Origin of the sequence: Ferroplasma sp. (assembly GCF_031200575.1) — an archaeon.
Taxonomy (GTDB): Archaea; Thermoplasmatota; Thermoplasmata; order Thermoplasmatales; family Thermoplasmataceae; genus Ferroplasma.
Genome location: NZ_CP133597.1, coordinates 1322965 through 1380635, shown reverse-complemented (window position 1 = coordinate 1380635; position 57671 = coordinate 1322965). Strand labels below are relative to the sequence as shown.

54 protein-coding genes, 3 tRNA genes and 1 riboswitch (1 of these 58 running past the window's edge) are annotated in these 57671 nt (G+C 40.7%); of the genes, 29 read left to right on the top strand and 28 right to left on the bottom strand.

Annotation, left to right across the window (positions count from 1 at the left end; translation table 11 throughout):
• On the top strand, positions 1-923 hold the 3' portion of the coding sequence (locus RE471_RS07410; protein WP_309214192.1) for a trypsin-like peptidase domain-containing protein. 37 nt of this gene lie to the left of the window's left edge; 923 of the gene's 960 nt are visible here — the last part of the coding sequence; the start codon falls outside the window, past its left edge; the stop codon is at positions 921-923.
• 2 nt (positions 924-925) lie between these two features.
• On the opposite strand, the gene RE471_RS07405 is transcribed toward RE471_RS07410, so the two are convergent.
• Positions 926-2359 (bottom strand): glycine--tRNA ligase, encoded by a 1434-nt coding sequence (locus RE471_RS07405; protein WP_309214191.1) that lies wholly within the window; start codon positions 2357-2359, stop codon positions 926-928.
• Position 2360: 1 nt separating this feature from the next.
• Complete coding sequence (locus RE471_RS07400; protein WP_309214189.1) at positions 2361-3206, bottom strand: CBS domain-containing protein; 846 nt, start codon at positions 3204-3206, stop codon at positions 2361-2363.
• A gap of 138 nt (positions 3207-3344) precedes the next feature.
• Between RE471_RS07400 and RE471_RS07395 the strand changes: the two genes are divergently transcribed.
• Entirely contained in the window at positions 3345-4313 is a 969-nt protein-coding gene (locus tag RE471_RS07395) for a mevalonate-3-kinase (RefSeq protein WP_309214188.1), read from the top strand.
• A gap of 2 nt (positions 4314-4315) precedes the next feature.
• On the opposite strand, the gene RE471_RS07390 is transcribed toward RE471_RS07395, so the two are convergent.
• Positions 4316-5140 (bottom strand): S26 family signal peptidase, encoded by an 825-nt coding sequence (locus tag RE471_RS07390; protein WP_309214187.1) that lies wholly within the window; start codon positions 5138-5140, stop codon positions 4316-4318.
• Between the two features lie 91 nt (positions 5141-5231).
• On the opposite strand from RE471_RS07390, the gene RE471_RS07385 reads away from it, so the two are divergent.
• The 5 genes from RE471_RS07385 to RE471_RS07365 all read left to right on the top strand — a co-directional run bounded on the left by RE471_RS07385 (position 5232) and on the right by RE471_RS07365 (position 9234).
• Positions 5232-5828, top strand: a complete 597-nt coding sequence (locus RE471_RS07385; protein WP_309214186.1) for a hypothetical protein — start codon at positions 5232-5234, stop codon at positions 5826-5828.
• A gap of 39 nt (positions 5829-5867) precedes the next feature.
• Positions 5868-6035: a preprotein translocase subunit Sec61beta gene (locus RE471_RS07380; RefSeq protein ID WP_009887883.1), complete on the top strand. Its 168-nt coding sequence runs from the start codon at positions 5868-5870 to the stop codon at positions 6033-6035.
• 78 nt (positions 6036-6113) lie between these two features.
• The gene (locus RE471_RS07375) at positions 6114-7220 is read left to right on the top strand and encodes a cytochrome P450 (protein WP_309214185.1); all 1107 of its coding nucleotides are present in this window, start codon (positions 6114-6116) and stop codon (positions 7218-7220) included.
• A 96-nt stretch (positions 7221-7316) separates the two neighbouring features.
• The gene (gene sfsA, locus RE471_RS07370; protein WP_309214183.1) at positions 7317-7994 is read left to right on the top strand and encodes a DNA/RNA nuclease SfsA; all 678 of its coding nucleotides are present in this window, start codon (positions 7317-7319) and stop codon (positions 7992-7994) included.
• Positions 7995-8040: 46 nt separating this feature from the next.
• The gene (locus RE471_RS07365) at positions 8041-9234 is read left to right on the top strand and encodes a M20 family metallo-hydrolase (protein ID WP_309214182.1); all 1194 of its coding nucleotides are present in this window, start codon (positions 8041-8043) and stop codon (positions 9232-9234) included.
• A 178-nt stretch (positions 9235-9412) separates the two neighbouring features.
• Here RE471_RS07365 and thrC read toward each other — a convergent pair whose 3' ends face one another.
• A complete protein-coding gene (gene thrC / locus RE471_RS07360) occupies positions 9413-10573 on the bottom strand; it encodes a threonine synthase (protein WP_309214181.1) in 1161 nt (386 codons plus the stop codon).
• Between the two features lie 507 nt (positions 10574-11080).
• Here thrC and RE471_RS07355 point away from each other — a divergent pair.
• The 3 genes from RE471_RS07355 to RE471_RS07345 are packed head-to-tail and all read left to right on the top strand — an operon-like array spanning position 11081 to position 12042.
• Positions 11081-11218 carry a hypothetical protein gene (locus RE471_RS07355; protein ID WP_309214179.1) on the top strand — a complete coding sequence of 46 codons (138 nt, stop codon included), beginning with the start codon at positions 11081-11083 and terminating at the stop codon, positions 11216-11218.
• A gap of 9 nt (positions 11219-11227) precedes the next feature.
• Positions 11228-11461, top strand: a complete 234-nt coding sequence (locus RE471_RS07350) for a hypothetical protein (RefSeq protein ID WP_309214178.1) — start codon at positions 11228-11230, stop codon at positions 11459-11461.
• Positions 11462-11469: 8 nt separating this feature from the next.
• The gene (locus tag RE471_RS07345; protein WP_309214177.1) at positions 11470-12042 is read left to right on the top strand and encodes a transposase; all 573 of its coding nucleotides are present in this window, start codon (positions 11470-11472) and stop codon (positions 12040-12042) included.
• A gap of 259 nt (positions 12043-12301) precedes the next feature.
• Here RE471_RS07345 and RE471_RS07340 read toward each other — a convergent pair whose 3' ends face one another.
• The 9 genes from RE471_RS07340 to RE471_RS07300 all read right to left on the bottom strand — a co-directional run bounded on the left by RE471_RS07340 (position 12302) and on the right by RE471_RS07300 (position 18629).
• Entirely contained in the window at positions 12302-12886 is a 585-nt protein-coding gene (locus RE471_RS07340; RefSeq protein WP_309214176.1) for a hypothetical protein, read from the bottom strand.
• A gap of 5 nt (positions 12887-12891) precedes the next feature.
• Positions 12892-13548: a nucleotidyl transferase AbiEii/AbiGii toxin family protein gene (locus RE471_RS07335; RefSeq protein ID WP_309214175.1), complete on the bottom strand. Its 657-nt coding sequence runs from the start codon at positions 13546-13548 to the stop codon at positions 12892-12894.
• A 360-nt stretch (positions 13549-13908) separates the two neighbouring features.
• Complete coding sequence (locus RE471_RS07330) at positions 13909-14061, bottom strand: hypothetical protein (RefSeq protein WP_309214173.1); 153 nt, start codon at positions 14059-14061, stop codon at positions 13909-13911.
• A gap of 78 nt (positions 14062-14139) precedes the next feature.
• Positions 14140-14829: a DDE-type integrase/transposase/recombinase gene (locus tag RE471_RS07325; protein WP_309215752.1), complete on the bottom strand. Its 690-nt coding sequence runs from the start codon at positions 14827-14829 to the stop codon at positions 14140-14142.
• 92 nt (positions 14830-14921) lie between these two features.
• A complete protein-coding gene (locus RE471_RS07320) occupies positions 14922-15065 on the bottom strand; it encodes a hypothetical protein (protein ID WP_309214172.1) in 144 nt (47 codons plus the stop codon).
• 485 nt (positions 15066-15550) lie between these two features.
• Positions 15551-16726, bottom strand: a complete 1176-nt coding sequence (locus RE471_RS07315) for an MFS transporter (RefSeq protein WP_309214171.1) — start codon at positions 16724-16726, stop codon at positions 15551-15553.
• 63 nt (positions 16727-16789) lie between these two features.
• Positions 16790-16863 (bottom strand) — tRNA-Arg (locus RE471_RS07310).
• Between the two features lie 51 nt (positions 16864-16914).
• A complete protein-coding gene (locus RE471_RS07305; protein ID WP_309214170.1) occupies positions 16915-18276 on the bottom strand; it encodes an MFS transporter in 1362 nt (453 codons plus the stop codon).
• Positions 18277-18314: 38 nt separating this feature from the next.
• Positions 18315-18629: a hypothetical protein gene (locus RE471_RS07300; RefSeq protein WP_309214169.1), complete on the bottom strand. Its 315-nt coding sequence runs from the start codon at positions 18627-18629 to the stop codon at positions 18315-18317.
• A gap of 182 nt (positions 18630-18811) precedes the next feature.
• On the opposite strand from RE471_RS07300, the gene RE471_RS07295 reads away from it, so the two are divergent.
• Positions 18812-19813, top strand: coding sequence for a kinase (locus RE471_RS07295; protein WP_309214168.1), 1002 nt, complete (start codon positions 18812-18814; stop codon positions 19811-19813).
• 7 nt (positions 19814-19820) lie between these two features.
• Here the strand turns inward: RE471_RS07295 and RE471_RS07290 are convergent, their stop codons facing one another.
• Together RE471_RS07290 and RE471_RS07285 are read right to left on the bottom strand one after the other, a co-directional pair.
• On the bottom strand, positions 19821-20390 hold the full coding sequence (locus RE471_RS07290; RefSeq protein ID WP_309214167.1) for a DUF998 domain-containing protein: 570 nt from the start codon (positions 20388-20390) through the stop codon (positions 19821-19823).
• A gap of 56 nt (positions 20391-20446) precedes the next feature.
• Complete coding sequence (locus RE471_RS07285) at positions 20447-20953, bottom strand: inorganic diphosphatase (RefSeq protein ID WP_309214166.1); 507 nt, start codon at positions 20951-20953, stop codon at positions 20447-20449.
• A gap of 118 nt (positions 20954-21071) precedes the next feature.
• On the opposite strand from RE471_RS07285, the gene RE471_RS07280 reads away from it, so the two are divergent.
• Both RE471_RS07280 and RE471_RS07275 read left to right on the top strand, forming a co-directional pair.
• A complete protein-coding gene (locus RE471_RS07280; RefSeq protein WP_309214165.1) occupies positions 21072-22307 on the top strand; it encodes an iron-containing alcohol dehydrogenase in 1236 nt (411 codons plus the stop codon).
• Between the two features lie 14 nt (positions 22308-22321).
• Positions 22322-23815 (top strand): aldehyde dehydrogenase family protein, encoded by a 1494-nt coding sequence (locus tag RE471_RS07275; protein WP_309214164.1) that lies wholly within the window; start codon positions 22322-22324, stop codon positions 23813-23815.
• Positions 23816-23825: 10 nt separating this feature from the next.
• Here the strand turns inward: RE471_RS07275 and RE471_RS07270 are convergent, their stop codons facing one another.
• Positions 23826-25256 carry an APC family permease gene (locus RE471_RS07270; RefSeq protein ID WP_309214163.1) on the bottom strand — a complete coding sequence of 477 codons (1431 nt, stop codon included), beginning with the start codon at positions 25254-25256 and terminating at the stop codon, positions 23826-23828.
• A 190-nt stretch (positions 25257-25446) separates the two neighbouring features.
• Between RE471_RS07270 and RE471_RS07265 the strand changes: the two genes are divergently transcribed.
• Complete coding sequence (locus RE471_RS07265) at positions 25447-25656, top strand: DUF362 domain-containing protein (RefSeq protein ID WP_276935413.1); 210 nt, start codon at positions 25447-25449, stop codon at positions 25654-25656.
• Entirely contained in the window at positions 25643-26833 is a 1191-nt protein-coding gene (locus RE471_RS07260; protein WP_309214162.1) for a digeranylgeranylglycerophospholipid reductase, read from the top strand. The genes RE471_RS07265 and RE471_RS07260 overlap by 14 nt, the downstream gene beginning before the upstream one ends.
• On the opposite strand, the gene RE471_RS07255 is transcribed toward RE471_RS07260, so the two are convergent.
• A complete protein-coding gene (locus RE471_RS07255) occupies positions 26830-28200 on the bottom strand; it encodes a signal recognition particle protein Srp54 (protein WP_309214161.1) in 1371 nt (456 codons plus the stop codon). The two genes, RE471_RS07260 and RE471_RS07255, sit on opposite strands and share 4 nt — an antisense overlap.
• Before the next feature lie 94 nt (positions 28201-28294).
• Positions 28295-28600 (bottom strand): transcription factor S, encoded by a 306-nt coding sequence (locus RE471_RS07250; protein ID WP_298277241.1) that lies wholly within the window; start codon positions 28598-28600, stop codon positions 28295-28297.
• 105 nt (positions 28601-28705) lie between these two features.
• On the opposite strand from RE471_RS07250, the gene RE471_RS07245 reads away from it, so the two are divergent.
• The 3 genes from RE471_RS07245 (at position 28706) to RE471_RS07235 (ending at position 30018) form a co-directional block, all read left to right on the top strand.
• Positions 28706-29098, top strand: a complete 393-nt coding sequence (locus tag RE471_RS07245; RefSeq protein WP_309214160.1) for a CoA-binding protein — start codon at positions 28706-28708, stop codon at positions 29096-29098.
• A gap of 14 nt (positions 29099-29112) precedes the next feature.
• Positions 29113-29196, top strand: a tRNA-Ser gene (locus tag RE471_RS07240).
• A gap of 114 nt (positions 29197-29310) precedes the next feature.
• On the top strand, positions 29311-30018 hold the full coding sequence (locus tag RE471_RS07235; RefSeq protein WP_309214159.1) for an SDR family oxidoreductase: 708 nt from the start codon (positions 29311-29313) through the stop codon (positions 30016-30018).
• Between the two features lie 49 nt (positions 30019-30067).
• Here the strand turns inward: RE471_RS07235 and RE471_RS07230 are convergent, their stop codons facing one another.
• Entirely contained in the window at positions 30068-31027 is a 960-nt protein-coding gene (locus RE471_RS07230; RefSeq protein ID WP_309214158.1) for an asparagine synthetase A, read from the bottom strand.
• A gap of 93 nt (positions 31028-31120) precedes the next feature.
• On the opposite strand from RE471_RS07230, the gene RE471_RS07225 reads away from it, so the two are divergent.
• Positions 31121-31564 carry an Lrp/AsnC family transcriptional regulator gene (locus tag RE471_RS07225; protein ID WP_309214157.1) on the top strand — a complete coding sequence of 148 codons (444 nt, stop codon included), beginning with the start codon at positions 31121-31123 and terminating at the stop codon, positions 31562-31564.
• Between the two features lie 22 nt (positions 31565-31586).
• Positions 31587-31670: transfer RNA gene (locus RE471_RS07220), tRNA-Ser, on the top strand.
• On the opposite strand, the gene RE471_RS07215 is transcribed toward RE471_RS07220, so the two are convergent.
• The gene (locus RE471_RS07215) at positions 31652-35470 is read right to left on the bottom strand and encodes an AAA domain-containing protein (RefSeq protein WP_309214156.1); all 3819 of its coding nucleotides are present in this window, start codon (positions 35468-35470) and stop codon (positions 31652-31654) included. The two genes, RE471_RS07220 and RE471_RS07215, sit on opposite strands and share 19 nt — an antisense overlap.
• 66 nt (positions 35471-35536) lie before the next feature.
• Positions 35537-36739 (bottom strand): MFS transporter, encoded by a 1203-nt coding sequence (locus RE471_RS07210; protein ID WP_309214155.1) that lies wholly within the window; start codon positions 36737-36739, stop codon positions 35537-35539.
• A gap of 49 nt (positions 36740-36788) precedes the next feature.
• A riboswitch (TPP riboswitch) is annotated at positions 36789-36885 on the bottom strand.
• 85 nt (positions 36886-36970) lie between these two features.
• On the opposite strand from RE471_RS07210, the gene RE471_RS07205 reads away from it, so the two are divergent.
• The 5 genes from RE471_RS07205 to RE471_RS07185 all read left to right on the top strand — a co-directional run bounded on the left by RE471_RS07205 (position 36971) and on the right by RE471_RS07185 (position 43438).
• On the top strand, positions 36971-37960 hold the full coding sequence (locus RE471_RS07205; RefSeq protein ID WP_309214154.1) for a cobalamin biosynthesis protein: 990 nt from the start codon (positions 36971-36973) through the stop codon (positions 37958-37960).
• A complete protein-coding gene (locus RE471_RS07200) occupies positions 37950-39314 on the top strand; it encodes a cobyrinate a,c-diamide synthase (protein ID WP_309214153.1) in 1365 nt (454 codons plus the stop codon). The genes RE471_RS07205 and RE471_RS07200 overlap by 11 nt, the downstream gene beginning before the upstream one ends.
• A 24-nt stretch (positions 39315-39338) precedes the next feature.
• On the top strand, positions 39339-40445 hold the full coding sequence (locus RE471_RS07195) for an alkaline phosphatase family protein (RefSeq protein WP_309214152.1): 1107 nt from the start codon (positions 39339-39341) through the stop codon (positions 40443-40445).
• A gap of 99 nt (positions 40446-40544) precedes the next feature.
• A complete protein-coding gene (locus RE471_RS07190) occupies positions 40545-41978 on the top strand; it encodes an MFS transporter (protein WP_309214150.1) in 1434 nt (477 codons plus the stop codon).
• A gap of 44 nt (positions 41979-42022) precedes the next feature.
• Positions 42023-43438: an APC family permease gene (locus tag RE471_RS07185; RefSeq protein WP_309214149.1), complete on the top strand. Its 1416-nt coding sequence runs from the start codon at positions 42023-42025 to the stop codon at positions 43436-43438.
• A gap of 1 nt (position 43439) precedes the next feature.
• On the opposite strand, the gene RE471_RS07180 is transcribed toward RE471_RS07185, so the two are convergent.
• Together RE471_RS07180 and RE471_RS07175 are read right to left on the bottom strand one after the other, a co-directional pair.
• Positions 43440-44624, bottom strand: coding sequence for an MFS transporter (locus tag RE471_RS07180; RefSeq protein WP_309214147.1), 1185 nt, complete (start codon positions 44622-44624; stop codon positions 43440-43442).
• A gap of 72 nt (positions 44625-44696) precedes the next feature.
• Complete coding sequence (locus RE471_RS07175) at positions 44697-45911, bottom strand: MFS transporter (RefSeq protein WP_309214146.1); 1215 nt, start codon at positions 45909-45911, stop codon at positions 44697-44699.
• 178 nt (positions 45912-46089) lie between these two features.
• On the opposite strand from RE471_RS07175, the gene RE471_RS07170 reads away from it, so the two are divergent.
• Complete coding sequence (locus tag RE471_RS07170; protein WP_309214145.1) at positions 46090-47820, top strand: APC family permease; 1731 nt, start codon at positions 46090-46092, stop codon at positions 47818-47820.
• 88 nt (positions 47821-47908) lie between these two features.
• On the opposite strand, the gene RE471_RS07165 is transcribed toward RE471_RS07170, so the two are convergent.
• The 3 genes from RE471_RS07165 to RE471_RS07155 are packed head-to-tail and all read right to left on the bottom strand — an operon-like array spanning position 47909 to position 52103.
• Entirely contained in the window at positions 47909-48922 is a 1014-nt protein-coding gene (locus RE471_RS07165; RefSeq protein ID WP_309214144.1) for an ABC transporter ATP-binding protein, read from the bottom strand.
• Positions 48919-50628: an ABC transporter permease subunit gene (locus RE471_RS07160; protein WP_309214142.1), complete on the bottom strand. Its 1710-nt coding sequence runs from the start codon at positions 50626-50628 to the stop codon at positions 48919-48921. Before RE471_RS07160 ends, RE471_RS07165 begins: the two co-directional genes overlap by 4 nt.
• Entirely contained in the window at positions 50625-52103 is a 1479-nt protein-coding gene (locus RE471_RS07155; protein WP_309214140.1) for an extracellular solute-binding protein, read from the bottom strand. Before RE471_RS07155 ends, RE471_RS07160 begins: the two co-directional genes overlap by 4 nt.
• 264 nt (positions 52104-52367) lie before the next feature.
• Between RE471_RS07155 and RE471_RS07150 the strand changes: the two genes are divergently transcribed.
• The gene (locus RE471_RS07150; RefSeq protein WP_309214138.1) at positions 52368-53801 is read left to right on the top strand and encodes an APC family permease; all 1434 of its coding nucleotides are present in this window, start codon (positions 52368-52370) and stop codon (positions 53799-53801) included.
• 7 nt (positions 53802-53808) lie between these two features.
• Here RE471_RS07150 and RE471_RS07145 read toward each other — a convergent pair whose 3' ends face one another.
• A complete protein-coding gene (locus RE471_RS07145; protein ID WP_309214137.1) occupies positions 53809-55158 on the bottom strand; it encodes a hypothetical protein in 1350 nt (449 codons plus the stop codon).
• Positions 55159-55316: 158 nt separating this feature from the next.
• Here RE471_RS07145 and RE471_RS07140 point away from each other — a divergent pair, with 158 nt between their 5' ends.
• Entirely contained in the window at positions 55317-56672 is a 1356-nt protein-coding gene (locus RE471_RS07140) for a dihydrolipoyl dehydrogenase (RefSeq protein ID WP_309214136.1), read from the top strand.
• 4 nt (positions 56673-56676) lie between these two features.
• On the opposite strand, the gene RE471_RS07135 is transcribed toward RE471_RS07140, so the two are convergent.
• On the bottom strand, positions 56677-57165 hold the full coding sequence (locus RE471_RS07135; protein ID WP_309214135.1) for a transferase: 489 nt from the start codon (positions 57163-57165) through the stop codon (positions 56677-56679).
• Positions 57166-57273: 108 nt separating this feature from the next.
• Between RE471_RS07135 and RE471_RS07130 the strand changes: the two genes are divergently transcribed.
• Positions 57274-57651, top strand: coding sequence for a cupin domain-containing protein (locus tag RE471_RS07130; RefSeq protein WP_309214134.1), 378 nt, complete (start codon positions 57274-57276; stop codon positions 57649-57651).
• Positions 57652-57671: the final 20 nt, after the last annotated feature.

The following is a 57671-nucleotide window of genomic DNA, read 5'->3' as shown; positions in this document are numbered from 1 at the left end:
ATATAGCAGAGAAGGCAAGCAAGGCGGTTGTAAGCATTAACAGCACCCTGAAGGTGCAGTCCTACGGTTACGGAATTGCACCTGTGAAGGGATCCGGATCAGGTTTTATAATAACTCCTGATGGCTATGTGCTTACCAATAACCATGTGGTTGAGGGATCTGAGGAAGTTGAGGTAATACTCAGCGATGGAAGCAGTTATACCGGAACCGTGGCAGGAAGGGACCCGCAGACCGATGTGGCCATAGTAAAGCTACCAGGCAGTGGGTTCCCTGTCCTTGAACTTGGGGATTCAGAGGCAATAAAAACTGGATCGCTCGTTCTTGCAATAGGCAACGCCCTGGGGCTTCCAGGAGGGCACACGGTTTCCATGGGTGTTATAAGTGCAAAGAACAGGCCCATGCCCTGGGCAGATTTTATCTTTGAGGGTCTACTTCAAACTGATGCAGCAATCAATCCCGGCAACAGTGGAGGCCCACTGGTGGATATGTCAGGCAGGGCTGTTGGAATAAACACTGCAATAATTGCCCAGGCAAACGGAATCGGTTTCTCCATTCCGGTAAATACTGTAAAGAAAGAATTACATGACATGATATCAACCGGCAGGGTCAACAGGCAGTACATAGGCATATCAGGAATGGAGGTAAACAGCAGCATTGCCAGAAGATATGGCACAGGAACAGATAGAGGTGTCATGGTTGCAAGGATTGACCCGGATTCGCCTGCATACAGATCGGGGCTGAGACCCGGGGATGTCATAACAGAATTTGGCGGAAAACCGGTAAATTCAATGCGCGACCTGATAAAGTATGTATCGGAGATGTCAGGCAGCAGCGATGCAGTGTTCATGAGGGGCAGAAACAGGTACAAAACTACCATAACAATGAAAAATACAAGGGGAAAGAAGATATTTATAACCGACTGATTTTATAATTTTAATCTGTTGTCCATTAAATTTTTTATATAACCATCCCTAAGCAGATCCTCAATTTTGATCCTCTCCTGATCTGATGTATCCCTATTTCTCAGTGTAACTGTATTATCCTCTAAAGTCTGGTAATCCACTGTAATGCAGTAAGGTGTCCCGATCTCATCCTGCCTTGCGTATCTCTTCCCAATGGTTCCGGCCTCATCATATAACACATAACTGTCAATATTTTTCAGGCTTGAGTAAACCTCCTCTGCCTTTTCCCTGAGATTGTCCTTCTTCATTAATGGAAAAACGGCAATATGATATGGTGCCATATAGTATGGCAGTCTCAGCAGATTCTTGCCGTCCCTTTTGTCCATGCTCTGGGATATAAGTGTAAGAAGGATACGGTCAATACCGTATGATGGCTCTATCACATATGGCATCACATCCCTTCCGTTAATATTTATCCTCATCTGCTCTCCAGAGCTGCCTTCATGGTTTTTCAGGTCAAAATCAGTCCTGTTTGCTATTCCCACTATTTCAAACCAATCACTGTCAATCAATCCCTCAGCATCCCAGGAATCTGCAGCATAATGTGCCCTTTCATCAGGATCATGCTGCCTGAATCTGAGCCTCTCGTTGGATATTCCCATTTTCTCCAGTATTATCTGGGTTTTCAGGACAAAGTATGCGAAAGCCTGGCTGCTGATAACTCCCATTTCATATGCTTCCTTCACTGAGATGTGAAGTTCCTCTCCTGTATTGGGCCTTATTGTGATCTTTTTAAAATCATAAAGTTTTCCGAATTCAAGGTCCTCCGGATCAAGAAATACCTCTGTTTCACACTGGTTGAATTCCCTCAGCCTTATGAGGCTCTGCCTGGGGGATATCTCATTTCTGAATCCCTTTCCATGCTGCCCAACAATCATTGGAAGTTTCCCCCGGTTATAGTTGGCCAGAAGTTTGAAATTCACAAAAATTCCCTGTGCAGTTTCGGGCCTGAGGTAGTAATCCCCGGTAACCCTGTACATTAAATTAAAATCATAGACCTTCTTTATTATGCTTCCGCATACCGGGCATTTCAGATCAGACTCCCTAACAAGGTCCTCTGCATCATTCAATGTTGCCGGAACATTCTTAATTTTATTGAACTCAAGCACTGTCTCAAGCTTGAATTTATTTTTGCAGTGTTCGCACTCAGCAGCAAGATCAGAAAACCTGGCTAGATGGCCTGACGCCCTGAACACCGGTTCTGGTGTAACATTGGGTGAATCCAGGAATATGGCACCATCGTTCAGGTACTCTTCCTTCCATATCCTTACTATATTGTCCTTGAGAAGAACCCCCAGGGGACCGTAATCATATAAGCCGGCAAAACCACCGTAGATGGAGAATGATGGCCAGAAAAAGCCCCTTCTCTTTGCAAGTTCAACAGCCTCCTCGTACATATTAATCCTTGAATATTTTCATGATCTCGATATCGTACAGCATGCCGTATATGTCACCATGGCCGGTCAGCACCGGAAGCTGGTTGTAATTTCTCTGTGCCATGAGCTTTACCGCATCCTCCAGATCCGATTCAAGGTATATTACCTGCGGATCCTTTACCAGCAGTTTTTTTACAGGTATATCCGGTACAGTTATGTTTGATTTTGCTATGAAATAGGTGAACACATTTTTGATTCCGTCCCAGGACCATGGATCCTCGTCATCTGCTATGCCAGCCTCACTGGATTCAATAGTTTCATACATTTTTACCCTGTCAAATATATCCCTGTCCGTAACAAGTCCAGTGAATTTGGCATTTTTATCAACCACAGGGAAAGAATATATCTGTGACAGATTCATCATCAGGAGAGCCACTGACAGGGGTGTATCCTCCCAGCACGGCACAGAGCTGTATTCCATGACGTTTTTAACCTTGACCTTTCCATATTTTTCCTTTATCAGGTTCAGGAAGTTCTGTGGTGTAAGTATTCCCACAATTTCGTTATCGTCATTTACAACTGCAACGTGCCTTTTCTTCTGTGTGTAAAGCTGTATTGCTGCGGCCTCAACCGGGTCATTCTGGTTCACCGGCGGTGCCTTTCTCATTACAAGTGCAGTCTGGGTTTCATCTGGATTGTAAAAAATATCCCTCCTGGTTATTATGCCCTGGTATTTGTTCTGGCTATTTTTTATTGGTATTCCTGTTACGTTGTTTTTAATGAGTATTTTTATAACCTCTGAAATAGAACTGGGAACTGTGTAGCACAGTGGATTCTTTGTCATTATATCTGAAACTTTATAATCCATGCCAGTTAATGTTTTCCTTATAAATAATTCTTTAGGTACATAAATTCTGGACATATGTGCAGGACCATGTATTTATACTGTAGATGAAGCTCTACAAATCCTAGCAAAATCATTTTATTGTATATGCAATTTCAGAATATGGAAAAATATTACGTTGAGGTCAAAGCATATCCTACAATAGGAATACTTCTACTTGGTGGTGTATCTGATAGCCTAAAAAGGCTCCCCAGGCATACCACTGCAGGAATAGCCTATACAGGGCTTAACGATGAAATATATGTTAAAACCGATCTCTACCTTTCCAATGAGAGGTCAGGAATAATTAATGGAAAGAAAATCCCGGAGGATTCCAGCAGGTCTCCATTTATTGTTATAGACAAGTATAAAAATGACATAATCAAAAGGCATCCCGAGTACAGTGAGGTATCCTTTATATCTGAGAATAAGAATGTCCTGAGCGGGAGTTCAGATGCCGGTGCGGCCGCAATAGGTGAATGCATAGAATCAATATTTGAGTACAACATTAATATATTCAATTTTGAGAACGATCTTCAGAAAATATCTGAAAGTGCCGGCAGAAGCCTTTATGGCGGGTTTACAATTAATCATGCAAATGGCAGGGAATCACTTACAGATGAAATTCTTGGACCGGAAGATTTCCAGGATTTTGTCATCGTGGGATGCAAATTTTCAGATGAGAGGAAACCATCAGACGTAATCCATGAGAACATTATCAGGCACGAAAAGTACCAGGAGAGGGTGAAAAATTCTGAAATACGTGCCAAGGAACTGGAGAAACTTGCCGACAGTGGAGATATAAAGGGCATATTCGAGGCCGGGGAAAGAGATACACTGGAATACCATTCCATGCTCCGTGAGGTTGGCGTAAACATTATTACGGAGGAAATGCAGAAATTTATCGATAAAATTTCCGGGCTTAAACAGGAATTCTGGAATTCATACATAGTTACCGGTGGAACAAATGTTTTCGTGGCAGTGGAGAAAGGCGATAAGGAAAGGGTAAAGGATGCTGCAAAGGAATTTAACTGTGATCCTGTGTACCTGAAAGTTGCCGGAAAGCCTGATGTAATTTCCAAAAACTTCTGATTTTAGGTTTTTCCCTTGAATTTGCTGCAGGCCTTTCTGTATGGGAAGAAAATTACCGCAAGTAAAGCCATGATTGAAAGGAACAATCCATAATAGGAATACTCAGGCACATGTGTGTAATACTCCCTTGGCCATTTTCCCTCCATTCTTAGCATATTCAGCTTTATTAATCCGACCCATGGAATGTAGCCGTAGGCCTTTCCCACTATTGTGGTGAGGTTCACTGGCTTTATTCCCCAGATGTTCTGATCGGAGGCATAATATGCGTTATAGGTTTTGTTATAGTACCTGGAATCCTCTGGAAGGCATGCAAGGTTATGGTCACCAACCGTTATGAATCCAGAATCACCAGTGTAACCTGAAACATTTACAATAAGGTTCCTGTGTGCATAGCCGATGTTATCCAGCAGGATGGAATCCCCGTATACATGAATGTATGGCTGCCCATGGTAACCCCTGATCTCCGGAGATGTGCCATTCCAGTAAAGATAGAACATTGCCCTGTGGATTGTAACAACACCAAGAGCGGAATTGTGGTATAATATTACATTTCCGAATTCACCGTATGTTGAATAATTAACCTCCCTGCCCTTTATATAAGTTGTGATATCATTTATGCTGTTTACCTTCTTTACCATTACAACTGTACCCTCGTCTATCAATCCGTACTGCCATTTGTCTGAATGTTCCATGCTGTAGGACTCAACAACACTGGCCGGTGGGAAAACACCTGAATAGGCTGTTATTGAAACAAGAATAAAAATAACAGCAATGATAAACGCCAGTGATGCGAAAAGGCTTTTCCTGCCATGGACGGCACTTCTCATGGTTTGCAGATATCTATGTTATATATAACTGTATTTTGGAATTCCTTGTTGAAAACCAAAACGGTTAATAAATTTCTATGAATATTATTTTATGATCAGGAGAAGGTATTACTTTCTTTCAGTCTTTCTGTTCTCTGCATTTCTATCTATTATAGTGTCATTAAAATCAGCCAGTTTTATCCTTACATTCCTGATCTACACAGCGATTTTCTTTATATTGGGAATTTCTCTCACAGTTTTCCCATTTGTATATTATAATCATTTCTCTGAGATGAAAATCCTGAATAGAATTCCTAAGTATTCCCCGGATCAGGTTATCAATATAATGGATTCAAAAGAAAAATTCAACGTTGCAATACATGACGATGGATTTGACACAATCCCGGGGCTTATAGTTGAAAAATACATTGAGGCGAAGGCAGTATTCCTCGGGCATTATCTGGAATTCTATCAGTACGCCTCACCATGGGTTCTTTCATATTCACCATTTCTCAAAATAAACCTGAAATATGTTGTGGGAATATCGCAGGGCAGGAGGTCATATGCCATTGATGCACCGGGATTGCCATCCATTATAAAATGCAATTATTTCAGTATAATGAGTGAGGGCCATGCATACAGAATGATAGTGGAGCAGAGGAGCACCGATGAATTTATTGCCGCAATGCTGGCAGGGAGAAACGCATAACCAAAATCTTTAAATTGCTTAATTAAATTAATGTGATTAATGGCAAAGGACAACCAGAATGAAAACTTTCAGTCAGGAGCAGGTTTAATACGTTATTTTAATGAGGAGGAGATAAAAGGTCCGGCCATAGATCCCAAACTAATAATATATATTGGAATAGCCATGGGTGTTATTGTAGAACTTGCAAAGGTTTTCTGGCCAGTTTAATAAGCTGCATCATTATATAATCTATTGGTTGTTTTGGTATTTAGTTATCTTTCTAATATTATAATATAATTGATTATTATGACACAGGATATATTCAGCTATTACAGTAAGATGCGCTGTGAAGATCCGGTCAGCTTCAACAGGGAATCCGGATCATGGGATGTTTTTGATTATGAGGATGTGTACTATGTCCTCATGCATAACGAAATTTTTTCCTCTGATCCATCATATTCCGGAAGAGTTCCAGATGGCAGGAGAGGTCCCGGGGCAAGTTTCATCACCATTGATAATCCTGACCATAAGGAGCTGAGAAATATTTCTGCCCCATTTTTCCTGCCCTCCAGCATTGAAAAATATTCTGAACATATAAAGAAAATATCCTCTGGGATCATATCCAGCCTGAAGCCAGATCAGGATTTTATCTCGGGATATGCTGTTGGGCTTCCGGTCAATGTTATATCCGATCTGCTTGGCGTGCCTGAATCTGAGAGGCAGATGTTCAAGACCTGGTCTGATTATATTATTGGGAACCGCCGTGATGGTGGATTTGATCAAATTAACAGGTATATGTACGCAAAAATGTCAGAAATCTTTTCAGATAAACAGGGAGATGACATTATGTCTGTGATAAACCGCGGGTCATTCAAATCTGCACCACTCAGCAACGAACAAAAAATCGGCTATGTCATGCTTCTGGTAATAGGCGGAAATGAAACCACAACAAATCTACTTGGCAATATGGTAAAGGTACTTTCAGAAAATCCAGGCATCCAGGAACTCCTGAGGGAGAATAGGGAGTATTACAAAAATTTTATAGAGGAGACATTGAGATATTATTCCCCCATACAGTTTCTTCCACACAGGTTCGCAGCAGAGAACCATGTTCTGCATGGAAGGCAGATAAAGAAAGGAGATAAAGTTTCCATATGGCTGGGTTCAGCCAACAGGGATGAAAAGGCGTTTGACAATCCAGAAGAGTTCATGATAAACCGGAGAAAAAATAACCATCTTGCCTTTGGCATGGGTGTCCATATGTGCCTTGGGGCCCCACTTGCAAGGCTCGAGGCAGAAATAGGACTTGGAGACATACTGGGAAAATTTGACAGCATAAAGGTCAACAGAAAAAAATCTAAAATGCTTGATAATCCAATGGTTTATGGGTTCAGTGAACTGTACCTGGAATAACGCTAAGATTAATTAACACAGTGTGCTGGAATATAAAACGGGGTAAATGCCAGATCCATGTCATAGCAATTAAATATAATTTCCCAATTATTATAAATGACGCCGTTTATCCAAAGAAAACCGGGTTTTTCTGTAATTAATTTTCCAGAATTAATAGATGCCAGGGTTATATCCCGACCAAATCGATTTCTGGTGATGGCATCAGTTGATGGCAGGGAAATCCCGGTGCATATGCATGACCCGGGCAGGCTTGAGGAGCTGATATACCCCGGCAACGCCATAAAGATAAGGATGGCCCAGGGAAAGAAAACAATGTATTCAGTCACCTTCTGCAGGAATAATAATGTATGGACCTTTAACGATTCCAGATTTCATTCAAACATTGCTGCCCTATTCATAAAGGAAGGATTTAAAAGAGAGGTAACCGTGGGTGATAGCAGGATAGACTTTCAGTACGAACGATCATTTATAGAAGTTAAATCAGCCACACTGGTTGAGGATGGAAGGGCATTATTCCCGGATGCACCAACCGCCAGGGGCAAAAAGCATCTTGAAACACTTATGCACCTGATTGATGAAGGCTACAGTTCATACGTTCTTTTCCTAATTTTCAATGAAAATGCAAGGTGTTTTAGCCCAAATGAGTCGAGAGACCCAGCATTCTCTTGGGCATATTACAGGGCTTTAGACTACGGTGTGAAATTCAGGTTCCTCGTCTTTTCTTCAGACAATGGTTCTGTTAACTTTTCACATACAGTGGAAAGATGCCATTAGATCATTCAACCGGTAATCCTTATATTATGTATGACAATTAGCACATATGTCATATGATGAAAACGCAGACAGAGAATTTATAATTAATTCTGCCAATAAACTGCTATCTATCAGGGCTATTTCCCCGTTATCCGGCGGAGAGGGAGAATATAAAAAGAGCAGGGCTTTAATAAAAATACTGAAGGGACTTGGTTATGATAATTTGATGGAATACAATGTAGAGGATAGTTCAGGTCATATAAGGCCCAATATTATTCTAATGCTGGGCAATTTCCAGAAAACTTTATGGATCATATCACACCTGGATACTGTTCCAGAGGGAGATCCAGAGCTATGGAAGCATGAACCCTTCAGTGCAACAGTGGAGGGGGATAAAATATATGGAAGGGGATCGGAGGACAATGGCCAGTCTATATTTACAACCCTTCTACTTTTAAAAAATCTTGATGAATCCAGGCTAAAAATTAACCTGGGAATGGCATTCGTATCAGATGAGGAAACTGGAAATGATTATGGCATAAAGCATTTAATCAGGCAGAATATTTTCAAGCCGGATGATCTGATAATTGTCCCGGATGCCGGCACCAATGAAGGGTTTATAATAGAGACCGCAGAGAAAACGGCAATGCAGCTTAAATTTGAGGTACTGGGAAGGCAGGGGCATGCCAGTATGCCCGCAAATTCCATAAACGCCTTCAGGGAATCCTGCAAATTCGTCAATGCCATGGATTCGGCACTTCACGGGACATTCAGCAGGGAGAACCCACTGTTTGTGCCTCCATATTCAACCTTTGAGCCCACCAAGCATGAGAAAAATATTGATAACATTAATACCATACCGGGGAGGGAGGTATTTTACTGGGATTTCAGAATACTTCCAGAATACCCTGCAGATCAGGTGCTGGAGGAAATCAATAATATTATATCATCCTATTCTAAGAATTCAGATGTAAAGATCTCATATAAGGTTACGGACCGTGTTGATGCTCCTTCCCCCACTCCAGACGATTCAGAAATAATTATAAAACTCAAAAAAGCTATAAAGGCAGTAACAGGAAAGGATGCAGTAACAGTCGGGATCGGTGGAGAAACCTTCGCATCATTCCTCAGAACCAGTGGCTACAGGGTCGCTGTCTGGTCTACTACAGCAATCGAAAATGCACATATGCCTGATGAATTCTGCCTGATCCCACATATACTTCAGGATGTTAGGATATATGAAGAGATGATCTATAACTGATGTCCCGGTCAATTTTATTAAAATAAATATTTCATATTATATGCCCCATTACCAGATTAACCCATAATTTCTCTTTTTCTGGGAAGTTAAATTTATCTGACCATATGCCTGAATGATTCCCCGGATGCCGGAGTGGTAATGCACTATTAATAAATCCCTATATGCGGTGGCATCTAAACTAAAATATGTCAGATACTCCCAGAGTTTTATATTCTGGCATGAAGCTTACATCCTTCAGGAGATGCCCGGTTAAGATGGATGCAACCGTATCACTGGAATCTATTACACCTGAATTTCTGAGTTTCAGTACACCGGCAAGCGCCGCGGCAGATGCCGGCTCACATCCAATCCCCGATCTATCTATCACCCTCTTTGCAGACATTATTTCATCATCAGAAACCCTTTCCACTATTCCATTGCTGAACTCTATGGATCTTCTTGCCTTCTTATAGTTTACCGGGTTTCCTATCCTGATTGCTGATGCGATGGTTTCTGCCCTGACAGGAGTAATGGAATTCTTATCTCCATGCATATATTCATAGAAGGGAGATGCTCCCTCGGCCTGTATGGCCACCAGTCTCGGCACATATTCTATCTTTCCCAGGGACTTCAAATCCATCAATGCCTTTCCAAACGCGGATGTATTACCAAGGTTACCTGCAGGAAAAGATATGAAATCAGGTTTTAACTTTTCCATTATTTCATATATTATGGTTTTCTGCCCCTCTATCCTCCAGGGGTTCAGGGAGTTCAGCACGTAAAAATCTCTGGTCTTTTCAAGCGCCTGCTTCACATCCGCCATGGCAGTGTCGAAGTCTCCCTCTATGTCGACTATATTTGCTCCGTATGAAACTGCCTGAAATAACTTGTTTGAAGATATGTTTTTTCCAGGTATCATAACATAGCTATCTATGCCGGCAAGGGCACTGTAGCTGGCGGCAGCTGCAGAGGTATTTCCCGTTGATGCACACAGTGTTTTATTAAATTCCAGCCTAACCGCCTCTGAAACCGCAACAGTCATGCCTCTGTCTTTGAAGGAACCTGTAGGATTTTCCCCCTCATGCTTGAGATGTATGTTCTGAATTCCAGCATATTCTGATATCCTCTGGCTTCTGTATAGATTTGTATCGCCCTCGCCCCTTGTTATTATTTTGCTATGGGGAATTTCCGGGTGTATCATATTTTTATATTTCCAGACTCCTTTCATGGCTGTGGTGCTGTACTCCATGTCATGATGGTAAACATCCAGTATGTTCCCGCATCTGTCGCAGGTATACTTATTCCTGTTTATGCTGAATTCTTTCCCGCAATTAGGGCATTTTAAAACGGAAAACGTCATTGAAAGGCTAACGATAAGTTATATAAATTATTTGTGAGCATGATAATGAATTATCCCCAAAAAATATTCATAATTTTGAGATGATAGAAATTTAGAGAATACAAATATAATTTTTATATCTTAACCCGCTAATTCTTAGGTAATATGTCCATGTTAATCGTCTTTAACAGTAATTCCGCCTTTTTAGGAATTTCATTGAACTCTATCTTATTATCCAGACTCTCCGCATGTCAGACTAATAGCAGTAACTATAATTGTTGAATCCCGTAATAATTAGAACTAATAAAATTATAGTGTCAGCCAGAGTTAAAATCGTGAGAATTAATTCTTAGTTATGGCAAACAAAACAATCCCTGCATAAATAATGTTAATGCAGTTAAAAAGTTTTTCTCTTCCTCACTGAAGAGTATATTCCCTCTTAAGCCACAGTCCGGTCATTCATCAGGGGACATTATTCATGTAATAAGAAATGCAATATCCTCAAAGGAATCTATTGAAACATATGCAATGAACAGCAATCATAATCATATTCCCTCAGCAGACACAGTATTCAGGAGGATAAAGGATGTTGCATTAGAATCAGGAGCATATATACGCAGTGGTTCTGAAAACCTGAAGAGGCATACTATTCATGATGGGGTTTAACATATAAGCATGATCATTGATAGTACTGTACAGATAGCCATAGCAAATAATGCATTTTCACATCCTGTGAATGTTGCAATGGATGATCATGATGTTCCATACTATGGCATCGACAGCAGATGCCTTATCAATGCACCATTCCATAAGTTCGGTGGAACTTCTCTGGTATACAGGTTTGCAACTCTGGAATCTGTTAAGAATGGTGAGAGATTGACAGTGCAAATGGGGTTGATTACCTTCTGAAACATGCAATGGCCTTTGGAATTGCTATAAATATAGTTTTAATGGATCGTGGATACATGAATGCAGGAGTTATAATAAGGGTTGAATCCCTTAAGCTGAAATACATAATGCCAGCAAAGGATAATAAAAAGGTACTTAAATATAAGAATATGGAGATGGAGCACTGTGATAATGGAATATCATATCCTATTATAAATGATAAAATATCATCGGGAAAGGAATCAGCAGAAACAGAATTTGTTCATATAATATGTTATCCTGACAGGAAGAGGCATGATTTCTCCTTTTACACAAATATAAATGTAAATGAAGACAATGTAAGGGAAATAGCTGAAACATACAGGGAGAGTTGGGGAATAGAGAACTGCTGCCTGGAGAAGAAGGATGTAAAGGAGAAGACACATTCACCTGATATGGGCGTAAGGTATTTTCTCTTCTACCGCTCAGTGCTGCTGTATAATACGTGGGTTCTTCTTAATCTTATTAGAAGGGCAGCAGGATCTGGAAGGATTACTCTCATGGACTTTATCATCCCCATGGGCAGGGGTAAATTGAATATAATTATGAACGGCAATGGATGAGTAATGGTAAGGGGGAGGCAATGAATTACTGGCATTCGATGTGCATTGATAGCTTCAGCCATGAAGCTAAAACATGTTTCTCCTCCTGAACCGGTTGAAATATCTATCCATTTATGTGTTACTCATAGCACTACAGTCATGGCAGTTCATGCATCTAATAGATTGAATAATATGATGTTTTCATGTTAAAGGGCTGTATTACATCATCAGCTATTAACACATGGGAGAGTCTATTATAAAGATAAAGATTAAGTTAACTCTAAATTTCAAGATATTTTAATATTTTACTTTTTATTCTATTCTCTGTTATTCTATAAATATATGTTTTTAACAACTTTTTATTTGCACTTTTCTTGAGTTCATTAAATAATTCTATAGGTATTTTTTCATTATAATAAATCAAATCTATAAGAGTCTTTTCAATATCAGAAACAGGGATAAAAAAATCATAATATTTCACATACGTATAGCCAAAAAACATTTCCCTTGAAATTTTTCTGACAATATAATTCCTCCCATTAAACTGCATTAAGCCGGTTCTAACATGCAGAGGTGTAATTATGATAGGATTCGTTTCCTGTTCCCAAAATTTTAATATTGATAATGCATTTTCAAGGCCATAATAAAAGGGATAATATGAGAATCCAGTTAATACAATATCATCATAAAAACTGTAATAACCAAACCTAATTTTATGTATTTTCTTTTCTTTAATTAGTTTGTATAGAAATATTTTGTAATAACCCCTATTTGCCTTTCTAAAGGAGAGGAATCTTTTAACATCGTTTGCCGAAAATATGTATTTACCCTGAAAGGTATCAAAAAATTGTTCCATATATTTCATAAGTATCATTTAAATGAATTTATATATTGTTTAATGTAATCAAGCATTCTGCTATATGAAGGTGCTAATCCTATGTATACTATAGACTTTAAGACATCTTCATCAACCGGCTTCTGCATATTATTTATAAAACTTACTAAATTTTCCGTTATATATTCAGGATGTTGAATATATTTTATTAATATGTATATATCATATAAATCCCTTATATACCTTCTATCAATGTATGCCAGTATTTTTTCTTTGATGAGATCTTCAGGCGATAATGTTAGCACATTTACAGAATTACCGTCAGTAAGTTCATATTCCCTCTCCACGGGATTTTCAGGATAATATTTATGATTTATTTCTATTTTCACATTTACGTTTCCATCTGATATGTTTGAAAATAATATATTGCCAGTATCCTTTAATTTCAATAATTTAAGTTCGTGAGATTTAATCTCGTTCTTAAACTCATCTAAATAATTAGGAAAACTAAGAGAATATAAATCAATATCTTCTGAGAATCGATTTCCGGAATAACATCTCCACAGTGAAGTGCCTCCATGTATAACCATAGAATTATCTGTATTATATAATATAATTATCAATTCATCCTGTAATTTCGCTACTTCTACTTGGTTCCTATTTTTTAATTGCCTGATTATCGGGAGTTTCATAATATGATATACAAAAGTTATATAAAAATATAACTTTAGTTTATTGTATATTTGTATCAATATCTTAAAAGAAATAGCAATTTATGCCTATTATTTTTAACATTTACAATATCTGCTTGTAAGTGAGTTATTAAAAGATTTGTTTATTTTTAAGTCAGAAATCATTAAAAACCTTATTTACCCTCAGCTATATGACGATATAGCTGTGAGAATCGAAAGCGGCTGTTGAAATACTTGATCCTTGGGGCCGTTAGTAAGAATAGCCGCCTTTCGACTCGATTTCTCACCTTATTAATATCTAATAAGGTGAATAGGAGTTGTGATATTGGGTAGTGATTCTTAAACAAAAATCTTTCCATTTCATGAGACATTGAGCATCGATCTCTTATAATAATTATGCTTTCTCCTTCTGTAGCCATCCTTTAAATTCTTTAAGAATTCTCTGTAATACTCCCTGAAGCTGCTGTCATTGTTCCATTTGTCTAAGAACTGCATTGGTGAATAGTAATCCAATGTGGAATGGGGCCTTATACTGTTATAATCGTAGAACGCATTCCCTATGATTATTTTGCCATCGTTGAAATTATTGATTTAATTGATCCAGATATAATCTGTCTTTATTGAATTATGGAATGATTCAATATCTCCAATCTCCTCAGGTGTTTCCCTTTCTATGTATTCATGGTTAATTCCCATTGCTTTCAAATAATTATTGAACTCCTTAGAGATATACTGGGAGCCATTGCCTGTCCTCAAAGTAATATTATCTGGTATTATACCATTGAACTTCCTTATAAGAGAATCATCCATGGCATTTATTGCATCCCTAGAAGTGCATGATGTATTATAATTATAGCCATACCATTCCCTGGAGAATACATCCTTTATGCACATTAAATAGGTCATTCCATTGTTTGTTGGAATATATGTTATATCTGTTTCTAGGAGCATTTCAGGCTTGTCAGCTCTTAACAGTTTACTTTCCCTTCTATTCTTATGGTTATGCACTGGCAAGGTTAGATTATTATTTTTCATTATCTTATACACAGTCTTCTTAGCTATATTTATGCCGGAATTCCTTAATAATGCCCATATCCTGTTATAGCTATAGGTTACTCTTTCTTTGCATAGATCTATTATTTTACTAATAATGCTGCTGTCAATCCTTGTTATATACATCCTGTCCTCAATGCTTTCATGCTTTATCCTGTAATAGTATGTTATTCTATTGATTCCGGAATAATAGCATGCTTTTTTTACTTCAATTTCTTTATTATTCATTTCATCCACAGAACTCACCTTTTCCTCCTCATGTAATTTTTTTTTAAAATCTCATTTGCTATGGTCATTTCACCTATTATTGCCTTTAGTTCCTAATTCTCTTTCATTAGTGCTTTGTCAGGATCCTTTCCCTCTAATAACTGATCCTTCCATTTATAGAACATTGGTACTGATATTCCATGGTTCTTGCGTATCTCTGCTATTGTAATATCAAGATTCTGGAATGATTCCATCATAATACTGTACTACTCCTCACCGGTCCATATTCTTCCAGGCATTTAGATTGCCTCCCTTATATATTTATATAGATTATTCGTTATATATATATCTCTTTAGATGTGTATAAGTTTAAACGAGCCATAACCAAATGAATTACTGGCATTCGATGTGCATTGATAGCTTCAGCCATGAAGCTAAAACATGTTTCTCCTCCTGAACCGGTTAAAATATCTATCCATTTATATGTTACTCATAGCACTACAGTCATGGCAATTCATACATCAAATGGATGGAATAACATGATGTTTTCATGTTAAAGTGTCGTATTACATCATCAGCGATTAACATATGCGGAGAGCCTGATAATATAAAAATATATAAATAGGTTATTACTGCATGCTTATTTTCATTATTCTCTTGAATTGCCAGGAGCACATTGCTGGTAAAAACCAGGCAGCACAATATCCTGATTTAAGCATTTGTTCAGGGAATCAATATTAATTTAGTTATTTATTTCAGGCATATGTTTGTATTCACGCAGAATCAATCCGAACAGTATAATTACAGGGATGGCAAATAGAAGAAAGGTGAACCTCAAACCTACTGAATAAACCATCAAACCCGCCACAGATGGGACAATGACAGCAAGAAACATCATCAGTGCATAAAAATATGTATTTGCAACTGATATTTCGCTCTCATTGAATGATCTTGATAATGCAGTGAGCGATGTAGGAAATGTCAAACCGTGAGGTATTCCAAGCAGGCATATAATAACAAAATATAGGATTAAACTTGTCGAAAAATATACCAGTATCAAACCCATGACTGTTATAATTATTGACACAGTGGTTGTAACATACAATTTTTTCGCTGGCCTGTATGAAAGAAAAAACCTGGACAAAAATGATAATCCAAAAAAACCGGCCAGCAATAGTTCAACGAAGGAATATGGCGCATTGAATTCTGTTCTTGCAAATATCCCGCCGAACGTTAATATTAATGCAAATGGGGTATCATAGGATATATTGTTGAAAACAGATAACCTGAAGCCTGGATTTTTAAAAACATTTAGATTCTTTTTTGTTTTATCTCTAACTTCCTCAGGGAATCTTATTTTAAAGGACAACACTATTGCTACAATCCCGAAAGGGATAAAAAATAAAAATAGCTGGTACAGGTTAAAATATAACAGTATAAATGATTCAATTAAGGGCCCGATTACAAGGCTTGCACTTAATGATAGCGTGTACAGTGTTAACGTCCTTTCCCTTGTTTTTTTATCCTTTATTGTTCCTGCAGAGCTTATTATATTGGGCATCACAGATCCGAAGAAGAATCCAGACAGTATAACCAGCAACCATATGCTGAAAGTATTGGAGAAATAGAATAACGGCTCAAGAATCGTGTATATTATAATGGAAGAAATGAATAATTTCCTTCTCCTCCCGGGGCAGAGCCTTGAATTTATCATTGCACTCATTATGCCTGTGCTTCCAACTGCAACTGCGGCAAGTATACCTATTTCAACACTGTTAAAGTTCAGATCATATTTTGATATTAGCGGAATTGTGGTAAGTATCAGGTTGTTGCTGGCCCGCACAGAAAATGTCAGCAACATTAACAATATTATATATATAACTATACCACTATTTTTACTGTTTAAAAATTTAGGCATTACAGCATAATTGCCGGATAATAAATAAAATTTTTCAGATACCATAAAAAGGCATGTAAAAGGCGGACCCGCCGGGATTTGAACCCGGGTCATCGGCTTCGAAGGCCAGCAGGATATCCTAACTACCCCACGGATCCGGATGTATATGTTTAATTTGTTATTTAACTATTTGATACTGCTGCAGGGCCTTACGGGAATCCATTACTAGTGGATTTCCTGACCCTTCTGTGGTACGCATATATAAATATAAGTGATGATAATGAAATCATTGATGTAACCAGCAGATAGGCACTGATTCCTGCAGTAATATCCACCATTGACCTGTCCACGAAAATGTCTCCAAGGCTCACATTAACTTTAGAAAAGTACATTATAAACAGTGGGAGTATGGAAATTGATGTGATTATGCCCACATCACGCATGATGAACATGGAATTATTGGCCTGGACACGGTAACGCTCTCCCATGGCATCTGTAATCATTGTTGTGGAGGGCGCCCAGAACATGGAACCTCCAAATCCAGCTATTAGCAGCAGCTCCGGGATAAACCTCAGGTAGATAGCGATAAATATTACCGGAACGCACTCCATGAGGGTGCCTGCAGCCATTATGGCCTCGCTGTTGGGATACCGGTCATAAAGCATGCCGCCTATGGGGCTGGATATTATGGAAGCCAGAGGATATGCCATTATGAGCAGCCCCGTTTCAACACTGCCTATACCCAGATCGCTTTCAAAATACAGGCTCAGGGCAAACAGTACTGAAAAGAAAACAAAGGATTCCAGGAAGGATGCCACTGTGATCAGGGAGAATTTTATATTTTTCAGCAGTCTTCTCTCAATTACTGGATTTTTAACCTGTGTATACATAAAAAATGGGAATATAACAGCTGCAATGATGATATAATATACATTTATCAGTGCTATTCCCAGGACGAGGGGTATTATGAATACTGCCATGGAGATTGCAGACCTGTATTTTAGCGGGAGTTTAACAGGCCTGTCATTCTTTATTATTCTGAAACCGGCGTATATGGCGATCATGCCTATGGGAACATTGATTAAAAAAATATAACGCCAGTTTATGGCCACGAGAAATCCTCCCAGAACAGGTCCAGTCACGGTTCCTATGGACCATGCTATGGAGTTCAGCCCTATTGCCTTTCCCCTTTCACCCCTCCTGAAGGCTCCGAGAATGATTGGAATATCAGATGAGGTCATTATTCCGGCGCCTATTCCCTCTGTAAACCTGAAAACTATAACTGAGGCTATGTTGAACGATAAGGCTATTATCAGTGAGGAAATGGTAAATAGGGAAAATCCTATTATGTAAAAATTCCTGTTTCCTATTCTTTTTGTTATTTCAATTGCAGGTACAAGCATCACGGTTGTAGAAATCAGATATGCAGTTACAACAACTGTGAGGTATGAAATACCGGAATGAAAGGTTTCGCCCATGGCTGGAAGCGCCAGATAAACAATGGTGGAATCTATGGCCGCCATGAGTGTGCTTAATGTTGTGACTGCCAGAACTCCGTACCTGTGATCCATTATCCTGCATGTTTAGATACTATAAATTGATTTTTAGGTTATCTGCGGCGCTTTCTTTCCACAGAAATATCACTTCCCTTTTCAACCGAAAGGTTTTCCCTCTCCAGTAGATCGTACACGGTGGAATCCATTGCAATCTCTATATTTCCGTTCATAAAATAAAGCATTTCAGGATCATTGCAGCGCCTTTTTACTTTCAACGTAATCCCGTGCACAACCTCGCACATGCCGGAATCACAGGAAACCGTTTCAGTATACGCTCTCATTATTAGAATTCTGTTCATCAATAATTTGCCAACAGAATCCTGTATCTGTATCACACCTGAATTTACATTGAATACTATCATTATCAAGACCAGCTGCTTTTGATTTGCATACCATATTATATTAATACATAAATAGTTATTGAGCCATGGCAGAATCCTGCATTCTGGCGTTGATACAAAATATTTATTTCAGTTATTCCAAAAAATCCCGGCGATTTCCAGTAAAAAAAAGAGCTTAACATTTTAATAGGTATTTCTGATATATTTATATGATTACTGTTTACAGTCCAGTGCGGATAAGCTTCGCCGGTGGTGGATCGGATATCAGCCCATTTCTGGAGAATTATGGGGGCGCGGTGTTCAACACAACCATAGATCGGGGAATAATGATAAGGTATGTGGATGATAGGGGTACCCTTGAAATTTCTTCCAGGGATTTCCTGAAAACATCACTTATCTCATCAAATAATACCTCCATGGAAAATCGAATTATAGGGCTGTTTATGGATAGTGGAATAACCACTGGAAGGCTTATAATGAACAGCGATGTGCCACCTGGGTCGGGATTGGGTTCCAGCTCTGCCCTGCTCAACGGCATAATCAAAATAATCTATGCAATAAAGGGAACTGAAATAGGGCCACTTGAGCTTGCCAGGGAGTCCTACGCCACAGAAAAGGAAAAATTCAATATAATACTGGGGAAACAGGATCCATTCGCTATAGCAGTTGGCGGCCTGAAGTATATGGAATTTAAAAGGTCCGGTGAAACAACTCAGAAATTCAATATCAACACAGAGTTCATTCATAACCTGGAAAGATCAATGATTCTGGTATACACCGGAAATACCCGGGAAAGTTCAAAGTCACTACAGGAACAGGCACAGAAGTCCGCGCAGGGAGATGAGGAAACAATGTCAAAATTGAAGTCTATAAGGGATATGGCGTTGCAGATGAGCAGGGCAGTGATGTCAGAAAACCGTGAGGAAATCTGCTCACTAATTAATGATGGATGGAAAATCAAAAAGACGCTGGGCAGCAACGTCTCCAATGAAAGAATAGAGAAAATGATCAGTTATGCCTTCGACAATGGTGCAAGGTCAGCCAAACTTCTGGGAGGAGGATCAGAGGGATTCATACTGGTACTCACAGACCCTGAGAATGTTAACAGGCTTCAGAACAGGATGCGTGAGATGTCAGAGTTTGTGATCCGCCTGAAATTCGACGGCATGGGAACCAGAATAATTAATAACTTTATAGACTCTGATATTTAATGCCCGTTTATTTAGCAGGATGATAGCAGAGATAAAGCCCGGTTATGGAGGACCAGGAAGATAGCAGCAATGCCTCGGTCATCTCTGTAACCGAGAGCCCTATCCCGATTTTGATATAGCGGAACAGTACAAGTATTCCGAAAATTATTGTTCCCAGGGAAAGAATTCCTGAAATAAAGCCGTAGTAGCTTATAAATCTCCGTATCCTGTAAAAACTAAATATTATGATTCCCACAGGTGTGGATATAAAATATATAACGGCAATTGCAAGATGCAAATTTCCATAATTTTCATTGAAAATCCCTATGAGGAAAAGTGAAATCGCCCCGGCGAGGATAAAGCCTATGGAGAGAAATTTCACTGCAAGGTTTTTATACAGCATAAGTGCAAATACAAAAATGGAAATTCCACCTATTATTACAGCAGAATCAAAAATAAAATAATATTTGTGTACTCCCAAACTGCTCAATGAATTAACATACCATGAAAAATATGGAGAAATGCCTATATCCAGGAATATTAATATTATTGTGATCAATGGTCCGAGAAAGCCGATGAGATATTTCCTGTAACGCACGTAAGTATAAACATAAAATGGTAAAAAATATTATTGATTCGAACGAAAGTTATGGTTTATAAAAGGGATTCTTTAATTTCTTTAATGGCCTCTTCCCTGCCAGCGTATCCATGGAAGGTCATGAATTTGCCCTTTTCAAGTTCCTTATAATGCTGGAAGAAATGTTTTATTTTCTCCTTTAGTGGGTCTCCCAGGCTATTTACATCCTTTATTGCCGCAGATGTGGGGTCAACCTTATCAACCGGTACAGCTATAACCTTATTATCAGAACCCTCCTCATCGCTCATCTGTGCTATTCCCACGGCCCTGCATTTTACAACTGTACCTGATGGGATTGGCACCGAGGCAATCACAAGAACATCAAGTGGATCCCCATCCTTACCCTTTGTATTCATTATAAAGCCGTAGCTTGTGGGATACACCATGGATGTGAACAGTATCCTGTCAAGAACTATATTATCAACTTCCGGCTTGTACTCCAGCTTCGTATTTGCACCCTGTGGGATTTCAATGAAAGCATAAAACGTTTCAGGAAAGTCCTCTGTCTGCACGTTAAATTTCATAAAGCAATATGGCTTATACGTTAAAAAGATTTTTCATTAAAAGTCCCATGGTATCCTTATGCCATTTACCGTGAAAGTTTGTAACAAGCATTAAATATAAATTATTTATATATTTTCAATGAATGATATAGACACTCTATATGAATACAACCACGCATTGAATTTTGACCAGGTTAAGAGGATACTCTTTGGCGCAGGGCAGGCCAGGCTTGCAGGGGAACAGTTAGGTATTATGGGCAGGAAAAATACCTTAATTGTCACAGATCCAAACGTTTACAAATTCGGGCTTCTGGAGAATATACTGGAATCTCTTTCAAAAAACAATATAAAATACGAAATATATGATAAAATTTCAAATGAACCCAACATGGAAAATATCACAAATGCCGTGGATTTTGCCAGGTCTAATGGAAAATTTGATTCTGTTCTTGCAGTGGGCGGGGGGAGTGTTCTGGATACAAGCAAGATGGTAGCCTCTATGGTTACAAACCCCGGTGACCCCGCAGATTATCTCACACCGGTGGAGGATAAATTCAAAAATCCCGGGCTTCCAAAAATCCTGATACCAACAACAGGAGGCACGGGAAGTGAGGTTTCGAATATGTCCGTGGTCATAGATAAGGAATCCATGTACAAAACATGGGCTGCAAGCAGTAACCTTCTGGCGGATACTGCAATAGTGGATCCTGTACTGAATGCCAGTGCACCTCCAAGAACCACCGCAGCCAGCGGCATGGACGCACTTGCACATAACGTGGAGGGACTGATCAGCAAGGAGGCAAATCCAATATCGGATGGAATTGCCACCAAGGCTGCATCCCTTATTTTCAGAAATCTGAGGACGGCATATAATGATCCGGGCAACATAAGGGCAAGGTCAGGAATGTCCATGGGTGCAATGCTGGGTGGCATGGTGATAACATTTCCCTGGGTTGCAGGGCCATCCATTCTCGGCCACTGCCTGGGGGAAGCATTCGGCCCCAAATACGGTGCAATCCACGGTGTTGCCGTGGGAATGGCATTGCCATACATACTGGATTTTAACATATCTGCTGCATATAATAAAATCGGATCACTGGCAAGGATATTCAACATACCCCACAGGGGAGAATCTGCCAGGGAGGTAGCATCAAAAATCCCACCGGCAATCATACAGATGCTGAAGGACCTTGAGATGCCCACAACTTTAAAGGAAATAAACTTCCCGAAATCTGATATAGAAAAATTTGCAGAATACATTTATTCTTCAAGGCAGAAGCTCTACGACCTACCGAGATTCAATCCAAGAAGGCTGACAATGGAAAATTCCCTGAGGCTTATAACAAATATGTATAATGGGACTTTAGAAAATTAAAAAATGGTGAATAAATGGAAACTTACAAACTTTATATAAATGGAGAATGGGTAAACTCATCCACAGGAAAACTCCTGGATGTTAAAAATCCATCAACTGATGAAGTCATTGCAAAAGTGCAGTCAGCATCAGAATCTGACGTAAAAATGGCAGTGGATGCTGCAAGGAATTCCTTTGACTCAGGTGTTTGGAGCAGGCTTCCCCCTGGAGACAGGTCAAATATTTTGCTGAAAATTGCGGACCTTCTCGAAAAAAACCAGCAGGAATTCATAAAACTCGAGACAGAAAATTCCGGAAAAAGTGTTAAACAGGTATCCGGTTATGATATACCATACACCATAGATAATATAAGATTTATAGCGGGCGCATGCAGAACACTGGAGGGAAAGGCCATGGCAGAATACGTTGCAGACGGCACAAGTGCAATAAGAAGGGAGCCCATTGGTGCTGTGGGGGTGATAACTCCTTGGAATTATCCACTCATGATGGTTATATGGCGTGCCTTTCCTGCCATTGCCACAGGAAATTCTGTTGTGGTAAAGCCGGCAAGCTACACTCCACTGACAACCCTGAAACTGGCGGAACTGGTTGAAAAGGCCGGAGTTCCTTCAGGGGTTTTCAATGTAATTACAGGTCCGGGGAGTTCCGTGGGTGAACAGATGGCAAGGAGCAACAAACTGGACATGATAGCATTCACAGGCAGCACTGAGGTTGGAAAAAGGCTCTCTGAGCTCGGTTCCTCCACCCTGAAAAAGGTTTCCCTTGAACTAGGAGGCAAGGCACCGTTCATAGTATTCGAGGACGCAAATATAGATGCTGCCGTGGAGAGCGCCATTGTTGGCGGTATGGTAAACAACGGCCAGGACTGTGCAAATTCAACCAGATATTATATCCATGAAAAAGTCTTTGATAGATTTGTACAGAGGTTGAAAGAAAGGATTAAGCAGATAAAAATAGGTGATCCAGAAAATCCCGATACTGATATGGGGCCGCTCATTTCCGAGGCACAGAGAACAAGGGTTGAGGGATACATTAAGAAGGGAATCGAGGAGGGCGGCAGGCTGATCTCCGGCGGCGATAGGCCGGAAATCAGTGGCCATGATCACGGATACTACATTGATCCTGCCCTGATATATACGGAAAACGAGTCCTCTGCTATTGTAAAAGAGGAAATATTTGGTCCTGTATTTACCATATTAAAATTCAGTGACTACGATGACGTAATCAGGAGAAGCAACGATGTCACATATGGCCTAGGATCCTCAGTATGGACCTCTAACATCACAACCGCAATGAGGGCAACTAGGGACCTGAGATTCGGCACTGTATGGGTCAATGAGCATGTGGTTGTTCCATCTGAGATGCCATGGGCCGGATACAAGCAGAGCGGTCACGGCGCATCACTTTCGCCCTACTCGCTGGAGGAGTTCACATATATAAAGCATGTATACTTCGATATAACGGGAAAGGTGAGAAAGGACTGGTATGACCAGATTTTTAAGGAATAATTAAAATTTATCAGTCTTCCGTAATCACCTCAGAGAAGTCCTCACCTCCCGCCTTCATTAAGCTCTCTTTTTTATTTTTATACAGGTACATTCCAAATATAAATGAACCAAGAACCCACAGGGCAGCAAGTATGGGCGATAAAATATATGGCCATGTCAGTTCATCAAATGCGAATACTATAATCGGGATCAGCACCACAAATGAGACAAGAGGTATTACCATGTCCTTCAGCGTGCTGTATTCCACCTTTTTATCCCTCCTGGCAAATCTTACATAGGCAAGGCTGGACATTGCATGTGCGGTGACCAGCCCAATTCCGGCCATGGCTCCCGTTATTATCGCAGCATCAAATGGGCCGAAGGGAAATGACAGGCCAAGGGCAACCACCAGTGCTATTATAGATACAAGCATAACCGCCCTGTATGGCGTTCTGTATTTTTTATGAGTAACTGCAAAATACCTGGGGAAAACACCATCTCTGGCCATGGCATATATCACCCTGGACTGGACAATTGGATTCGCAACAGTGTATGCAATATAGCCATTCAGAATGAAGAATAGAAGTATTATTTCCCCCGGAAGCCCGAAAAACCTGTGCCATATAATCAATCCCGGATCCGGGGACGCTGCATAGCCACTCATAACAGACGGGCCCCATGCAATGGTCAGGGCATACATTGCTGATATGAGCGTTGCACCGGCAAGTATTGCAGCAATTATTATGGCCCGGGGCACATTGAACTTTGATTTTTCTGTTTCCTCACTTATGCCTATCACGGTTCCAAGGCCGCCATAGGCCTCGATTCCATAAAGCAGTGCAAACAGAAATGGTATGGCATTGACTCCCTGAAGGGAAAAAACACTTAGGGTATTTGCGTGCCCCATGGATATAATAATGTACCAGCTTGTAGATAGCAGAAATACAACCTCAACTGAGGCAGTAATAAGGAGATAAACAAGGGATGGCTTGATGCCGAAATAGTTGAACAACAGCCCAGTGGCAAATGGTATGAGTATCAGGGGAATCCAGATGAATGGTATTGATGAGATGCTGGGGCTCAGCAGGTAAATTACAGATGCAAATCCTAGAAGGCCGAAGCTCGGATATATTATCATCTCATCAAGCAGGTAAACCCAGCCGTTCATGAAACCATAAAAACCACCCATTCCATGGCCGCCTATGGCATAATAGCCTCCTGCGTGGGCAACCCTTCTGCTGAACCTGTAATTTGTATTTACCATTAAGAGATAGACAACCCACGATAGCAGTACTGCCAGGGGAGATGCACCAAGCGCAAACAGCGCCACACCTGTGAGCAGTATACCTATATCTCCTGAGGGCGCCACATGGGTATATGCCTGAAATACGGCATGCCATTTTCCAACTGCTCCCTGCTTCAGTTCATACTTCCTTTCCAGCACCGGTTCATTTTCATCCATTGAAATGAAACCAATAATTATATAAAATATTTTCTATAAAATTTATAAATTGTGTTACAGATTTTCATGTATATATTTATATAGGAAAAAATTCAATACAAGATCATAGCCGTTCCAGAAAACTTCAAAAATATCCATATACATTAGGGATAAAACAAAAAATAGATATAGGTATGTGGCTTTTACGCTTATGGAAGTGAAGGTTAAGAGCGAGATGGACATAGACAGAGGACTTTGCGATTACTGTGGAGCCTGTGTTGGCATGTGTCCAACTGATGCGATTAATTTGGATGAAACAGTTATTGCCATAAATGAGGATAAGTGCATTAAGTGCGAATTTTGTGTTATAGGTTGCCCCACAGGAGCAATCTCAGCGGAGTGGTTCCATGCTAAATTATGATGTTCTTGTAATAGGTGCAGGCCCTGCAGGAAGTTCTGCAGCAAGGTATTCTGCAAGATACGGTCTGAAGACCCTGATGGTAGAAAAGCGTCCCGATATAGGTTCTCCGGTAAGATGCGGGGAGGGTGTATCAAAGGCATGGATGCCTGAGGTAGACTTAAAACCTGAACAGCACTGGATATCTGATGAGGTAAAGGGTGCAAGAATCTATGGTCCTTCAGAGAAAAAGCCAATTATACTGGGAGCAGAAAGCGCAGGCAACGAGGTGGGCTTTGTCGTTGAGCGTGATAAATTTGATAAGCATATTGCAACACTTGCCGCCACAGAGGGTGCTGATATATGGATAAAATCACCCGCCACCTCAGTTATAAAGGAAGGGAACCGTGTTGTAGGTGCTAAGATAAGGCATAATGGAGAGGAAGTAGAGGTAAGGGCAAAGATGGTAATAGCTGCTGATGGCTTTGAAAGCGAATTTTCCAGATGGGCCGGCCTGAAATCTCCCATACTGAAGAAAAACGATATCATATCTGCACTGGAATACAGGATGGAAAATGTAGACTCAAACGAAGATTTTACAGATTTCTATCTCGGGTCAATAGCCCCGGCAGGTTATCTCTGGGTATTTCCAAAGGGGCCACATGAGGCTAATGTGGGAATAGGTGTAACCATAACAAGGATGAAGGATCGCCTTGACGTTAAAAACTATCTTGATTCATGGATAAAATCACATCCAGGATACAGCAAGGGGCGCATCATCCAGCAGATAAGCGGCGGAGTTTCTGTGAACAGGGTAAAGGATAAGATGAGCCTTCCTGGCCTCCTGGCCATAGGGGATGCAGCAAGGCTCATTGATCCTATAACTGGCGGAGGAATAGCCAACGGAATGATTTCCGGTAAATTCGCAGCCCAGGTTTCTAAAAAGGCCATAGAGGAGAACGACTATTCAGAACAGATGATGAAAAACTACGACCTTATGGTAAAGGACAAATTCGAGAGAAAGCATCTGAGAAACTGGTTTGCTAAGGAGAAACTGGGAACGCTGTCAGATGAAACACTGGACAAGCTTGTTGATGTTATATCCGACGTAAAAATGACAAACATCTCAGTTGAAGAAATATTAAAGGCAGTCCAGATGAAATATCCGGAACTTGTCTCACAGCTTGAAGATTTAATTTAAAGCTGTGATTCCAGATCATCGAGGCTGAAATTTCCTCCCTTGAACTGGGTTTTAAGCATTTTTTTGAAATTCCTGTTCTTTTTTATTGCCTTCATATTCTTTTTCATGGCATTGTATTCTTTTAATAACTGCCTTACATTCTTTTCTCCCTGCCCTGAACCTGCTGCTATCCTCTTTATGCGCTTTGCATTAAGCTCATCGGGATTTTCCAGCTCATAATATGTCATGGAATCAAGTATTACACGGTATAAACGCAATTTCTCATCAGCCTGTTCAAGCTGGGAATCATCCAGTTTCCCGGCGCCGGGCATTTTTGCCAGTGGAAGGGCGCCGAAGAATTTTTTCAGCAATCCGGGCTTTGCAAATTTTTCCCATACATCGTACATATCCTTTAGGTCAAATTTCCCGGACATTAGCTTATCCAGTGATGCCTCCGCTTCCTCCTCGGTCAGGTTTGTTTCCTCAACAACCTCCATTAATGAATCTATATCTCCCATTCCTAGAAGCCTTGAAAGGAATTTTTTCGGGTTAAATATCTGTATGTCATCCATGTGCTCCCCGGTACCTATGAAATAAACAGGGGATTTTATATCAGCCACGGCACTTAGTGCGCCACCTGCTTTTCCCGTACCATCCATTTTTGTTATTATGACACCGTTGATATTTACTGCATCGTGGAGTTTCTGTGCCTGTGGGCCTGCCTGCTGTCCCAGTGTTGCATCAATGACAAATAATACGGTATCGGGATTTACCTTCTCCTTGATCTCCCTGACCTCATCTATTAAATCCTGGTCCAGGGAATCACGGCCGCTGGTATCTATTATTTTTATCCTGTAATCATCTAAATTCTTTATTCCATTCCTGACTATCTTCAGGGCATTTTTCTCATCCTTTTCGCCGTAGAAGCCGGCATTAACATCCTTTGCTATCTGGCTCAGCTGCTCATACGCACCTGGCCTGTGGACATCAGCCGCTATCAATCCTGTGGAAAGCCCTTTTTTCTGGAACAGCCTCGCAAGCTTCCCTGCAGTGGTTGTTTTACCGTTTCCGTATAAACCCACGAGCATTATGGTCTGCGGTTTCAGTTCAAAATCGGCATCTGTGCCCAGTATTTTAAGTAGCTCTTCATATATTATCCTTATAATGTAATCCTGTGATGTCATTCCAGCCGGCGGCTTCTCATTAAGTGCCCTCTCCTGAACAGTATTTGAAAGCTTTAGGACAAGTTTAACATTTACATCTGCCTTTAGAAGTGCCCTCTGAATCTCCTTTGTTACCTCCTTAACTGTATCCTTGTCTATGTAACTTGACCCTGAAATTTTACGCATAATATTTTTTAATGAATCTGATAAGTTATCGAGAACCATAATCATTTATCAAAATGTGTTATATAAGATTTGTTAGAAAAATAATGCAGAATTATAATACTGCAAGCCTACCAATAATTATGGAATATAAAAATCAGTATTCCCTCCACCTGTGCCCGCAGGATTCGCAGGTGTAAAATTTCGTCTCTGGCTCATCTGCGGATCTGGTCTGCTTCAGTAAATAATATGCGCCAACATGATGGCATACAGGGCACACTGCGTCACTGTCCAGTGGCTCGGCATTTACTTCCTTTGCCACCATTATAATTTCCTTATCAGAACTTTTTGAAATGATTTTCTGGTCAGCTGTGCCCGCCTTCAACACTTCGAAACCACAGCTATTGCATACATATTTATCTTTGTTTGGAGTCATCAAAGCCCCACATTTTGGGCAAAACATAATACATTATTTCAGAAGAATATTTAACACTTGCGAGATTATCTGCATGCCTCTATTACAGCTATCGGTAGATAATTTTATTAATAATCTGCATATTAATTACACATGACAGTAGAAGAAATTCTGAAAAAATACAGGGATATAGCAGTCGTTGGCATTTCAGACAAACCCGACAGGTATAGCTATCAGGTGGCAAAATTTCTGATGGACAGGGGTTACAATATAATTCCAGTCAATCCCATGCTGGATCAGTGGATGGGAAAAAAGGCTTACAGGGATATTCATTCAATAGATGGGAATGTTGACGTTGTTGACATATTCAGAAGGCCAGAATTCATTGGGAATATAGTCATGGATTCAAAGGGAAAGGCAAAGGTAATATGGATGCAGGAGGGGATAGTCAACGAAGATGCAGCAAAACTGGCAAATGACATGGGAATGGAAGTTGTAATGGATAAATGCATGAAAAAGGAATATGAAAAATTAAATAAAAAATAGAGATACAGTACCAAGCTGGGGTAGCCTAGCCCGGTAAGACGGTAGATTCGAAATCTACTGCTAGAAATAGCTCGGGAGTTCAAATCTCCCTCCCAGCGCCTTATATCAAATTACATGAAAGGTTTTCTGGATATTTATGCCGTTAATCTCTTACAGGTTTTGTACAGATGCACGTCACTCAAATATTTTATAGAAAATATCCATAATCAGGTATGCAGACAAATATTTTGATTACAGGGGTAGGCCATGGAATAGGCAGTTCCCTTGCCTATTACCTGAATAAACAGGGGTTCCATCTTTTCCTTGCATCCCGTGGTGATACAGTGGAATCCGTTGCCGAAAAGATCGGATGCCATTCGTGGAAGGCTGACCTTAATAATTATAAGGAATGTGAGAAAGCTGTGGAGGTTGCCACAGAGGCCATGGGAAGCCTGGATGGGGTGGTAAACGTTGCCGGGAATTATTTCTCCACCACGGAAATAGAGAAATATCCGGAGGATACATTTCAGGAGGCCCTGCTTAACAACGCAAGAACATTTTATAATATGGCAAGGGCATCTGTGCCAGTCATGAAAAAGCAGGGATTTGGCGCAATTATCGGATTTGCGGCCGCTGACAATGTGCTGCTTAATTCCAATCCAGGATACGCAGCAGGCAAGGGTGCAGTGTATTCAATGATAAGGGAACTTTCCCGGGAGCTCATACCCTATAACATTACCGTGAATGGAATAGCACCGGGATTCATAGAGAAAGATTTTATAGACCAGGGAGTGCCCCAGAAGCTGGGAACCCCAGGCAGATATCCTCCGTCAGGTGTTAACAGGGCTGTGGAATTCCTGTTGCTTTCTGAGTTGATAACAGGCCAGATTATAAATGTTGCAGGCGGGCATAATATGAATATAGGGAGTGGCATAAAATAGAAATTCATTGAATAAAATACTAAAAATTCCAATTTAAAATTACTAATTTTTAAAGAGATATCCTTCCGGGTACCTTCGGAAATGTTGTAACATCCTCTATTTTTGCTACACCGCATACAAACCTGGTAAACCTCTCTATGCCTATCCCGAATCCTGTTGTGAGCTTAATTCCTTCCCGGGCCAGTTCAATGAACCATTTGAACTGCTCCTCTGTCTGGCCTTTCTTATGGATCCTGTCAAGGATCTGTGAAAGTTCATATTCCCTTTCTCCCCCGGATGACGCTTCCTCGAACCCCTCAGGCCATATAAGATCCATATCCCTGAGAATGCCGGGCCTGTCAGGGTATTCCCTGTCATAAAATTCTCTCTCCTTCAATGGTATGTCTATTACCCATACAGGGGATGTGGAATCCTTTGATAGCTTTGTTTCGAATCCTTTCCCATATTTTTCCTCAGCCTCCCTGAATGTAATTACGGGAAATGGCTTCTGGTAATCAGGCAGCGTCCTGTGGAAATACTTTAGCTCTTCTGAATGTTCCTTCTTTATTCTTGATATTGTGTATATAATCATATCCTCTGCAAGGGACATCATCTCTTCTCTGGATTTCTCTAGTGCCTCTATGTCAATCTGGGTAAATTCATAAAGATGCCTCCCGGTTCCGGCCTTTTCCTCGGTTTCAAGTCTTACGTTTGGGGACATTATAAATATTTTCTTGAGTTCCTGCACGGCTATCTGCTTGTGGAAAATCATGCTCTGTGTTATCCACATGTCGCCCCCGTAGGCATGAATCTTCGGATCATAAACCGGATGGTTCAGCGGATCCGTAAGCGGTGAAATTATAATGGGTGCAATCTCTGTGTAGCCTGCCTCCCGCAGGAAATCTGTCACATATGACCGTATATAGCTCTGTACCTTTATTGCATGCTGGACTTTCGGGTCGGCAAGGTGCCTCATTGATCTTTCTATCTCACTTTTCACATAATCATCATTCTGATTCAATGTTTCCATAATGTATTTATTAAATCACAATTTATAAACATTTTATCTGATTTTCCGTGTTAAAAACAAATGTTTTATATATATCAATGTCATTTTGCTTTTATGCTTGATAATATTGATAAAAAGGATATGAAAATAATAGAGTACCTGAAGGAGCACGGAAGGGATAAAATATCAGACATTTCCAATTCTCTGGAGATTCCCAGGGCAACAATATTCGAAAGAATGGAGAGGCTCAGGAAGGACGGGTTTATAAAAAAATATACTGTGGACCTGAACTATGAGAAGCTGGGCTACTCTGTCCTTGCATATATCATGATACAGTACAATCCAAAATCTTCCATAGACCAGAGGTCATTATGCGTCAACCTTTCAAGGATGGATAATGTGATCTCGGCATCCATAATTACCGGTGACTGGGATATTATTCTGTTAACTGCCCAGAAATCCATGAAGGATCTTTCTACCTTTGTGCTTGAAAAACTCAGGACAATGGACGGAATTGAAAAAAGCGTTACAATCCCATTATTCGAAAGGATATTATAACAAAAATATATTATGTGTTGAAGCTGGGATAGCCTAGCCTGGTAAGACGCAGGTCTGGAAAACCTGTGCACGTAAGTGCCCGGGAGTTCAAATCTCCCTCCCAGCGCTTTTTACCTCTGTTTTATACCTGTTGATATTGCTGATAATTTCATGAAGGACTTTTTCCGGATTTTTCATGTAGTCCACGGACCAGATTCTGTAAAGATTCCATCCCCTGGCAGAGAGGATAGTTTTTCTTATCCTCTCACGTTCAGATGCAGTTTTCATGCTATTATAGATCCTGCCATCTGTTTCTATTCCAAGGATATAGTGGTTATCATCCTCCGGATCAATCACAGCCAGGGCTATATTGTTCATTGAATACCCTACATTTTTTACTGTGGCAAAACCTTCAGCCTCAAGCTTGGCAGCGATATCATTTATCATTGCATCATCGTTCCTGAATTTCTGTATGATAGATCCTGATCCATGATTTTTGGCATAAATCAAATACTGCTTTAGAAGCTCAGGCCCCCTGCCTGCAGTTTCCGGAACTCTTATGTCCTCTGGGTCCATTGATGAAACAACTATGAATTTTTTCCTTGCCCTGGTTATTGCCACATTCAGCCTTTTTTCACCACCGGTACTGTTTATGGGCCCGAAATTCATTGTCAGCCTGCCATTATCATCCTTTCCGTATCCAGTGCTCAAAATTATTACGTCTTTTTCATCCCCCTGCACGTTTTCAAGGTTTTTTACAAATATGCCATCACTGTTTATCAATTCCGCAAGAACGCTATCATGCCTGGAATAGGAGCTAAGGGTTTCCTCTATGGCAGACCTCTGTGCCTCGCTCAGGGTTACCACACCTATGGAATTTGTCTGGAGCAGCTCTTCCTTTATTATCCTCACAACCTCATTTGCCTCTGCCCTGTTGGTTCTGCTCTTCCCCCTGCTGTAGGTGCCATCGATTTTGAAAAATTCCAGGCCCGTATCTGGAGAATTTACATATGCTGATGGGAATGTTTCCAGAGAATTTTCATAGAAATACCTGTTGGAAAATGCAATCAGCCTGTCATCAACACTCCTGTAATGCCATTTCAGGGGTATCTTAGCGAGCCCAATGGCGTCAAACTGATCAAGTATGTTATCCAGTACGACATAATCATCCTCATACTTTGATATATTTACATTTTCAAAGAAGCTGGTTGGAGGAAGCTGCTGCGTATCCCCTGATATAATTGCCTGCTTTGACCTTATAAGGGATCCAACTGCATCGGGCGGAGTCAGCTGTGAGGCCTCATCAAATATAATGAGGTCAAAGGAAAAATCACTGTCCAGGAAAGCACTCACATTATTCGGGCTCATCATTATGCATGGCTTCAGTGCTGGAAGCACATCCCTGAGCTCACCGAAGAGAGTTTTTAATGGCTTCTGAAATCTTTTCTTTGCATTTTCTGTTTTTATTATCATTGACGCACCTGGATACTTTGCCAGAATCTCCCTGCGTCTGTCTGTTAATTCGCTTACCAGGTTGATCCTGTTTATTTCTATCCTTTTCCTGTCATAATCCATGAACATCCCTGCCAGCCTTTCATGGGATGAGGCCCTGAAGTTCTTTAGATTATCATCGTTCCTTACATAATATGAAACAAATTCGTGGTTGAAACTATGCCTGAAAGAGTGAAGTATAGAATCGTTATGCAGTTCCTTATTGAAGGCCGGTGATATGTCTATACCAGAAGATTTAAGGGAATCGTAGAGCTCCATGAATTTGGCATATCGTTCAACATCCAGGGAAGATAGCCCTCCTATCTGTTCTCTGATTTCCTCCAGGTTTTTATCAGTCATGCTGCTGGCTGATGGAAGAATCTCAGAGAGGGAATTTATTCCATTGCTTACAGATTCAAAGAGTGATTTGAATTCCATTACACTATCCATATCCCCATTTCCTGATACCATTCCGGTTACTGCCTCCACTGCAGTTTCTCCGGGCATATTTGAAATTATTTTTTTGGCATACCTGATCCTGTCATATACATCCTCCGAGTCTATGTTCTTTGATTTCATGGATTCCTCCACTGCTTCAAGGGCTGCTTCCTTCTCCCTTATCTTCATGGCGTAATCAATGTCTTCAATAATTTCGTTATAATGCTTCCTGGAAGAGTCCTCTGTGAGTTCCATTATATCCCTTACTATCTTTTTATAATCCGATGATAGCCTTTTGAGGCCAGAGCTGTAATTTTCAACAAGATTCTTTTTCAGGGAATCAAGATCCAGATTCATAAACTCTTTTTTCCTCTTTTTAGTGAAGATATCAGACATGTATTTGTATTCCTGAATAAGTTTTTCCCGGGATTCCAGCAGTTCATAGGCATCCTGGATAAACTCTGCATCCAGGAACTCTTTCTCAAGGGTTACATCCGGGTTGAGCACCGATGCCAGCTGGTATACCTTCTCCGCATCCTTCATTGAGGTGACGTCCACGCCGGTACAATTTTTTATCTGCTCCCTTATTTCCTCAATGCCATCTATTCCGTTTTCTATGGAATCTATGCCGCGGTAGTATTTTTCGGGATTTTCCCTGTACCTGGGCAGCTGCAAATCAACCGGCATTTTATCGAAATTTTCAATGATATCGAGGTAATCGTTGAACTCTGAAATCTGAAACTCTATGTTTTCCAGTACTTCCGGGGTAATATCAATCATGCCTGCACCAATTTTAAGAGAAAACTGGCAGCTGTTTTCAAGTTCAATCATGCATGCATCGTACACGCTCCTTCCAAGGTTTCCACGTTTTTCATGGACAGCATGTACATAATCGTTCAGTGTTCCTGAATACCTGTCCGTGGGCACAAGGGTCCTGGGAACATGCTGGTTGTTCTCTACCGATTTGTACAGTGATTTAATGATCTCGCTCTTTGACGCATTTCCATGAAAGCTCAGGATAAAATCTCCCAGCCCGGACTCCTGGAGGCGCTTTTTGACAACCTCTATTGCAGCATTTTTTTCACTGACGAAAAGAACGCTCCTGTTATTCTTCATTGAATCAGCTATAATGTTAGAGATTGTCTGGCTTTTCCCTGTTCCTGGAGGACCGTTGAGTATAAAGCTTGCACCTGACCTTGCAGCATAAACCGCGCTTATCTGGCTGGAGTCTGCATCCATGACTGTATCTATTGAATAGTTAACTGTCTTAGGCATTTTCTCGTTCAATTTTTTAATGACCTCGAAATCTCCGGCCAGCGCCCTGGTCAGGTCATTTTTCTTTATGGCGTCATGGTTTTTCTTTATATCATTGTATATATTGTTGTTTGTAAAGGAAACCACACCTAGATAGGAATTTCTGCTGACACTCCACCTGGTATCCTTTACGGTTAGCTTGAAATTCCTCATTGCCTCGGATAGATTCAGGTTGTCATCAAAGGCAAAGTCAAATTTAATTCCGAACTGTTCCAGCTTTTCCCTCAGCACAGGATTGAAAAATATATCTCCCTCCGTTGATTCCAGGGTAAAATCATCGTACATCTTCCTGGACAGGGTTACAGGGACAAAGAAAAGCTGTGTTTCCACTGTTTTCGCATTTTCATCCTTCCATTTCAGCAGTCCAAAGGAAATGAACAAAACGTTTGATCCGTGCTCCTTCAGGGCACTGTTGGCCTGGTAGTACATAGATGACAGCGCCTTTCCCAGTCCATCCTTTCTAGAAAATATTATTTCATCCTTCCTGCGGTTTTCCTCATCTCCGGTCAGGTGCACCCCCATTTTTTTATCCTTGTTAACAAGGTCGTCAAAGAGGAATAGCATGGATGGAGTGGTTATCTTCAGGAATGACTCGGAATTGAAATATAGGAGGCGGTTATTTTTTGAAGTATCTATAACATCTTTTTCCCATTTTGTTATACTTTCATCTATGTTTATATCCATTGAATGTCTTGAGTTAATAATGAAAAGAATATATTAATTTTATTATAAATGGCATTGCAGGAATTTTCAATTTTCTGAATAGTCTATGTTGACGTTTCTTGTTTCAATCCCGTAATGATGCCATACCATGGCACCTACAAACCCAAGAAGCCACAATCCCATGTTCAGGGCAATAAAGTCTGTTAGTGGCATGGTGCTGGTGGCTATTACAAGAAGTGGATAGACTATCATAGGGGCCAGCCTGACGGTACCGATGAAAGTTCCCCTTATTCTTGTTGGTGCCAGTTCGGGCTCCAGTGTTGTCCTTGAAGCCCAGGCAAATTCACTCATCATCATATTCAGAAACAGCAGTGGATAAAATATCAGTGTGTCGTGAAGGAAGGGTATAAGAATAAAAATCAGAACCGTGGATAAAAATCCGGTTCCGAAGGAATACATGGTGTATTTTTTCCTTCCACGGGATATGAGCGGTGCAGCAATGAAGCCAGCCACTGAAGCGCCAACAAGGGCAACAAATATTATCATGTCATCTGTACGGGCTCCTGGGAATTCGTAGGGGCCGATTACATATGCCATGAGGCCGAATGTGGTATACTGGGATATTGCCATGGTCATGAGCACAAAGAGAGAGAGCCTGTAAGCAGGCCTTTTGATATTTACGCCGTTAGTGTCTATGTAAAGCGATTTCTTTGTAATCTCTGACTTTTCCTTCTGCCCCCTTGATTCCTGCCATTTGTATGACTCCGGCAGGGAAATCCTGGATAGTACCATAATTATAATTAGCACTGAGGCAGCAGAAAGAAGAATTATCCTATCCATAAATGAATTTACAATTATAACAAATAATCCTGCTATAAGGGCACTGCCTATGTTGTCAAAATCAGATATGATTGTAAGCCACATTGCCCTCTGGGATACTGGAGAATCCTCAGATACAAGTGATAGTGAGGGTATTTCCTCTCCACCGACCCCGAATTCCGCCAGCATAAGGCCTATTATCAGTGGAATGAAGGTATAGCTCAATGATATCACAACTATTCCCACACCATAAATGATCATGGTCATAAGAAAAATCTTTTTTCTTCCCAGCCGATCCGTAAGCAACCCCATGAAAAAATTCCCGAATGGGACAAATAAAGGCCCAATCAGCAGAACGAGAACCTTCAGATAATGTGGAAGCACCCCTATTATCGACCCTGCTGCAGCAAGCGGGCCCAGTGTACCAACCATTCCCCAGAACGTTAGCCCTGAAGCGCTTGATACAATCATAAAACGCTGCTTCGTGGTTAACGTAATAGCCACCATAATTCTATAAATTCATATTTCGTATCCATCTCCCTCCGCCGGTATTGTCCGGATCAGGTTACACGGGTCGATCCCTATCCTCTCAGCTTTTCGCTCCCCGGTAATTATATATTTATAAAACATATAAATATTTATCGACCTGTACAGATTTTTTTATTCCTGATAAATATAATATGTCAGAATCAATTTATGGATATGGATGGAAAGAGGATAGCACTGGTATCTGTAACCGCCAACGGCATGGCAATTTCTGAAAGGCTTTCTCTTGAGTTCAAAGCAGATATTTTTGTAAGCAGCAGATTCGCAGGAACCGGTAATTATAAAGTATTCCATCACGCAGAGGATATTACATCATTAATTTTTGAGAATTATGTTGCTGCCATTTTCATTATGTCTCTCGGGGCAGTCGTAAGGATCATAGCACCTTGCCTGCATGATAAGTTTCATGATATACCGGTTCTGGCAATAGATGATTCTGCCAGGTTTGTTATACCTGTAACAGGAGGCCACCACGGTGCCAATGATATGGCCGGAAAAATAGCGGACATTCTGGGTGCAGTGGCAGTAATCACAACCGCATCAGACCTCCATGGAATTGCTGCTGTAGATTCAGTTGCAGTGAAATACGGCATGGTCATCAAAAACAGGGAGAACCTCGCCCCTGTTTCAGGAGATATGCTTGCAGGTGATCCGGTACAGGTAATCAACAGGACTGGAATTTCAGTCCCGGAGCTTCAGGGCTCCTCCAGCGGAAGAAAAATCATTATAACCTACATGGATGAGCAGGATGATTCTGCCCTGATCCTGGTGCCACAGGTGCTGGACCTCGGCATCGGTTTTTCCAGCGATGCCACATTAAAAGACATGTTAAAGGCCATAGAATCAACATTCAAAAAATTTCACTTATTAATGGAGGCCATAGGATCGATTTCAACCATAGATATAAAATCCGGGAACCCTGATATAAAAAAACTGGCAGAAAGCCTGAAATGCCCACTTCATTTTTATCCTGCTGAGGAGCTTAACAGGCATGCATCTGACAAATCCGATGCTGTTTATAGGGCAACCGGCGCCTATTCTGTATCCAATGCCGCCGCAAGAATTTCCTCTGGAAATGGCATGCAGATAGTATCTAAGGAAATTATTAATAATGTTACCGTATCGGTGTTTCTGCATGGCCATTAAGGGAATAATGATAGCGGGCACATCCAGTGGATCCGGGAAAACAACGGTATCAGCCGGGATCATGAGGGCACTTTCAGATAAAGGAATGAGGGTGCAGCCATTCAAGGTTGGCCCTGATTATATTGATCCGGGATTCCACAGAATTGCATCAGGGAATATACCACACAATCTTGACCCGGTTATGGGAAGTGACGCAACTGTCAGGGAGATATATTATCACAATTCCGAAGGCGGTGATATTTCAATAGTTGAGGGGGTAATGGGCCTTTATGACGGGGCGCCAGGAAATAAGTTCCGTGGCAGCTCGTTTGATGTGGCAAGGATTCTTGGATTGCCTGTAATACTTATTGTGGACATTTCATCTTCAGGGCAGAGCGCCGCTGCCACAGTGATGGGATTCAGGGACATGGATAAGAGGGTGAACATAGCGGGTGTTATAATGAACCGCGCAGGATCAGATTACCACTGCAGCATGGTAGGGGACGCAATAGAGCATTTTACGGGAATAAAGGTTATAGGATGCATAAAGCGCGGCGAGGATTTAAAAATAAAATCACGTTATCTTGGCCTTGTGACAACTGCGGAAAAAGCAACAGGAGAAACCTATTTTCAGAATCTATCACAGCAAATTGCAAAAAGTGTTGACCTGGATTCCATAATAAGGATTTCCAGTAAGTATAGAACCATCTGGAAGGGAAGCAAAAGGATTTACAATTTAAAAATGAAGGAGAGGGCAAGGATCGGCATAGCATATAATGAGGCATTTTCCTTCTATTATGCGGAGAATATTGAAATTCTGGAAAAATTTGGCGGCATTCCAGTATATTTTGATCCCATAAGGGATAAAACCCTGCCTGATATTGACGGGCTGTACCTGGGCGGAGGATATCCGGAACTCCATGCCCGGGAACTTTCAGAGAATAAAACGATCATGTGGGAAATCAGGAATAAAATCAGCAATGGAATGCCGGTTTTCGCTGAATGTGGCGGATACATGTACCTTTCAGAATCAATAACTGTTGATAAGGGGAATTTTCCCATGGTGGGTGCAATACCGGCAACGGTGTATATGAAAGGGCTCTCGCTGGGTTACAGGGAGGCTGCTGCTGCATCAGATTGCGCCATACTGGAAAAGGGTAAAAGAATAAGGGGGCATGAGTTCCACTATTCAAGAATAGAATTCAAGGGGGACCAGAAGCCAGCCTATGAATTCAAAAATGGTGAGCTGGAAGGATACAATTACATGGGACTCACTGCAGGATATCTGCATGTGTATTTTCCGTCAAACCAGAATGCAGCCAGGAGATTCGTTTTGCGGTGCAGGGATTACCGTAAACAAAATCCTGAATCATAATATATCAATAATGCATATACATCCATGCAGGAAAACTTTATAATTCCGGGCAATAAATCCCTGGTAAACCTATCGAGTGACATATTTTCCCATTTTGGCCTCAGGACAGAAACAGATGGCATTGGATTGAACTACAAGCATAAAAAACTGTGCTTCATATTGCTGGATGGGCTGGGATGGAATATCTACGAGAAAACGGGAATCAAATTCCGGAATGAGATGAAATGCACATCTGTATTTCCTTCAACCACATCAAATGCACTGTCATCATTCTTTTTGAACCGTTATCCAGGGCAGCATGGCATAATTGGCTATCAGCTATACATAAGGCAGCTGGGCTCTATAGTAAATATACTGGGTTACACATCCTCGGCTGCATATATAAGGGATTCCATGGAACGTGCTTACCCCATGGCCACGATTTTCAATTATGAGTCAAAGGTAACGGCACTGAACAGGGCAGGATATTCAACGGTGAACATCATACCGGCTTTCATAAATAAAACATCATTCTCCACATTGCTCTATGGCAATAATAATACAGACACATACTCCAATGTGTTCCATAGCTTTTACGTGCTGGAGGACAATCTAAAACAGGGAAAAGATTTCGTGAGCTTCTACCTTCCTGAGGTGGATCAGACCGCACATAAGCTCGGTCCATATGATCCTTACACAGTGGAATCGGCGAGATATATTCTCCAGAGCCTGATCTCAATAATGGAAAAATACAGTGACTATGATTTTGTTATAACTGCCGACCATGGCCATGTGGAGGTCGGGAATACCATTAACCTTGGGAACGATTCTGGCCTTATGGACATATCCATACTTCCTCCCTATGGCGATTCCAGGGCCCTCTTCATGGAAAATACATCAGAGATAAAGGAGTACCTTGAGGGGCATTACAGCAATCTTGAACTGGTTGCAAAAGGGGACAGCATGTATTCAGCCCTCATGGGAAAGATAGACGGCAATGTAATGCAGAAACTTCCGGGGCTTATAGGGATATCCAGGAACAACGACATATATCATTTTCCACTAAACCAGAGGAAATATGCAATGAAGGGTGCGCACAGCGGGCTTCTCAAGGACGAAATGGAAATTCCGGTTTTAGTTTTTCAAAATTAATATCCGGAACTATTTTTAGCGGATAATGAAATAAAATTTCAATCTTTGTTATAATTCTGTTTAAGAAATATTTATTAATAAACATTTAATCCGGATACCATGTCTGAACTTCCCATGTCAAAGAAATCAATTAGCATAACCATAGCATTAATGGCATTTTCGGGGTTGCTTATTATCTACGTGGAAACCATGATAGTGCCGGCTATACCAATATTTATAACATTCTTTCATTCAACGTACAGCAATGTATCATGGATTTTAACTGCTTACATTATAAGCGGCACAGTTTCTGCAGCCATATTCGGGAAGGTTGCTGATATAGTTGGAAAGAAAAAGATATTCATTATCCTGGGAATAATATATACCATTGCCATATCATTCGGGGGATTTACCAGAACACTGGATGAGCTTATAGCAGTTCGTGCAGTCCAGGGGCTTGGCTTCGGAATGATACCTATCGCCTTTGCAATAATAAATGATGTTGTGCCCAGGGAAAAGCTGGCACTGGCACAGGGCATAATGAGCGCCACATTTGCCATAGGGTCAGGCATAGGGCTTGTTCTGGGCTCATATATCACAGAAACCCTTGGATGGCAGTGGGATTTCCATACGGCAATACCGGTTGCAGTTATCCTGCTTATCCTGGTATTTATATTCATAAGGGAGAACACGGTTACAGGAAAGCAGAAAATCGACTTTGCAGGTGTTGCAATGCTGGGCGGCGGGCTGGTTGCACTTATTTTTGCACTCTCAGAGGGCCAGCATTATGGATGGTATTCCCATCTTATCATAGGATTATTCATTGCAGCCCTTGTTCTATTCACAGTGTTTGCATATTTTGAGAGCCATTATAAATACGCGTTCATAAATATGAAGCTCCTGAAGAAGAGGAATATTTTCCTTTCCAATATAGTGGGGCTATTTGCCATGGCAGCAATGTATTTTCTGTTCTTTACTGTTCCAACACTGCTGCAGGACCCGGCACCCAGCGGGTTCGGCAAAACAGTATTTGATTCGGGGCTTATACTATTTCCTGCCACTGTGATGAATATGGTTTTCGCGCCGGTGGCTGCAAGGATAATACGTAAGAGGGGACCCAGACTCTCCATACTTATGGGCCTTACCGTGGACCTAATAGGGTTCGGTTTGTTATACCTCTACCGGGCAACAATACCGGAAATACTGCTTGATACAATATTTGTGGGAGCCGGCATATCAATGATGCTCGTTGGAATAATCAACGTTCTTCTTACCTCTACACCAAGGGAAAATGCTGGAGAGGCCACCGGAATGAATACGGTATTCAGGGATATAGGAATGTCCATAGCCCCTGCATTTGGTGGCGCTCTCGAAACCATGTATACTGTAAAGGTTACCATAGGTGTAAAAATGGTAAATGGCATTCCATACAAAATCATGGAAGCTTTTCCCGATAAGACTGCCTATAATTATATATACCTGATAGGGGTTATATTTGTGATTCTGGGCTTCATATTTACTGTATTAATTAAAAAGACAGGGACAAAGAGTTAATTTAATGTTATCAAACTTTAAATATAAATAAATATTGGCTTTCCATGATAGAAACAGGAAGGCTGAAGCGCAATTCCCTTGGTGGATTCAGGCTCGTATGGCAGGCCATGGGAACACTTTCAGTTGCAGCAGATGCAGCTTATTTATTAACTGGAGTGGTAGAATACGCACTGGGTGCAACCCCGCTTGCACTGGTTCTCGGTGTATTCGCATATCTATTTATTATGAATACTGGATACCAGTTTTCCAAGCATGTTAATTCTGCCGGTTCATACTATACATTTGCCGGCAAGGGATTAGGCGGCATAGCCGGAACATTCCAGGCATGGAACATGGCGTTTTATGGCCTCATAGGATACGGCAGCTTCGGATTCCTGGGGCTGGCCGCATTCATAACACTGCTTGATCCCACATATAAGGGAATAATCTTCTGGCTTCCTGTGGCATTCTTTGCCGCATTGATATCCTTCATATTCACACACAGGGGCATGAAAATTTCCACAGATTACCAGATAGCCGGTGGTGTAATAGAGGTTGCAGTGCTGCTCATAGGTTCAGCATTAATCATTATTAATGCGGGAAAACTCAATACCCTTGCGGTATTCAGCACAAAATACGTCTCAGGAATTTCGCAGTTGCTCTTCGCAATGATCTATTCAATGATACTCTATTTCGGCACCACTGTGTCCATAACGGCCATGGGAGAGGAGGCAATAACACCACAGAAAACAATCAAAAAAGCCCTCATAGGAACGGTTATACTTTCAGGCATAACTTTAATAATTGTTTCATATGCATTTACAATCGGCTGGGGGCCCTCTGCCATGGCTTCATTTGAAAGTAGCAATGATCCCGGGGTTATACTCTTCAGCAAACTCAACCCTGTCATCTATATACTTTTAATTCTTGTAACAGTAAACAGTTTCATGGGATACAATATTTCCGTGAGCAATGCCGATTCAAGAATATTTTATAGTTTTGCAAGGGATGGCATATTATTCCTTCCAGAAAGCATAGCAAAAATACACAAAAAATACAAAACGCCATCCAATGCCGCACTGACAATATTCATCATGTCCTTCATCATCGCTGTTGTTTTCGGTGTGCTATTCGGACCGGTTCAGGGTGGGCTTATCATGCTCCTGATCAACGCATACGCTGCATATACAGAGCACATTGTTGCATCCATATCCCTGCCATTCATGATGAAACGTATCGGAAAGCTCAGGGTTATTGAGCATATTATTATTCCTGTAATAGGAATATTGATTCTGGTAATTATAATGGCAGGCACACTGATATCCCCGGAAAAATACCCGGAGAATATAGCAGTATACATAGGCATTGCGTGGATTCCCATTGCGGGAATAATGACAATGGTAGAATATATTGTTCATCCCGAGAGGGTCAGGAGGGCGGCAAAGATGTCCATTGAGGAGGAGGCTCTGGAGCCTAAATAATTCACGTCACCTCAGTTGCTTTAAATTTCATCTTTTTCATATTGGAGTTGGAAGCAAATAGAAGGAACAGTATGACCGGAAACAGTGCGAGAAACATATATCTAAAGCCTATGGCATTTTCAATCAGGCCGCCGGCAGTTGGTGTTATGATCCCAATAGCCATCATTATAGAGAAGAAATAGCTATTTGCCATATTCCTGTAGGACATGTCGAATGTTCTGCTGATGGATACTATGGATAGTGGATATGTCACTCCATGTGGTATTCCCAGAAGAAGATAGGCAATAATGTATATTATATCATTCACACCGAAGAACAGAAAAATTATCCCTGTCAATGTAATAATAATCGCAGTTCCAAGATAGTGCCAGAGATTTTCCGGTGCCCGCCATGAAATGAAGAGCCTGGACGAAAATGAAACGATAAAAAATCCGGTAAACAGCAGGGAAACATCGGAAAGGCTCAATTTCAGAACACTTTTAGCATATATCCCACCGAAGGTTATGAGCAATGCAAAAATAATATTGTACGCAAGAATTGCATAGACTGCAACCCTGAACCCCGGCTCCCCGAATACCCTTACATTCTTCTTTTTAATTTCTGATTTGCTGTCAGGAAATCTCAGAAATGGTGAAAGAACAGAAGCCACAACGCCCAGTGGCACAAAGAACAGGAATATATACCTTAAAGGTTCGAATTTAAGTATGTATGACTCCAGTGCCGGGCCGGCAATCAGGCTCACACTGAGTGCAAGGGTATATATCCCAAGGACCTTTTCCCTAGCCTTCTTATCATCTATCATGCCCGCAGATGTAATTATATTTGGCATGATAGCACCGAAGGCAAGCCCTGCAACAGCTATGAAAATCCATACTGTTATAAAATTGGAAAACTGCATGACTGCCAGAATAATTGTGAAGCCTATATTCGACCCGATAAACAGATAGCGGCGCTTTACTGTACCCAGCCTTGAATTGATCAGCCCTGTGGTTATAAAGGTAGCCAGTGCCATGAGTGATTCTGTGAGCCCGACCTCCAGCTGCCCGAAGTGAAGGTCATATTTGGAAAACAGTGATATGGTGGTCATCATCATGTTATTCGATGCCCTCACCATGAATGTTATGAATATTATAATGAGCACGGAATATGTGAGGTATGTATTCCTGATAATTTTTAATCTATCCATTTTATGCCACGGTATCCTCAATATATCAATTGAAAATAAATACTTTCATAAATAATTAATCAAAGGGCCCAGTCATGTCCGGTGCGCTCCTGCAATATAAGTATTGCCTGAGTTTCTGTACATGACAGAGAATACAACAATTACGGCAGCGGAAAATATTCCAAATATGCATATGAGAGACCAGGTGGCCAGCCCGTTATAATGGAATGTATACATTATATAGGTTCCTACAGATGGGCCGAAAGCCCGGCCGATTGAATTGAACATGGAGTTAAATCCCATATATCTTCCAGTTCTGCCCGCCGGGGCCATCTTGGAAATAACTGTATTTATTGTTGGAGTTGTAAGGTTCTCCCCTACTGTAATTATGACCATGTCAAACATCAAATCATACAGGTTTGTGGAGAATGCAATAATAAAGTATCCCAGGGCATAAAACAGGGCACCGGCTATAAACGTTCCCAAGTCTCCGAACCTTGCAAACATTCTTATCAATGGATACTGCCCAAGAACTACTACTATGCCGTTGATTGCATAGATATAACCCAGGTCAGCAACATTAATTTTTATGGCAATTTCACTGTAAAGTGGCAGGGATACGGAAAACTGTGATGACAGCAGTATGATAAAAAACGTTGCTATGCTGAAAACGAAAAGATATTTATCAAAAACAAGGAATGGATTTCTGGTTCCGGTACCTGTCTTCATCACATTCTGTTTCCTGACAAACAGTATTATAATGGCCTGCAGGACACTTGCTATTACCAGTGCATAAAATATGTATATAATTCCTGATGAATATATAAAGGACCCCATCAGGGGACCTATTGCCCATCCAATGTTTGATAGTATCCTGTAAATTGAATAGCCGCCTTCCCTGTCCTGGGATTCCGTAACATCAGAAATAAGGGCACTGGCAGAAGGATATACAAGGGACCCTGAGAAGGATGACATTATAAAAAGTATAATCGTAAGCGTGTATATATTGTATAGAAATGACAGAGCTATTGAAAGGTAAATGAATATGCCTGAAACGCTTCCCAGCATCAGCGTGAATTTTCTCCCTTTCAGATCAGCCAGATAACCACCCAGTATGCTGAATGCCATGGACATGAGGGATAGCAGTGTAAATATAACTCCTACAATATATACGGCAAGATGAAGGTATAAACTGAGGAATATTGCCATGAATGGCCATGAGGCTCCCATGCCCAGTGATCGCATCATGGATGACAGACTTACTATTACAACCTGCCTGTTACGTATATCTGATGAAAAGGACGCCATTACGTTGTATTGCAGGATATTATAATAATATTATTTTAATGAAGTAATTTTATACAAAAAATATATGCATTATGAATAATTTCTATGCATTTTTATAATCAGGGAATAATATGCTACATCAATCATAACGTTACAAAAACTACAGTAAATATTAAATTCTATATGTTAATAAAACATAATGGATAATATCCCGTACCCCTACAGAGAGCGCCGGAATCAGGACATAAAGTTAAAGAAAGTTTTGACATCATGGGACCTTTATTTTCTGAGCCTGGGTTCTATTATCGGTTCAGGGTGGCTTTTCGCAGAGTCCGCCTCTGCTGGCACTGCAGGTCCCGCTGCAATTATATCATGGGTTATAGGTGGAATCCTTGTGCTGATTATAACTCTTGTTTATGCCGAGATTGGCGCAATGATACCACGCAGTGGATTCATAACGCGCTATGGGCATTACTCACACGGGGGCATTGCCGGGTTATTCTTCGGATGGGCATATTTTGCCGCCAGGGCTGCCGCACCGGCACTTGAAGCCGAGGCAGTAATGACCTATGCCGGATCATATATAACCCATCCGGCGCTGATTTACTATGCGAAAAATCCTCTGGACCCATCCTCCAGTGTAACCCTGCTGACTGGATACGGCATTCTCATAGCTGGGATTCTTATTACAGGTTTTTATTTTCTCAATTATTTCGGGGTAAAATTAATGGGAAAAACCAATCAGGCGGTTACATGGTGGAAGCTGATAATCCCATCTTTAACCATACTGCTAATGGCATTTTTCCTGTTCCATGCCGGTAATTTTGATAATCCCTCCCTGGGTGGCTTTCTTCCGCATAACAATATTTCACTTGTTTTCGAGGCTATATCAACAGATGGTATAGTTTTCTCATACCTGGGATTCAGGCATACTCTGGACTTTGCAGGGGAGGCGAAGAACCCACAGAGAGATATACCACGTGCACTTATATTTGCCATGTTAACTTCAATAGCAGTCTATATACTGCTCCAGGTCATCTTTATTTCATCTGTAGACCCGGTGCTTCTGAAAACCTCCGGTGGATGGCTGGGGCTTTCATCTGCCTCGGCAGGCAGCTACGCAAAGAGCATTGATACCGCGCCATTTGCCTTCCTTGCAAGATCATCTGACCTGTCTATCATGGTAGTTCTTACATATTTGCTATACGCCGATGCATACATATCGCCATCAGGAACGCTTAATATAGCCGCAGGAACCTCAACACGATCCCTTTACGGAATGGCTGAAATCGGGTATTTCCCTCCTGCAGTGGGAACTGTAAGCCGCAAAACCGGAGTTCCCGTGTTTTCCCTCATAATAAGCCTCATACTGGGACTTGCATTCCTTGCCCCCTTGCCCAGCTGGTATGTTGTTGTGGGCCTTGTTTCCGGGATAGCTGCATTTACATACATTCTGGGTGGTTCAACTCTCATGGTTCTCAGGAGGGAGGCCTCAGAAATGAAAAGGCCATTCAAACTTCCATATGCAAAAATACTGTCACCTGTTTCCTTCGTTGCTGCAGCATTAATAGTATACTGGACAGGATGGCCCACAGTGGGATACACATCTATCATAATCTTTTCCGGGTTTATAGTATATCTGGTGCTTCTCTCCTTCCACCGGGTAGACAGCATCCTTTCAGGGGAGAACATAAAGGGTGGTTACTGGGTCCCTCTTCTCATAATTGCACTGGACATAATGTCATATCTTGGGGAGAAAAATTTCGGGGGGCTTAATGTTTTTCCATTCCCCTATGATTTCTTGGTAGTAATAGTGGTATCCCTTTTCTTTTATTTTATTTCTGTTAAATCCGGTTTCAGGACATCAGAAATAACAGATATAATCAAATCAGGAGAACAGTACATAAATGAAGGTGGAATTGATGAATAAAATCCCCACTATCTTTCCATTCGATTCAGGTACCCCGAAATCATTAGGCTAAATTTTTACAATAATTGTTATTTAAATGAAAAATATATTACTCTGTTACAGATACAGGCACAACTCTTTTTCCACCCTTATAGAAATTCATGTTATTCAGATCGAATACAAGTTTTACAGAATCGCCCTCCTTATAGGTATCTTCATATTTGCCTCCCTTAACCTTAACGCTGTAATTACCGATATCCACATAATACATGATTTCAGATCCAAGAAACTGTATGGATGTTATTTTTCCCTCCGTGGCTCCTGTATCATCTATTTTAACATCTTCGGGCCTTATTTCCGAAATTTCATAATCCAGATCTTCATTAAGGTTCAGTGTTTCCCTTGGTATCAGATTCACGGCACCAAGCAGCCTGGCACAGAATATGTCATTCGGCCTGTTGTAAAGCTCCTTGGGAGTTGATTTCTGGACAAGTTTGCCGTGGTGCAGCACTATAACCTCATCTCCCAGTGCCATGGCTTCAATCGGGTCGTGCGTAACGTGTATTGCTGTAAGTTTGAATTCCCTCTGTATTTTTTTGAGATAATCCCTCAGATCAATTCTGACCCTGGTATCCAGGTTACTCAATGGCTCATCCAGCAAAAGAATCTTTGGCATTTTGATTATGGCCCTGGCAAGTGCAACCCTCTGCTGCTGCCCTCCACTGAGCTGCCCGGGATATTTCGGTGCCTGGTCCGAGAGTTCCATGACCCGGAGCAATTCATTGACTCTTCTGACTGTTTCATTTCTCGATATTTTCATAACAGATAATGGTGATGCAATATTTTCGTAAACAGTAAGATGTGGATACAGAGCATAGTTCTGAAATACAAGCCCGATATCCCTCTTCCACGCAGGTGCATTTGTCATGTCCTTCCCGAGTATTGAAATCTGGCCGGAATCTGAAAATTCCAGTCCAGAGACAATCCTGAGCAACGTTGTCTTTCCTGATCCGCTGGGGCCAAGTACCACATAATATTTTCCCTCCTCGAATTCAAGATTCTCAACCTCCAGAGCAGTAAAATTTCCGAATTTTTTCTTTATATTATTCATTGATAATATCATTTTAAACCACCGCCACGCCATACCTTATCTATTTTAGAGCGCAGGAATATCGCAATAATCACAGCAGGTATAAGGCTAAGCACACTTGATGCAGCCAGAATACCGTACTGGGCAGCTTCATGCCCCAGCGACCCCCCTATAAATATTGTCAATGTCTGTGCCCCTGCTGGATATAGTATACTCATATTGTATGCAGAGTATGTGAATGCAAGCGGGAATATCAGGGCACCCCATGCGAAAATAAATGCATATAAAAAGGCCACAAAAATGCCATCATAGCTTAACGGCAGTATGACCTTCCTGAAAGACCTAAGTGTTGTCATTCCATCCATCTGTGCTGCCTCATCATAGTATTTAGGGAATGTTGAATAAAAGTTGTAAAGCATCCAGATAATAATGGGCATTACCATTACAGGATATATAATAATCAAACCCAGCCAGGAATTGATTGAATGAATATAATTCAGGAGGGAATAATCTGGTATCATAAGTATTACCAGTGGAATTGAGTAAATGAAAAGTACAAGGCCAATAAACTTAATTCCGCCTATTTTGTACCTTGATGAGGCATAGGCTGCAGGTATACCGATAACCAGGGCAAGAAATGACCCTATTATGGAAACGACTATGCTTGTTATATAATACGGCTCACCATGTGTCAGTGAGTACGTATAATTTGCAATAGTTGCCTTAATAGGTATAATTTCTGGGGGAAGGGTAAAAAGTTCCCCGTATGTTTTGAATGATTCTAAAACAAGCCATGCCAGCGGGACCATAAAGAATAAAAGATAAATTGCCGTGAAAAACACCACAAGATAAATGGGCATTTCCCTGTTAGGCCAGTGAATTGAATGTAATCTGGAAGGCTTCTGCCTGGTTGATAAGGTTAACCTTACAAAGAGGAGAGCAACTATTGTTGAAACTATGGTCATTATTGTCATTAAAACTGCTGAGAAGCCAATCTGGCCACCGAAAAATAACTGGTATGAATAATAGGACAAATCAAGATTTGCAAATGGGGGTGAAACACCAAGGGATGCATATATGGGATCAAATGTAAATGACCCATATATTAACATCAGTATGAAGGCTGCCAGTATCTGGTATTTAATGAATGGTATGTCTATGGTCATGAGTTTCTTTAGTCCCTTGAGGTTATCCATGCTGGATGCTTCCTCTATGTTTGTGGGTATTCCTTTCAAACCTGAATAGATAATAAGGGTTGCAAGGGGAAGGCTGGACCAAATATCTATTATAACTATGCTCCATATAGTTGTAAATAAATCTTTATGGTAAACAAAGTATGTTATTCCATAAAGGGGATTCAACATCAGAATCCACATAGTTGCACCAGTGACCAGGGGTATGAATGCCGGCAGGAGAATTATAGGCAGCAAAAAGTTTCTTTTCAATCTCTTAAGAAAATTTGCAAGAGGGATTGCCAGGGCAATATCGATGAATGGAACAATAAATGTGTATATGAGGCTGTTATCTATGATCTGCCCAAGGTGCGGGGTGTAAAACAATTCCTTATAATTTTTTAATCCAATAAAAATGTAATTGCCTGAAATAGTTTGATGTTCAAATGTTAGAACAATATTCTCAAACATGGGGTATATTGCAAAAATCAAAAAATATATAAGGGCCGGCAAAATAAAAAAGATTGCCCTTTTTTTCAAAGAGTAACTTATTGTTTTCACTTTCATAGGGTAATTCCCTGATCATTAATATAATTTGACCATTCTGTTGCTGCTGTACTCAGTGCAGTGGATGCCGATATGGTTGAAGGGGAGCCTGTGAAATACTGGTATATCTCCTGATTCAGGTATGGAGTCAGTGTTGTGAATAATGGCTGCAGTTTGTTGTATATTGCAACACTGGTATCATTTATCTGTATTGATGAGGCCGTTTTAAGCATCTCTGGAACCCATGTGAAGTTTTTGTTGGTTTCAGCTATTTTTAGACCCGATTCAGTTGCGGGTAAATACTGATATTTGTCTATTCCGATTTTGTATTCTGCATCTGATGTGGCATATTTCAGGAATTTTATTGCAAGGGATGTATTTGTGTATGGGTTTACTCCCATATATGTTGGTGAGTATCCAGTGCTTCCTGAGGGTAGTACAGTTACATTATAATTTCCAGCAACCTTCGATACGCTGGAATTAGAATACTGTGAAAAGAAACTTGTCCAGGCAAGTCCCATTGCAAATTCTCCGGAGGTGAATAATGTTTCCTGCTCACTGTAACCTATTGGTGTTGTGGATACAGAAGGCCCGAATTCTGTCAGGTTTTTATACATCTGCAATGCCTGCACACCGTAGGTATTATTGAACGTTGGCTGGTATTTACCACCTATGTCTCCCATATATGACCAGTAGCCTGTTCCTGAGTTGGCAGGTATTCCGGTTACTGAAGTGTGGTTGTTTCCATATGCATATAAAAGCCCCATATACGCATCTATCATTGCATGATGGGAGGAATCTGGAAACATAAGGGAGTATTTCAGGGCATTACCGCTGGATAGTGACTTAAGTGATGACATTGTTGAATTTATATAATGGGCTGCATCATATACTGCTGTCCAGTTTTTATATGTATCCGGCATGATGGAAAAATGATATTCATTTTCAAATCCTGTTTGCAGGGTTTTATTATTGAATATGGATTTCTGATAAACAAGTACATAACCCAGAACATTATGAATAGGTATTCCAACAGTTTTTTCTACCTGTCCTGAATTGCTTAGCACGTAAGAACCTGAATAGAGCTCTCCAGGCAGATAGTTTGATGTATTAAATCCCTGGGAACTAAGATTCATTAAATAGGGTGCCAGTGTTGGCTCGCCGGAGGTATAATACATGATAAGTCCTGGAGAACCATCTTTATCCTTTAATGCAGATAAAGAAGATGAAACAAGATCGCTGTAGCTTACGCTGTCTATGCTAATTTTCACATTTGGGTTTGCCTTCTCGTAATTTCCAGCAACAGTTGACAGGTATTTTTCTGTATCACTTCCACTATCAACCAAAACCACAAGGGTTGAAACCTTTTCACTGGGGTGCAGATATAAATAAACACCAATACCAACACCCGCCGCAACAATAACGACGGCAATCACAATGGCCAGTATCTTCTTTCCCCTCCTTTCAGGGGGTATATAATCAGGAGCACTTTGCATCTTTCTCAGTGAGATAAAATAATTGTACTTATTAAATTTACTATATACCTTTCTAATTTTAAAATTAAATATATAGTTATACTTATCAATATATAAAATATATATTGAAAGGTATATGGCTTTAAAATTTATAATCAAAATATTTAACATCATCAGATATTGCTGGCAGAATTAGGTATAAATTTATGTATAAAATTTAAATTCTTTAATATTTACTGTTTTATTTAAGCAATATTTAAACCCATATGAGATTACATGAAAATTATGGAAAAAGTTTCAGAATCTCGAACCTTAAAGAAAGGGGCTGCAGGATTTTATTCTCTTCTTGGCCAATCAATTGCAATGATCTCACCGCTGGGAGCTGTGGCAGCAACAATGACAGGAGCAGCAGAATTCGCCAAGGGTTCGCTGCCACTGGCATATATTATATCCATCTTTGGCGTACTAATATGGATAAACACGCCCTACCAGTTTTCCAGAAAAATTAACGGGAGTGGAGGATTTTATACCTTCAATTCCCGTGGGGCAGGGCCAAGATACGGTCTTACAATAGGATATATGATGTGGTTCTCATATTTTATGGTTATAACCAATGCCATACTGTTTACCTCAGGCGTATTCATACCCGGAACTATTTCATATTTCCTTCATGTGAATATAGGAACATACACATGGATACCCATTATGACAGCCTTTATTATCATACTCACAGTAATAGCCTATCTTGGAATAAAGCCATCGCTGGCATACAGTTTCACAGCATCTGCCATTGAAATAGCACTCTTGATTATCACATCCATTGTCATAATTGTTGCACTGGGTTCAAAGAATACGCTGGCTCCATTTACGCCTACGCCGGCCGATGGATTTGCGGGGGTTGCCGTGGGGATGGTGCTCGCAATATTTTCCATGTCAGGATCGTCTGCGGTTGTCACCCTGGGAGAGGAGGCAAAACAGCCAAGAAAAAACATAAAGAAGGCACTTCTGATAAGCTTTCTCATAACCGGAGTTGTATTTGTGCTCACATCATATGCACTAACAGTGGGATGGGGAGTTTCAAAGATGTCAACATTTTTCAGCTCCAGTGTGCCGGGATTGATTGTTACAGATAAGTATATAGGCCTTCCATTTACCATAATACTCTTTATTTTCATTATCAACAGTCTTTTCGCAGGTTCTCTGGCTCCATTGAATACAAGCTCCAGGATGATATTTTCCATGAGCAGGGATGGACTCGGGCCATCAATGTTTTCAAAGGTCCATCCTGTTCATAAAACACCCTATATAGCCATCATTACCATGGCTGCAGTTGCATATACTGTTTCACTTATAGCCGGCATTCTCATAGGGCCAGAGGATGGATTCCTATACCTTGTCACTGCATCATCGGCAGCTCTGTTCATAGGCCATATACTGAGCAACTTCGGGCTTGGTGCCACATTTAAGAAGCTGAAAGAATTTAAAGTTGTGACACATGCCATCATACCGGCGGCTGCAACAATAATACTTGCTGTTGCAATGTTCTACAGTTTTTACCCTCCTGCATATCCAGTTGATTACGCTATCATCACTGCAATTGTTTTTATCATCATATCCGCCATTGCAATTTTCATTTATGGCAAAAAACACCCGGAAGAAATCAAAAAGGCAGGATCAACAGATATGCTTGTGCAGGAGGAAATATACAGCAAGGAATAAAATAATATTATTTTTTTAAATTATTCCCTAGATTTTTAAACAGATCCTTTGACAGAATCTGGGTTTCCAGCCCACCACCTACTATTTTTAAATGATCCATTATTGATTTGCTTATTTTTGGCATGTACAGTTCACCCTTAAGGAGGTACATATTTATTGTTGAAAGTTCTATCATCAGTGAATCCACAAGCCTGTGCCGCCCCGGCCCCGGTATGCTTGTATTCCTGAATAGCGAGAGGTAAAGTTTCATTGTAATCATGTTGAATAAAATATACCCATCCAGCTCAAGCCTTCCAGGAAGTAAATTCCGGTCAGAATCCAGCCTGTATTTTGAACTGGAAATGGATGAATACATGAAACGCCTTATGTTTACTGCCTGGTATATAAGATTCTGATGCAGGTTCATATTGGAAACTGCCACAATAAGTGTCTCACTTTCTGGCTTTATATATTCAAGTTCTCCGTGATCTGCATCATCCATTATATAATAATGGAGTTTGCCATCATCCTCGGTTGCACTGTATATGTACCTGTTCAAAAGCGAATTAAAACCCCTCTGGAGGGAGAGCCTTCCTGATAAACCATATCTGTCTATGATTTTCATTGCCTCCTTCTGGGGCACCTCCATAATGAATAGTTTTCCCTGTCTCATCAATGCAGATATGTTGCCCTGTGTATAATGTGTCGATTCCAGGACAAGAACACCATCGTAGCCGGTTGCATCCTCAGTCCTGTTCAGGAACCTCGAAAACATGTATTCTGAACCTATAAAATGCTCTGAATTCAGTATCCGCATCTCCACAGGGTCGAATACTATGTCCAGAGTGACAAAGTCTCTGTCGTATCTGTTTTTCCTGTTAAGTGCATATACCGGTATGATTAATTCAACATGCAGTATCAGTGTTGTCTGATCGAATTCCTCAAGCTTTTCGAATGCAATTTTATTGAAGGCTATGTACCTCAGCATTGAAGTAAGGTTTTTAGGCTCCAGTTTGAGTTTAGGCCAGTAATGGTACAGTATGGTCTTCCTGTAATAGCGTTTTACATACTCCATGGGTATCCTGCCCACAATGGTTATTATTGCAGCGGTTACGATTTCACGCCAGTACTTTCCATAATTAGCCGATATTTTATTTATCAGGTCAATGTTCATGGATGCCAGAAGTGCAACATCACCGTATTCATAGGATTTCTCTGGAAGCTTTACCTTCTTTTCAATTTCATTGTTTTCATTTACCCTGCCAAGGTATCTGCTAACCTTTATTTCCTTTTTATTAACCTTATCCCAGAGATTAACGGTTGTATAGGCATAATTTTTCCCCTTTATCTTTTTAATCTCTACACGTTCCCTGGCCATGGAAGAATATTGGTATTCCGGTTATAAATATATGTGATATCAGAATAAATTTAACCATGTACAGACCATATTTATATAATTCCCCATAGGATTTCCGTTTATCATGACTTAATGAATGTTATTACACATATTTTTATAAAATATAAGTATTCAAAATAATGGAAGAATACGATGTTGTCACAATAGGTGCCGGCGGGGCTGCCTACCCGGCTGCGTTCAGATTGAAGCAATCAGGATACAGTGTGGTTATGATTGATGAAAAAGGCATAATGTCCGGAAACTGCCTTTCCGAGGGGTGTGTCCCATCAAAGGCCATTATTGACACTGTACACAATTATAAGATAATGAAGGAATTTTCACATTTTAAGCTGGACTATAAGGACATAATCAAAAGGAAGGATGAGGTACAGAAAATGCGATACAGGATCCATGCAGAGGAACTGGAACATGCTGGATTAAAAATCATAAAGGGAACTGCAAGGATACTGGACAGGCACACACTTGAGGTTGACACGGCAGCAGAAAAATTAAAGTTGAAGTTCAGGCACCTTATTATAGGTTCCGGCGCCTATACCTACGTGCTCAAAATCCCGGGTGCGGAATACTGTATTACAAGCGCAGATCTATTCAAAATCGATCCGGCTGTAAAGGCGGTGCCAGAATCCATAGCCATTATAGGTGGTGGATATATAGGGGTTGAAACTGCATCCTTCATGTCGATTCTTGGTTCAAAGGTCACCATGATAGAAAGATCTGATCGCCTTTTAACAGATATGGATGCAGGCATTGTGGAAAAACTAACAGGAATGCTGCCTGAAATGGTAATACATCTTAACAACGAGGTTAAATCCATAGAAAAGTCCGGGGATAAACTGAAAACTACAATAATCAATGAAAATGGGGAGAAAAACTATATTGTTTCTGATGCAGTAATGATGGCAACCGGAAGGGAGCCCTTGATTCCCCAGGGTACTGAGGAGTGCGGGATTGAGGTAGAAAGGAAGGGCATAAAGGTAAATTCATCAATGCAGACAAATATACCGCATATATACGCTACAGGTGATGTCAATGGATTAACACCCCTTTTTCATGCTGCTAAAAGGCAGTCCCTGGTTGCGGCTGCAAACATTATGGCAGGAGACACCCAGGTTGAACGTTTTGACAGTGATTCTGTGCCATTTACACTGTTTTCAATTCCAAACATGTCCTTTGTAGGCATAACCCCTGAAATTGCAAGGGAAAGGAAAATTGAGTACAGTAAGGTTACATACCATATGGCTGGAGATAGCATGGCCGAGATCCGCAATGAAACATGCGGGGAGATAACCATGCTGTTTGACGGGAATTTAAAGATAATAGGTGGATATGTGATAGGAAACGATGCCGGGGACATTATAAATGAAATAGCACTGGGAATACATAAAGGCTTGAATGCAAGGGATTTTGCAGAGATGGCACACCAGCATCCCATGACCTTTGAAGGACTTGATTCTGCAGCAAGAAAGCTCTTCTGAAATTTTATTTTAATTTCTTGGTCATATTCACGATTTCCTTCCAGGATGAATCGTAATATTTTTCACCTGTTGGAGAATAGCCCAGGGATTCATAATAACCCTCAAGGTCCCCGATAGCCTCTATGTCTATTCTTTCTATTCCAAGCTGGTACGCTATGTAATGCTCTATGACTGCAAGGAGATCGTATCCAGCCCCCGAACTGCCTCCTGCTGCAAAATTTCTAGCAAGCATTTCCACAACTATAGTTTTCGGATGCTCGATATTTGGAACAAGCCTGAACATAACCACACCGTCAATAGTGCCCCTGACCGATTCCCTCACAATAACTATGTTATTGTCTCCCCGGCTCCAGTCGTAAAAGTATGATAAATGGTAATCCCTCATCTTTCTGTCACCTGACTCAAATTCCAGGTTGACATCAGATTGCCGTATGGGCCTGTAGCCCTTTGGGAGCCTCACAGTTTTTGAATGACCTATCATAACTACTGGCATAATATTCACTGTATAAAATAGTCAGAGGACCATGATAAATTTTTCCCATCTCCGATTATGATAAAGATACTAAAGAATAATTTATTAACAACCGGTTAATACAAATCCATGAACGGTTATTATAAGGGGAATATAGAGGATGTTCCTGCACAGGAGGTGAAGGTCGGTAATTCAAAGGACACATATATACAGTGGCTTATAACAGATAAACAGGAAAAATCATACGCCATGAGAAGATTTGTCATAAAGTCCGGAGGATTCATACAGCTGCATTATCATGATTATTTTGAAAGCCTGTACATAATGAAGGGAAAATGTGACGCCACGGTTAATGGTGAAAGCATGCAGCTCCAGGCCGGTGATTTTATATTCATCGATACAAAATTCGAGCATGAGCTCAGGAATCCTGGAAAGAAAGACCTTGAATTCATATGCGTTATAAATTATACCGCTAATATGGACATTACGCCTGTTTACCGTGACTGATATTTAAGATTGTTATAAAT

What these genes read in the sequence shown, in the direction of transcription:
- RE471_RS07400 (WP_309214189.1), bottom strand. Translation starts at nt 3,206, where the DNA reads ATGGATTATAAAGTTTCAGATATAATGACAAAGAATCCACTGTGCTAC.
- RE471_RS07270 (WP_309214163.1), bottom strand. Translation starts at nt 25,256, where the DNA reads ATGGATGAAAATGAACCGGTGCTGGAAAGGAAGTATGAACTGAAGCAG.
- RE471_RS07275 (WP_309214164.1), top strand. Translation starts at nt 22,322, where the DNA reads ATGGAAACTTACAAACTTTATATAAATGGAGAATGGGTAAACTCATCC.
- RE471_RS07225 (WP_309214157.1), top strand. Translation starts at nt 31,121, where the DNA reads ATGCTTGATAATATTGATAAAAAGGATATGAAAATAATAGAGTACCTG.
- RE471_RS07235 (WP_309214159.1), top strand. Translation starts at nt 29,311, where the DNA reads ATGCAGACAAATATTTTGATTACAGGGGTAGGCCATGGAATAGGCAGT.
- RE471_RS07155 (WP_309214140.1), bottom strand. Translation starts at nt 52,103, where the DNA reads ATGCAAAGTGCTCCTGATTATATACCCCCTGAAAGGAGGGGAAAGAAG.
- RE471_RS07250 (WP_298277241.1), bottom strand. Translation starts at nt 28,600, where the DNA reads ATGTTTTGCCCAAAATGTGGGGCTTTGATGACTCCAAACAAAGATAAA.
- RE471_RS07405 (WP_309214191.1), bottom strand. Translation starts at nt 2,359, where the DNA reads ATGTACGAGGAGGCTGTTGAACTTGCAAAGAGAAGGGGCTTTTTCTGG.
- RE471_RS07320 (WP_309214172.1), bottom strand. Translation starts at nt 15,065, where the DNA reads ATGATGGAATCATTCCAGAATCTTGATATTACAATAGCAGAGATACGC.
- RE471_RS07180 (WP_309214147.1), bottom strand. Translation starts at nt 44,624, where the DNA reads ATGGATAGATTAAAAATTATCAGGAATACATACCTCACATATTCCGTG.
- RE471_RS07295 (WP_309214168.1), top strand. Translation starts at nt 18,812, where the DNA reads ATGATTACTGTTTACAGTCCAGTGCGGATAAGCTTCGCCGGTGGTGGA.
- RE471_RS07205 (WP_309214154.1), top strand. Translation starts at nt 36,971, where the DNA reads ATGGATGGAAAGAGGATAGCACTGGTATCTGTAACCGCCAACGGCATG.
- RE471_RS07355 (WP_309214179.1), top strand. Translation starts at nt 11,081, where the DNA reads ATGAACAGCAATCATAATCATATTCCCTCAGCAGACACAGTATTCAGG.
- RE471_RS07375 (WP_309214185.1), top strand. Translation starts at nt 6,114, where the DNA reads ATGACACAGGATATATTCAGCTATTACAGTAAGATGCGCTGTGAAGAT.
- RE471_RS07395 (WP_309214188.1), top strand. Translation starts at nt 3,345, where the DNA reads ATGGAAAAATATTACGTTGAGGTCAAAGCATATCCTACAATAGGAATA.
- RE471_RS07265 (WP_276935413.1), top strand. Translation starts at nt 25,447, where the DNA reads ATGGAAGTGAAGGTTAAGAGCGAGATGGACATAGACAGAGGACTTTGC.
- RE471_RS07195 (WP_309214152.1), top strand. Translation starts at nt 39,339, where the DNA reads ATGCAGGAAAACTTTATAATTCCGGGCAATAAATCCCTGGTAAACCTA.
- sfsA (WP_309214183.1), top strand. Translation starts at nt 7,317, where the DNA reads ATGACGCCGTTTATCCAAAGAAAACCGGGTTTTTCTGTAATTAATTTT.
- RE471_RS07280 (WP_309214165.1), top strand. Translation starts at nt 21,072, where the DNA reads ATGAATGATATAGACACTCTATATGAATACAACCACGCATTGAATTTT.
- RE471_RS07260 (WP_309214162.1), top strand. Translation starts at nt 25,643, where the DNA reads ATGCTAAATTATGATGTTCTTGTAATAGGTGCAGGCCCTGCAGGAAGT.
- RE471_RS07335 (WP_309214175.1), bottom strand. Translation starts at nt 13,548, where the DNA reads ATGAAACTCCCGATAATCAGGCAATTAAAAAATAGGAACCAAGTAGAA.
- RE471_RS07230 (WP_309214158.1), bottom strand. Translation starts at nt 31,027, where the DNA reads ATGGAAACATTGAATCAGAATGATGATTATGTGAAAAGTGAGATAGAA.
- RE471_RS07210 (WP_309214155.1), bottom strand. Translation starts at nt 36,739, where the DNA reads ATGATTGTATCAAGCGCTTCAGGGCTAACGTTCTGGGGAATGGTTGGT.
- RE471_RS07325 (WP_309215752.1), bottom strand. Translation starts at nt 14,829, where the DNA reads ATGAATAATAAAGAAATTGAAGTAAAAAAAGCATGCTATTATTCCGGA.
- RE471_RS07190 (WP_309214150.1), top strand. Translation starts at nt 40,545, where the DNA reads ATGTCTGAACTTCCCATGTCAAAGAAATCAATTAGCATAACCATAGCA.
- RE471_RS07215 (WP_309214156.1), bottom strand. Translation starts at nt 35,470, where the DNA reads ATGGATATAAACATAGATGAAAGTATAACAAAATGGGAAAAAGATGTT.
- RE471_RS07130 (WP_309214134.1), top strand. Translation starts at nt 57,274, where the DNA reads ATGAACGGTTATTATAAGGGGAATATAGAGGATGTTCCTGCACAGGAG.
- RE471_RS07245 (WP_309214160.1), top strand. Translation starts at nt 28,706, where the DNA reads ATGACAGTAGAAGAAATTCTGAAAAAATACAGGGATATAGCAGTCGTT.
- RE471_RS07165 (WP_309214144.1), bottom strand. Translation starts at nt 48,922, where the DNA reads ATGATATTATCAATGAATAATATAAAGAAAAAATTCGGAAATTTTACT.
- RE471_RS07345 (WP_309214177.1), top strand. Translation starts at nt 11,470, where the DNA reads ATGGCCTTTGGAATTGCTATAAATATAGTTTTAATGGATCGTGGATAC.
- RE471_RS07145 (WP_309214137.1), bottom strand. Translation starts at nt 55,158, where the DNA reads ATGGCCAGGGAACGTGTAGAGATTAAAAAGATAAAGGGGAAAAATTAT.
- RE471_RS07390 (WP_309214187.1), bottom strand. Translation starts at nt 5,140, where the DNA reads ATGAGAAGTGCCGTCCATGGCAGGAAAAGCCTTTTCGCATCACTGGCG.
- RE471_RS07305 (WP_309214170.1), bottom strand. Translation starts at nt 18,276, where the DNA reads ATGGATCACAGGTACGGAGTTCTGGCAGTCACAACATTAAGCACACTC.
- RE471_RS07160 (WP_309214142.1), bottom strand. Translation starts at nt 50,628, where the DNA reads ATGAAAGTGAAAACAATAAGTTACTCTTTGAAAAAAAGGGCAATCTTT.
- RE471_RS07365 (WP_309214182.1), top strand. Translation starts at nt 8,041, where the DNA reads ATGTCATATGATGAAAACGCAGACAGAGAATTTATAATTAATTCTGCC.
- RE471_RS07255 (WP_309214161.1), bottom strand. Translation starts at nt 28,200, where the DNA reads ATGGTTCTCGATAACTTATCAGATTCATTAAAAAATATTATGCGTAAA.
- RE471_RS07340 (WP_309214176.1), bottom strand. Translation starts at nt 12,886, where the DNA reads ATGAAATATATGGAACAATTTTTTGATACCTTTCAGGGTAAATACATA.
- RE471_RS07315 (WP_309214171.1), bottom strand. Translation starts at nt 16,726, where the DNA reads ATGCCTAAATTTTTAAACAGTAAAAATAGTGGTATAGTTATATATATA.
- RE471_RS07350 (WP_309214178.1), top strand. Translation starts at nt 11,228, where the DNA reads ATGATCATTGATAGTACTGTACAGATAGCCATAGCAAATAATGCATTT.
- RE471_RS07185 (WP_309214149.1), top strand. Translation starts at nt 42,023, where the DNA reads ATGATAGAAACAGGAAGGCTGAAGCGCAATTCCCTTGGTGGATTCAGG.
- thrC (WP_309214181.1), bottom strand. Translation starts at nt 10,573, where the DNA reads ATGACGTTTTCCGTTTTAAAATGCCCTAATTGCGGGAAAGAATTCAGC.
- RE471_RS07140 (WP_309214136.1), top strand. Translation starts at nt 55,317, where the DNA reads ATGGAAGAATACGATGTTGTCACAATAGGTGCCGGCGGGGCTGCCTAC.
- RE471_RS07385 (WP_309214186.1), top strand. Translation starts at nt 5,232, where the DNA reads ATGATCAGGAGAAGGTATTACTTTCTTTCAGTCTTTCTGTTCTCTGCA.
- RE471_RS07170 (WP_309214145.1), top strand. Translation starts at nt 46,090, where the DNA reads ATGGATAATATCCCGTACCCCTACAGAGAGCGCCGGAATCAGGACATA.
- RE471_RS07175 (WP_309214146.1), bottom strand. Translation starts at nt 45,911, where the DNA reads ATGGCGTCCTTTTCATCAGATATACGTAACAGGCAGGTTGTAATAGTA.
- RE471_RS07150 (WP_309214138.1), top strand. Translation starts at nt 52,368, where the DNA reads ATGGAAAAAGTTTCAGAATCTCGAACCTTAAAGAAAGGGGCTGCAGGA.
- RE471_RS07135 (WP_309214135.1), bottom strand. Translation starts at nt 57,165, where the DNA reads ATGCCAGTAGTTATGATAGGTCATTCAAAAACTGTGAGGCTCCCAAAG.
- RE471_RS07380 (WP_009887883.1), top strand. Translation starts at nt 5,868, where the DNA reads ATGGCAAAGGACAACCAGAATGAAAACTTTCAGTCAGGAGCAGGTTTA.
- RE471_RS07200 (WP_309214153.1), top strand. Translation starts at nt 37,950, where the DNA reads ATGGCCATTAAGGGAATAATGATAGCGGGCACATCCAGTGGATCCGGG.
- RE471_RS07285 (WP_309214166.1), bottom strand. Translation starts at nt 20,953, where the DNA reads ATGAAATTTAACGTGCAGACAGAGGACTTTCCTGAAACGTTTTATGCT.